This window comes from Paenibacillus stellifer (assembly GCF_000758685.1).
Lineage (GTDB): Bacteria > Bacillota > Bacilli > Paenibacillales > Paenibacillaceae > Paenibacillus_AQ > Paenibacillus_AQ stellifer.
Genome location: NZ_CP009286.1, coordinates 2162839 through 2219012, shown reverse-complemented (window position 1 = coordinate 2219012; position 56174 = coordinate 2162839). Strand labels below are relative to the sequence as shown.

General features: G+C 54.5%; 55 protein-coding genes, 3 tRNA genes and 1 riboswitch (2 of these 59 only partly in view). Of the genes, 17 read left to right on the top strand and 41 right to left on the bottom strand.

The genetic code is table 11. The features are described 5' to 3' along the window. The 8 genes from PSTEL_RS09975 to PSTEL_RS09940 all read right to left on the bottom strand — a co-directional run. On the bottom strand, positions 1-822 hold the 5' portion of the coding sequence (locus tag PSTEL_RS09975) for a carbohydrate ABC transporter permease (protein WP_038694982.1). It extends 141 nt beyond the left edge of the window; only the first 822 of its 963 coding nucleotides appear in the window; it begins with the start codon at positions 820-822; the stop codon falls past the left edge of the window. Between the two features lie 293 nt (positions 823-1115). Continuing rightward, positions 1116-2051: a 1-phosphofructokinase family hexose kinase gene (locus PSTEL_RS09970; RefSeq protein WP_038694980.1), complete on the bottom strand. Its 936-nt coding sequence runs from the start codon at positions 2049-2051 to the stop codon at positions 1116-1118. 75 nt (positions 2052-2126) lie between these two features. Further along, complete coding sequence (locus PSTEL_RS09965; protein WP_038694978.1) at positions 2127-2771, bottom strand: serine/threonine-protein kinase; 645 nt, start codon at positions 2769-2771, stop codon at positions 2127-2129. 147 nt (positions 2772-2918) lie between these two features. Beyond that, positions 2919-3755, bottom strand: coding sequence for a MurR/RpiR family transcriptional regulator (locus PSTEL_RS09960; RefSeq protein WP_052098334.1), 837 nt, complete (start codon positions 3753-3755; stop codon positions 2919-2921). A 30-nt stretch (positions 3756-3785) separates the two neighbouring features. Then, positions 3786-4544, bottom strand: a complete 759-nt coding sequence (locus tag PSTEL_RS09955) for a PHP-associated domain-containing protein (RefSeq protein ID WP_038694973.1) — start codon at positions 4542-4544, stop codon at positions 3786-3788. Then, complete coding sequence (locus PSTEL_RS09950; RefSeq protein WP_038694971.1) at positions 4516-5679, bottom strand: ABC transporter ATP-binding protein; 1164 nt, start codon at positions 5677-5679, stop codon at positions 4516-4518. The genes PSTEL_RS09955 and PSTEL_RS09950 overlap by 29 nt, the downstream gene beginning before the upstream one ends. A gap of 1 nt (position 5680) precedes the next feature. Continuing rightward, a complete protein-coding gene (locus PSTEL_RS09945) occupies positions 5681-7501 on the bottom strand; it encodes an ABC transporter permease (protein WP_038694969.1) in 1821 nt (606 codons plus the stop codon). A 17-nt stretch (positions 7502-7518) separates the two neighbouring features. After that, entirely contained in the window at positions 7519-8724 is a 1206-nt protein-coding gene (locus PSTEL_RS09940) for an ABC transporter substrate-binding protein (protein WP_038694967.1), read from the bottom strand. A 281-nt stretch (positions 8725-9005) separates the two neighbouring features. Here PSTEL_RS09940 and PSTEL_RS09935 point away from each other — a divergent pair, with 281 nt between their 5' ends. Further along, positions 9006-10241: an FprA family A-type flavoprotein gene (locus PSTEL_RS09935; protein ID WP_038694966.1), complete on the top strand. Its 1236-nt coding sequence runs from the start codon at positions 9006-9008 to the stop codon at positions 10239-10241. Between the two features lie 204 nt (positions 10242-10445). On the opposite strand, the gene PSTEL_RS09930 is transcribed toward PSTEL_RS09935, so the two are convergent. After that, complete coding sequence (locus PSTEL_RS09930) at positions 10446-11909, bottom strand: RCC1 domain-containing protein (protein WP_038694963.1); 1464 nt, start codon at positions 11907-11909, stop codon at positions 10446-10448. A gap of 133 nt (positions 11910-12042) precedes the next feature. Here PSTEL_RS09930 and PSTEL_RS09925 point away from each other — a divergent pair, with 133 nt between their 5' ends. After that, positions 12043-13206 carry a copper amine oxidase N-terminal domain-containing protein gene (locus PSTEL_RS09925; protein WP_038694961.1) on the top strand — a complete coding sequence of 388 codons (1164 nt, stop codon included), beginning with the start codon at positions 12043-12045 and terminating at the stop codon, positions 13204-13206. 192 nt (positions 13207-13398) lie between these two features. On the opposite strand, the gene PSTEL_RS09920 is transcribed toward PSTEL_RS09925, so the two are convergent. Together PSTEL_RS09920 and PSTEL_RS09915 are read right to left on the bottom strand one after the other, a co-directional pair. Beyond that, complete coding sequence (locus PSTEL_RS09920) at positions 13399-13788, bottom strand: GIY-YIG nuclease family protein (RefSeq protein WP_038694959.1); 390 nt, start codon at positions 13786-13788, stop codon at positions 13399-13401. A 20-nt stretch (positions 13789-13808) separates the two neighbouring features. Beyond that, complete coding sequence (locus PSTEL_RS09915) at positions 13809-14288, bottom strand: DUF6530 family protein (RefSeq protein WP_038694957.1); 480 nt, start codon at positions 14286-14288, stop codon at positions 13809-13811. 180 nt (positions 14289-14468) lie between these two features. On the opposite strand from PSTEL_RS09915, the gene PSTEL_RS09910 reads away from it, so the two are divergent. Then, entirely contained in the window at positions 14469-15242 is a 774-nt protein-coding gene (locus PSTEL_RS09910) for a YqjF family protein (protein ID WP_169744560.1), read from the top strand. Positions 15243-15250: 8 nt separating this feature from the next. On the opposite strand, the gene PSTEL_RS09905 is transcribed toward PSTEL_RS09910, so the two are convergent. Next, entirely contained in the window at positions 15251-16327 is a 1077-nt protein-coding gene (locus PSTEL_RS09905) for a YeiH family protein (protein WP_156995838.1), read from the bottom strand. Positions 16328-16525: 198 nt separating this feature from the next. On the opposite strand from PSTEL_RS09905, the gene PSTEL_RS09900 reads away from it, so the two are divergent. Both PSTEL_RS09900 and PSTEL_RS09895 read left to right on the top strand, forming a co-directional pair. Beyond that, a complete protein-coding gene (locus PSTEL_RS09900; RefSeq protein WP_038694955.1) occupies positions 16526-17425 on the top strand; it encodes a LysR family transcriptional regulator in 900 nt (299 codons plus the stop codon). Further along, positions 17422-18213: a GNAT family N-acetyltransferase gene (locus PSTEL_RS09895; RefSeq protein ID WP_038694953.1), complete on the top strand. Its 792-nt coding sequence runs from the start codon at positions 17422-17424 to the stop codon at positions 18211-18213. Before PSTEL_RS09900 ends, PSTEL_RS09895 begins: the two co-directional genes overlap by 4 nt. A 156-nt stretch (positions 18214-18369) precedes the next feature. Here PSTEL_RS09895 and PSTEL_RS09890 read toward each other — a convergent pair whose 3' ends face one another. From PSTEL_RS09890 to PSTEL_RS09880, 3 genes are all read right to left on the bottom strand, one after another. Continuing rightward, a complete protein-coding gene (locus PSTEL_RS09890; RefSeq protein WP_038694951.1) occupies positions 18370-19164 on the bottom strand; it encodes a TIGR00266 family protein in 795 nt (264 codons plus the stop codon). Between the two features lie 232 nt (positions 19165-19396). Further along, positions 19397-20836 (bottom strand): FAD/NAD(P)-binding protein, encoded by a 1440-nt coding sequence (locus tag PSTEL_RS09885; RefSeq protein ID WP_038694949.1) that lies wholly within the window; start codon positions 20834-20836, stop codon positions 19397-19399. Between the two features lie 152 nt (positions 20837-20988). Next, complete coding sequence (locus PSTEL_RS09880; RefSeq protein ID WP_245625120.1) at positions 20989-21573, bottom strand: GNAT family N-acetyltransferase; 585 nt, start codon at positions 21571-21573, stop codon at positions 20989-20991. A gap of 111 nt (positions 21574-21684) precedes the next feature. Here PSTEL_RS09880 and PSTEL_RS09875 point away from each other — a divergent pair, with 111 nt between their 5' ends. Further along, positions 21685-22758, top strand: coding sequence for a polysaccharide deacetylase family protein (locus PSTEL_RS09875; protein WP_052098332.1), 1074 nt, complete (start codon positions 21685-21687; stop codon positions 22756-22758). Positions 22759-22839: 81 nt separating this feature from the next. Here PSTEL_RS09875 and PSTEL_RS09870 read toward each other — a convergent pair whose 3' ends face one another. Beyond that, positions 22840-23766 (bottom strand): hypothetical protein, encoded by a 927-nt coding sequence (locus PSTEL_RS09870; RefSeq protein WP_038694947.1) that lies wholly within the window; start codon positions 23764-23766, stop codon positions 22840-22842. Positions 23767-23778: 12 nt separating this feature from the next. Further along, entirely contained in the window at positions 23779-24513 is a 735-nt protein-coding gene (locus PSTEL_RS09865; RefSeq protein WP_038694945.1) for an SDR family NAD(P)-dependent oxidoreductase, read from the bottom strand. Between the two features lie 168 nt (positions 24514-24681). Between PSTEL_RS09865 and PSTEL_RS09860 the strand changes: the two genes are divergently transcribed. Then, on the top strand, positions 24682-25842 hold the full coding sequence (locus PSTEL_RS09860) for a glycosyltransferase family 4 protein (protein ID WP_052098331.1): 1161 nt from the start codon (positions 24682-24684) through the stop codon (positions 25840-25842). 61 nt (positions 25843-25903) lie between these two features. On the opposite strand, the gene PSTEL_RS09855 is transcribed toward PSTEL_RS09860, so the two are convergent. Then, positions 25904-26257, bottom strand: coding sequence for a hypothetical protein (locus tag PSTEL_RS09855; protein WP_052098330.1), 354 nt, complete (start codon positions 26255-26257; stop codon positions 25904-25906). A gap of 171 nt (positions 26258-26428) precedes the next feature. Here PSTEL_RS09855 and PSTEL_RS09850 point away from each other — a divergent pair, with 171 nt between their 5' ends. Next, positions 26429-27697: a S8 family peptidase gene (locus PSTEL_RS09850; RefSeq protein WP_169744559.1), complete on the top strand. Its 1269-nt coding sequence runs from the start codon at positions 26429-26431 to the stop codon at positions 27695-27697. A gap of 255 nt (positions 27698-27952) precedes the next feature. After that, positions 27953-28054: riboswitch (purine riboswitch) on the top strand. A gap of 155 nt (positions 28055-28209) precedes the next feature. After that, complete coding sequence (locus PSTEL_RS09845) at positions 28210-29262, top strand: aromatic ring-hydroxylating oxygenase subunit alpha (protein WP_052098328.1); 1053 nt, start codon at positions 28210-28212, stop codon at positions 29260-29262. 106 nt (positions 29263-29368) lie between these two features. On the opposite strand, the gene PSTEL_RS09840 is transcribed toward PSTEL_RS09845, so the two are convergent. Together PSTEL_RS09840 and PSTEL_RS09835 are read right to left on the bottom strand one after the other, a co-directional pair. Next, on the bottom strand, positions 29369-30055 hold the full coding sequence (locus PSTEL_RS09840; RefSeq protein ID WP_038694943.1) for a YdeI/OmpD-associated family protein: 687 nt from the start codon (positions 30053-30055) through the stop codon (positions 29369-29371). 155 nt (positions 30056-30210) lie between these two features. After that, positions 30211-30666 carry a pyridoxamine 5'-phosphate oxidase family protein gene (locus tag PSTEL_RS09835; RefSeq protein ID WP_038694941.1) on the bottom strand — a complete coding sequence of 152 codons (456 nt, stop codon included), beginning with the start codon at positions 30664-30666 and terminating at the stop codon, positions 30211-30213. A gap of 617 nt (positions 30667-31283) precedes the next feature. Here PSTEL_RS09835 and hflX point away from each other — a divergent pair. Both hflX and PSTEL_RS09825 read left to right on the top strand, forming a co-directional pair. After that, entirely contained in the window at positions 31284-32564 is a 1281-nt protein-coding gene (gene hflX, locus PSTEL_RS09830; RefSeq protein ID WP_038694939.1) for a GTPase HflX, read from the top strand. Between the two features lie 246 nt (positions 32565-32810). After that, complete coding sequence (locus tag PSTEL_RS09825) at positions 32811-33359, top strand: P-loop nucleotide/nucleoside kinase family protein (RefSeq protein WP_038694937.1); 549 nt, start codon at positions 32811-32813, stop codon at positions 33357-33359. Positions 33360-33541: 182 nt separating this feature from the next. Here PSTEL_RS09825 and PSTEL_RS09820 read toward each other — a convergent pair whose 3' ends face one another. The 4 genes from PSTEL_RS09820 to PSTEL_RS09805 all read right to left on the bottom strand — a co-directional run bounded on the left by PSTEL_RS09820 (position 33542) and on the right by PSTEL_RS09805 (position 38218). Continuing rightward, on the bottom strand, positions 33542-34429 hold the full coding sequence (locus PSTEL_RS09820) for a glycosyltransferase family 2 protein (RefSeq protein ID WP_052098327.1): 888 nt from the start codon (positions 34427-34429) through the stop codon (positions 33542-33544). Positions 34430-34596: 167 nt separating this feature from the next. Further along, positions 34597-35331 (bottom strand): ethanolamine ammonia-lyase subunit EutC, encoded by a 735-nt coding sequence (gene eutC / locus PSTEL_RS09815; RefSeq protein WP_038694935.1) that lies wholly within the window; start codon positions 35329-35331, stop codon positions 34597-34599. A 30-nt stretch (positions 35332-35361) separates the two neighbouring features. Then, positions 35362-36726 carry an ethanolamine ammonia-lyase subunit EutB gene (locus PSTEL_RS09810; RefSeq protein WP_038700550.1) on the bottom strand — a complete coding sequence of 455 codons (1365 nt, stop codon included), beginning with the start codon at positions 36724-36726 and terminating at the stop codon, positions 35362-35364. Positions 36727-36742: 16 nt separating this feature from the next. Further along, entirely contained in the window at positions 36743-38218 is a 1476-nt protein-coding gene (locus PSTEL_RS09805) for an ethanolamine ammonia-lyase reactivating factor EutA (protein ID WP_038694933.1), read from the bottom strand. A 460-nt stretch (positions 38219-38678) separates the two neighbouring features. On the opposite strand from PSTEL_RS09805, the gene PSTEL_RS09800 reads away from it, so the two are divergent. Further along, positions 38679-39146: a GNAT family N-acetyltransferase gene (locus tag PSTEL_RS09800; protein ID WP_038694924.1), complete on the top strand. Its 468-nt coding sequence runs from the start codon at positions 38679-38681 to the stop codon at positions 39144-39146. Positions 39147-39242: 96 nt separating this feature from the next. Here the strand turns inward: PSTEL_RS09800 and PSTEL_RS09795 are convergent, their stop codons facing one another. The 4 genes from PSTEL_RS09795 to PSTEL_RS09780 form a co-directional block, all read right to left on the bottom strand. Then, positions 39243-40400 (bottom strand): glycosyltransferase family 4 protein, encoded by a 1158-nt coding sequence (locus PSTEL_RS09795; RefSeq protein ID WP_038694923.1) that lies wholly within the window; start codon positions 40398-40400, stop codon positions 39243-39245. A 90-nt stretch (positions 40401-40490) separates the two neighbouring features. Further along, positions 40491-41417: a GNAT family N-acetyltransferase gene (locus PSTEL_RS09790; protein WP_038694921.1), complete on the bottom strand. Its 927-nt coding sequence runs from the start codon at positions 41415-41417 to the stop codon at positions 40491-40493. Positions 41418-41630: 213 nt separating this feature from the next. Continuing rightward, on the bottom strand, positions 41631-41897 hold the full coding sequence (locus tag PSTEL_RS09785; protein ID WP_038694919.1) for a CD3324 family protein: 267 nt from the start codon (positions 41895-41897) through the stop codon (positions 41631-41633). 395 nt (positions 41898-42292) lie between these two features. Further along, a complete protein-coding gene (locus tag PSTEL_RS09780) occupies positions 42293-42922 on the bottom strand; it encodes a hypothetical protein (protein ID WP_038694917.1) in 630 nt (209 codons plus the stop codon). Between the two features lie 145 nt (positions 42923-43067). On the opposite strand from PSTEL_RS09780, the gene PSTEL_RS09775 reads away from it, so the two are divergent. Together PSTEL_RS09775 and PSTEL_RS09770 are read left to right on the top strand one after the other, a co-directional pair. Next, a complete protein-coding gene (locus tag PSTEL_RS09775; protein ID WP_342666563.1) occupies positions 43068-43523 on the top strand; it encodes a MarR family winged helix-turn-helix transcriptional regulator in 456 nt (151 codons plus the stop codon). A 61-nt stretch (positions 43524-43584) separates the two neighbouring features. Then, positions 43585-44409 (top strand): NmrA family NAD(P)-binding protein, encoded by an 825-nt coding sequence (locus PSTEL_RS09770; protein WP_038694915.1) that lies wholly within the window; start codon positions 43585-43587, stop codon positions 44407-44409. A gap of 83 nt (positions 44410-44492) precedes the next feature. Here the strand turns inward: PSTEL_RS09770 and PSTEL_RS09765 are convergent, their stop codons facing one another. The 6 genes from PSTEL_RS09765 to PSTEL_RS09745 all read right to left on the bottom strand — a co-directional run bounded on the left by PSTEL_RS09765 (position 44493) and on the right by PSTEL_RS09745 (position 49371). Beyond that, positions 44493-45620, bottom strand: a complete 1128-nt coding sequence (locus tag PSTEL_RS09765) for a kanamycin nucleotidyltransferase C-terminal domain-containing protein (RefSeq protein WP_038694913.1) — start codon at positions 45618-45620, stop codon at positions 44493-44495. 204 nt (positions 45621-45824) lie between these two features. Continuing rightward, entirely contained in the window at positions 45825-46481 is a 657-nt protein-coding gene (locus PSTEL_RS09760; protein WP_245625186.1) for an IS630 family transposase, read from the bottom strand. Between the two features lie 14 nt (positions 46482-46495). Further along, positions 46496-46954, bottom strand: coding sequence for a helix-turn-helix domain-containing protein (locus PSTEL_RS09755; RefSeq protein ID WP_038694909.1), 459 nt, complete (start codon positions 46952-46954; stop codon positions 46496-46498). Between the two features lie 149 nt (positions 46955-47103). After that, on the bottom strand, positions 47104-47580 hold the full coding sequence (locus tag PSTEL_RS09750; protein ID WP_052098326.1) for a hypothetical protein: 477 nt from the start codon (positions 47578-47580) through the stop codon (positions 47104-47106). Between the two features lie 590 nt (positions 47581-48170). Continuing rightward, positions 48171-48284 carry a putative holin-like toxin gene (locus PSTEL_RS27580; protein WP_156996027.1) on the bottom strand — a complete coding sequence of 38 codons (114 nt, stop codon included), beginning with the start codon at positions 48282-48284 and terminating at the stop codon, positions 48171-48173. Positions 48285-49298: 1014 nt separating this feature from the next. Continuing rightward, positions 49299-49371 (bottom strand) — tRNA-Lys (locus PSTEL_RS09745). A 195-nt stretch (positions 49372-49566) separates the two neighbouring features. Here PSTEL_RS09745 and PSTEL_RS09740 point away from each other — a divergent pair. Then, positions 49567-50472, top strand: a complete 906-nt coding sequence (locus PSTEL_RS09740) for a fructose bisphosphate aldolase (protein ID WP_038694907.1) — start codon at positions 49567-49569, stop codon at positions 50470-50472. 374 nt (positions 50473-50846) lie between these two features. Then, positions 50847-50930 (top strand): putative holin-like toxin, encoded by an 84-nt coding sequence (locus PSTEL_RS28705; RefSeq protein ID WP_281176784.1) that lies wholly within the window; start codon positions 50847-50849, stop codon positions 50928-50930. A 221-nt stretch (positions 50931-51151) separates the two neighbouring features. On the opposite strand, the gene PSTEL_RS09735 is transcribed toward PSTEL_RS28705, so the two are convergent. The 5 genes from PSTEL_RS09735 to PSTEL_RS09720 all read right to left on the bottom strand — a co-directional run bounded on the left by PSTEL_RS09735 (position 51152) and on the right by PSTEL_RS09720 (position 53130). Then, on the bottom strand, positions 51152-51697 hold the full coding sequence (locus tag PSTEL_RS09735; protein ID WP_052098325.1) for a hypothetical protein: 546 nt from the start codon (positions 51695-51697) through the stop codon (positions 51152-51154). Further along, positions 51669-51926, bottom strand: coding sequence for a helix-turn-helix transcriptional regulator (locus tag PSTEL_RS26890; protein WP_084064909.1), 258 nt, complete (start codon positions 51924-51926; stop codon positions 51669-51671). Before PSTEL_RS26890 ends, PSTEL_RS09735 begins: the two co-directional genes overlap by 29 nt. A 256-nt stretch (positions 51927-52182) precedes the next feature. Further along, positions 52183-52255, bottom strand: a tRNA-Lys gene (locus PSTEL_RS09730). Positions 52256-52261: 6 nt separating this feature from the next. Then, positions 52262-52337 (bottom strand) — tRNA-Ala (locus PSTEL_RS09725). Positions 52338-52467: 130 nt separating this feature from the next. Further along, complete coding sequence (locus PSTEL_RS09720) at positions 52468-53130, bottom strand: nitroreductase family protein (RefSeq protein WP_038694905.1); 663 nt, start codon at positions 53128-53130, stop codon at positions 52468-52470. Positions 53131-53504: 374 nt separating this feature from the next. Here PSTEL_RS09720 and PSTEL_RS09715 point away from each other — a divergent pair, with 374 nt between their 5' ends. After that, positions 53505-54203 (top strand): helix-turn-helix transcriptional regulator, encoded by a 699-nt coding sequence (locus tag PSTEL_RS09715; RefSeq protein WP_052098324.1) that lies wholly within the window; start codon positions 53505-53507, stop codon positions 54201-54203. Between the two features lie 234 nt (positions 54204-54437). On the opposite strand, the gene PSTEL_RS09710 is transcribed toward PSTEL_RS09715, so the two are convergent. Both PSTEL_RS09710 and PSTEL_RS09705 read right to left on the bottom strand, forming a co-directional pair. Further along, positions 54438-55934 (bottom strand): DHA2 family efflux MFS transporter permease subunit, encoded by a 1497-nt coding sequence (locus PSTEL_RS09710; protein WP_038694903.1) that lies wholly within the window; start codon positions 55932-55934, stop codon positions 54438-54440. Between the two features lie 21 nt (positions 55935-55955). After that, positions 55956-56174: the 3' portion of a TetR/AcrR family transcriptional regulator gene (locus PSTEL_RS09705; protein ID WP_052098323.1), read on the bottom strand. Its footprint extends 429 nt past the window's final position; the window shows 219 of its 648 coding nt (coding positions 430-648); the start codon falls outside the window, past its right edge — the gene reads right to left on this strand; it ends in the stop codon at positions 55956-55958.

Genomic DNA, 56174 nt, shown 5'->3' with positions numbered 1-56174 from the left:
GAACACATCGGTCGAGTTCATCGGCCCGCCCTGGGTCAGAATATGAATCTGGGCGAAGGACTGAAAGGCGCTGATGACCGAGACGATCAGCACAAAGAACAGGGTCGGGGACAGCAGCGGAACAGTAATTCTGCCGAAGGTCGAGATTGGACCCGCTCCGTCGATCTTCGCGCTCTCATACATCTCCTCCGGAATTCCTCCTAGCCCGCCGGAGAGAATGATGAAGTTGAAACCGAGATTCATCCAGATTGTCATGAGCGATACGGAGAGCAGCGCCCAGCCCGGGTCCGTCAGCCAGGAGATGGGCGGCAGTCCCGCCAGCTCCAGCCCGTAATTCAGCATCCCGAGCGTCGGGTGAAACAGGAACTTCCAGATAACGGCGGAAGACCCGACGGACAGCACCATGGGCAGCGAGAATGAGAACTGGAACAGTCTTCTTCCGCGCGGGAGATGATGGGCAAGGGCCGCAAGCAGGAGCGCGAGCAGAATGCTTGCCGGAACCGTGTACAGGGCGAACAGCGCCGTTACCCGGATACCGGAGAGGAAATCACCCGATGACATCAGGGCGCGAAAATTATCAAGTCCGATGAAGGAATGAATACGTCCGGCCGGATCGGTGCTGTGCATACTGAGATAGACCGAGCGAAGAAGCGGATAGAACAGGAACACGCCGAACAGAAGCAGAGAAGGCGATAAAAAAATGTAGGCCAGCAGATTCTCCCTGATCTTCAATCCCCGAAGCGTCTGAGACCGCCTTCCGGACTCCGCTGCGCTTTTCCCTGTTCGGGCCGGCAGATTCAAGTGATTATCGAATTCGCTCAAGGCGCTTGCCTCCTTTTTAGGAATGAAATCCATATCTATAACCCTCTGCCAGTGTAAAGCGTGTATGTAAAGAGACAACTCCCCGATCTTCAATCCGGGGTAAAACTTTCGGCCAAGCGTTAACGGAATGATAACGGAGGACTGAACGCCCTTTCGCCCTGCGGCACATAACAATAAACGAAAAAGAAACCCAAGGCCGTAAAAAGACCTGGGTTTCTCGACAATCTGGATATCCGCGCTCTCATGGGCCGGGGCAGGCAAGAGCGCTTCATTGTCTCAGCCTGACGTTCGTCTTATCCCTTCTGCCCTCCGGTCATGGCCTTGTACAGCCGCTCGGTATCCTCACGCTTGCACAGCTCACGCTCGGGGTTCATGACGGCGGCTGCTCCGGATGCGACGCCGAAGGTGACGGCATCCTTCAGGGAACCGCCCTGCGACAGACGGTATACGATGCCCGCCACCAGGCTGTCGCCTGCGCCGACGACACTCGCCACAGGGACTTCCGGAGCGGTGATATGCTCCGTTCCCTCCCTGGAGATCAGCAGGGCGCCCTTCGGCCCCAGCGACACGACAACCGTCTCGGACTTGCCTTCATCAATCAGCTTATTGGCCGCGGCCTTCGCATCTTCGTCGCTCGCAAGTGTCATCCCTGTCAGTTCCTCAAGCTCGCGGGCGTTCGGCTTCAGCAGGAAGACGCCCGCATCTGCTACCGGCTTCAGGGCTTCACCCGAGGTATCGACGATGACGCGGCAGTTCCAGTCCTTCACGGCGGTGATTACTTTGGCGTAGAAGTCCGCAGGACATCCAGGGGGCAGGCTGCCGCTCAGCACCAGATAATCCGGCTTCTGCGGAAGCCGCAGCAGCGATTCCAGACAGCTGCGGATATCGGCATCGCTGAACTGCGGACCCGGCATGTCGAACCGGAACTGCTGCCCGGTCGATTCCTCCAGGACGATCAGGTTCTCCCGCGTCCGGCCGGAAATCGGGATGGCTTCATGGCCCACGCCTTCTTCCTGCAGCATTTCATGCAGCAGCTCGCCATGAAGCCCGCCCGACGTGTACAGGGCGAGCGCCTCGCCGCCCAGCCGGTGAATGGCGCGGGATACATTGACGCCCCCGCCTCCCGGCTTGTACGAAGCTTCCCGGCACCGCAGCTTATGGTCGGGAACTACTTTTCCGATGCTGGTGCTGGAATCGACACTTGGGTTAACGGTTAATGTGATTATCATTCGGACATCTCCTCTATATGAACAGTCATGATCCGGATAACCGTATCATGCTCTAGTACCCGCTTATGCTATCCCTCATCGGCTGCGACCCTGGCTCTTGCGCCACAGACGGTATCCCCTGCGGACTGCCTGGAGCACGGCGTCGGGAACCGGAACCGCATGGCGCGAAGCCAGCGGCCGGTACAGCCGGTAATAGGCTTTTTTGAAATCCTCCCACATCATGCAGTCTTCCCGCTTCAGAAAATCCGAAATGTCCACGACCAGCCCGCGCCCGTCCAGCTGCATCACATTCTTGGCATGTACATCATGGGGATGAAGTCCCCTGGCCTTGGCATCGCGCAGTGCTTCGTCGATATCCCGGACCGCCTGCTCGGCGATCGGCACCCCCCGCTTGATGCAGTCGTAGAACGTAATGCCCCGAAGACGTCTGAGGACGAGGAAGCTCCCCCCGTCATGCAGCAGCTCGGAGAAGGCCGGATGGCTTCCAAGCCTGGTATAGACTTCCGCCTCTTCCCGGATTCCCGGCCTGCCGGGGGCGTAGATTTTGACCGCATAATCTTCGTATTCCGGATGATAGAGCACCGCGGCATAGTTGCCCGAGCCGAGCAGCCGCCATGACTCCGGCACCTCCCGGACCTTAATCGGCTCTTCCGGATCGACGCTCTCCAGGATCAGCTCTTCCAGCAGCTCCTCATGTATGCTGTTCAGCAGTTTATCCATGCTCTCTCCCCCATGTTCTGGAGCCATTCCACTCTGGCTGACTACTTCCGCTTCCCTGTCCTTCTTCCAGTTTATAGCATGGACATCAAAAAGGCACCCCATGGGCGCCTTTTTTCATGAAAGTCCGCATTTTGCCGTCTCTAGTCATTATATCTGCTTGGGTAGCCACTTCCGGTAATGCTGGCGCAGCCTGTTCAGCTCATCCCCGTTGGCGTAGGCCTGCTGCTCCCGGCGTTTGCCGACCGCCACAATCAGCGTTTCGATCATGGCAATCGGCGCCACCATCGAATGAAATTCCCACAGCTGGCCGCGTGCGGTGTACAGCACATGATCCGCCTTCTCCAGCATGCCGCTGACCGCCAGATCGGTTATCAGGAGAGTTCTGCAGCCGTGCTCTTTTGCAAAATCAAGCAATACGGCGATTTCCGGGGATTCGGATACGAATCCGAAAATGACAATGACATCCTTCTCCCCGATCTGCAGCAGGCTCTCAAACAGCTCATGCCCGCCGCGGCTGATCCGGCGAACGCCGACGCCGAACCGGGTAAGCCGGAAGTCCATCAGGGCGGCCAGGCATTCCGCAGAGCCCGGACCGTACAGATGAAGGGTGTCTGCGGAGCTAAGAACCTCCACCGCCTCTTCAAAATCCCTCTCCTCCAGATGATCCGCCGTCTGCCGCAAATAGTCCGCCGTTCCGAGGACGCTTGCTCTGGCTCCTTGCCCTTCGCCAAGCTTGTCGAAGGCGGAATGCAGCTTGCGGGCGGACGATGACAACTGCTCCTCCCTGACCTTTTGCTTGAAATCCTTCAAATTCCGTGAGCCGATCTCACCCCAGAACCGCGATACGGTAGAGGTGCTGACCTGGCACGCCTGTGCCAGATCATCCTCGACCATGAGCGGAATATCCTCGATATGCTTCGTTATATAATCGGCGATCCGCTGGTGACCGCGCGAGAACTTTCGTCCATCAAAAAGAGTGTTCATATTCAACATCTCCTGCTATGAGCGTTACGATTACACCACTTCCGTCTTCTTCTTCAACAGCTGCTTGACCAAATTTGCCGCGCGCACCTGAAGATTAAGGCTCGGGGACACAACACGTTTGTAAGCACCGGACCGGATAGCGTCTTTAAGTTCTGCAACCGTCTCGAAATCTCCTTCAAATTCGTTGTACACGCAGCCTACCTGGAACATTTGATGCGCGTCGCTTCCCGCCACAACGGGAATGTTCAGCTTGGCGCCAAGGCCCAGTACTTTCGAAGTGTTCTCCTCGATGCCGATTTCATGCAGATCTTTGCCGTTCAAATCGAAGGCGTCGAAACGGCTAAGCAGCTCCCGGTCAACCTGATAGAGCGGATTGGACTCGCGGAAGGGATGTCCCCCTATGACCATCATGCCCCGGGGCTCACATAGCTCAAACAAACGTTCCAGCCGGATGAAGGACCCTTCAGTGGTGTGCTCCTCCAACAGTTCACGGATTTCCAGAAGCTTATCCTTCGGGCCGCTAACCAGAATATGGCCGCCTTCAGCCACATCGACCTCGATTCCTGTGAAGATTTTGAACCCGTCCCGGTCATAGTAGTGGTTATTGCACGGAAACAGCTGGTCCAGCGTTCCGTATACCTCCCCGAAGCGGTGGGTGTTGAAATGCTCGGTCAGCGTTATGGCGTCAAGCCCGTGTGCCCGCGCCTCATCCAGCATGCTGTTGAAGTGCGTCAAGTCGAATTCCGTCTTTTTGGATAATTTAACGTGAATATGAAAGTCGATTTTCATGAAGTGTATCCTCCAATATGTGGGTTAGCGGAACAAGGTTCTCAAGCCGGCTACCTGTCCGTTTGTCATACAGATTAAGTCTCTCTCTGCGCAGCGCGGCATAGCACATATCACCGGGTTCTGCATCCGATTCGCCCATCACCCGGGCCATTAATACCGCTTCGCCTGCTCTAAGCTGCACCAGCGTCTCCGCTCCGGCAGGAAATACTGCCTCGACTACCGCCGGCACGCTATCCTGCGAGTTCTGTTCGCTCAGCCGGATTTCCTCCGGCTTAATCGTCAGGACCACTTCGCCTTCATGCAATAGTCCCCCGCCTTCCAGCGGAAACAGGCCGATCTGTGTCTTCAGTATACGCCGGCCATTCTCAATGACAATACGCCCGTTCAGGTGATTCAAATGCTGGCCGCCATTGCCGATGAACTCCGCCACCTGCAAGGTGCGCGGATGCTTGTACAGATCACGGGGCTTATCAACCTGGACGATTTGCCCGCCGAAGAAGACGGCTACCCGAGTCGACAGCGACATGGCCTCATACTGGTCATGGGTCACATAAATAATGGTCGTGTTCAGCTCCTGATGGATGCGCTTCAGCTCGGTCCGCATTTCAACGCGGAGCTTCGCATCCAGATTGGACAAGGGCTCATCGAGCAGCAGAATTTCGGGACGGGTGACAATGGCCCGGGCGATCGACACCCGCTGCTGCTGCCCGCCCGACAATTCGCCTGGATACCGGCCCGCAAGCTCCGGAATCCGCATTTTCTCCAGGGCTGCTCCGACGCTCTCCGCAATATTCGCCTTCGGCATTCTCCGCACCTGCAAGCCGAACGCCACATTGTCAAAGACGGTCATATGCGGCCACAGCGCATAGCTCTGAAACACCAGACTGAGCCCCCGCTTGGCGGGCTCGACATGAAGTCCGGAAGCGCCCTCCGCCACCGTCCTGCCGCCTATGGTGATCACGCCCCTCTCCGGCTGATGAAGCCCGGCGATGGTCCGCAGCAGCGTCGTCTTTCCGCAGCCCGATGGGCCGAGAAAGGTCATGAACTCCCCTTTTTCGACGATAAGATCGATGCCATGCAGCACATGCTTGTTTTGCAGGCTTACGTGAAGATTGTTAAGTTCAATCGCGTCCATGTTATCCACCCCCTATCCCTTTGCTCAAGTCGGCTTTTCCGAACCTGACAGCCAGGAAATATACGGTAATGACGATAATGGTAATGATCATGAGGATGACGTTCGTCAGCTGCTGGTAGCCCTTCTCGGCATAATAGAAGGTAAGCGTGGTCAACGTCTCCGTCTTCGGTGTTACCAGCATGATAATGAGCTCCATCTCCTTCATCCCGCCGATGAACACAAGGAGAAAGGTTGACACCAGGCTCTTGCGGCTGAGCGGCAGCAGAATCCGGCGGAGCCGTGTTAACCAGGCGCCGCCGATTCGCGCGGCTTCCTCCAGCTCCGCTCCGATCTGCATCATCGACGCGCTGCCGGCCCTTACGGTGAACGGAAGCTCCTTCACGATCGTAATCAGGATCAGCAGCGTAATCGTTCCGTACAGAGCCGGTAGAATGAGGCCCGGCTTGGCGAACATGCTGATATAGATTGCTGCGAGCGATATTCCCGGAATGAGATAAGGCAAGAACGAGATTTGATCCACGGCCCGGCCAATCCAGGACTCCTTGCCGCGCGAGGCGGCATAACCCAGCAGCAGGCCGATTACGGCGGCGGCAATGGAAGCAGCCCCCGCGATCTGCAGCGAGTTTTTCAAGGCAAGCAGGAAATTGTCGTTCAGCAGAACGCCTTTTTCCCCGGTGTTGATCGACGGATCAGAGGCCCCCCACCAGTAATGGAACGTGAAATTACCCGGAGTGTAGCTGCCTTCCTTGAGCATGAAGGTCTGAAGCAGCAGCACAAGCAGCGGTACGGCGGACCCCGCCGCCATCAGAACGATCAGCGCGCCAGTAACCGGAATTCTCCACCGGCCGAGCCGGATCGGCGTCCGGGGACCGTCCTTGCCGGTAACCGTTACATAGCTGCGCCGCCGGCCGATCATACGCTGATTGAGATAAATGAGCAGCATGGATATCAGCATCAGCGTCAGGCTGAGCACATTGGCCTCCGTCGTAAGCCGCGAACGCATGCTGGAATAGAGCATGGTCGATATCATATAGAAGTTGACGGGCGTTCCGAGCAGTGCCGGAACCCCGTAAGAGCTGATTGCTTTGGTGAAGATCAGAATGAACCCGGATAACACGGACGGCAGCACTAGCGGCAGCACAATCCGGCGCAGCACCGTCAGCCTCCTGGCTCCGGCCACGCTCGCCGCTTCCTCCAGCTGGCTGTTCATCGAGCTCAAGGCAGAGCCGACAATAAGGAAGAAATATACGCTGTCGTGAACGGATAGCGTAATGACGACCGGAACAAAGCCATAAGAGAGCCAGTCCGGAGGAGACACATGGAGCAGTGATTGCAGAATGCCCGGTGTCCCTCCGATCTTGCCATTCTTGAAGAAGGTCAGCCATGCCTGTGACAGCATCCATGACGGAAGCAGATAGGGAATCAGCGCGAGAAACGATATCGCCCGCTTGAGAGGGAGATCGCTTCGCGTGACCAGCCAGGCCAAGCCGCAGCCAAGCACCAATGACAGCGCGGAGACAGCAACTCCGACTGCCAGCGAGTTGAGCACAGGCTTGTAGAACAGCGAGAAGCTCATATCGCTTGCCAATACACGATTCCAGTGATACAGGGTAAAATGGCCCGGCATCGCCTCCGCTGTCAGCCGGACATCCTGCTGCTTCCAGATCAGCGTTGAATACAATATTTTCAGAACCGGCCACACGATCAAGTAGGATAACATCAGAAGAGCCGGAATTCCGATCACATACACCGGATTAAGCAGCCGGTTCAAAACACGGTTCCGCACTCTGGTCCGAACGGAGGCCTCCCCGATTCCCAGCATGTTCTCCACTCCCCGCATTATTTCTGTTTGATCCAGAAGTCACGCACTTTGGGAGCGGTATTATACAGCTTCTCGCCGTCGAACAGCCACAGATTGAGCTGCTCGAAGGAGACAGCGTTCTTCGTCTTGACATCGGATCGCGGAACCCATGAGCCTACTTTATTGAAAGGGTTCAATCCTTCCCCTGTTCCGTCCGTCTCGCCCATCATCCAGCGGATGAACAGCTTGGCGGCAGCTTCATGAGGCGCTTTGTTCGCGATGAAGAGATAGCCCGAATCCGGGACGGATGTCTTGGGCTTGATATCATAGATCGGCTGGATATTCCACCCGTTCTCCTCGTTCTTGGAGACATCGCCCGAGACGGCGATTCCGACCGCATCGCTCTTGGCTTTGCCGATGGCGTCCAGAACATCATCGCTGCCTTTAAGAACGATCAATCCGTTCGCGAACAGCTGCTTGATGAACTCATAGCCCGCATTGTCGGTGCCATGCAGCTCGATGTCCTTACCGAACTTCTCTTTGTAGGCGGCCGCCATGTCGTCGCTGTTGATCACCATGGTTGTGAACAAATCCATAAAGGCTGGAGAGCTCAGCGGATCGGCGGTATATACCTTCCCCTTGAACTCCGGAGCCGTCAAATCCCACCAGTTCGTCACCGGAGCTTCCTTGTAATATCCGGCGTTATAGAACAGTGTGCGAAACTCTACATAATTGGCGTAGGCCTCCGCCTGAGTGCGGTATGGCTCATCCACTTTGGGGGCGATATCCGCCGGCAAATATTTAATATAACGGCCGGTCTTGACCATTTCCTCTTCGACTGCGCCGCTCACTTCTTTCGTAATAATTACATCCGGGTTAAACTGCCCGGCATCCTGCTCCTTTGATACTTTGTCCATCATCTCATCCGATTTGACCTTACTTACCTCCACCTTGATTTCGGGATACTTCTTCATGAAGGTCTCGGCGGCATCGTTGGCCCGTCCGGATGTGGAGTAGACTACCACTTTGCCTTCCTCTTTGGCCTTGGCGTACAAGGCATCTGCCGATTCGTCATCTGCGGCGGCCGTCGCAGTAACGGCACTTGAAGATGGCGAAGCCGATTCACTTGCTGCATTTGCGCTTGTGCCGCTGTTCCCGCCGCATGCTGTCATCAGCATCATCGAACAAGCGAGCAAGAGGGCCACGGATACGGACTTGGTTTTCTTGTGAAGCCGGGTTTGCATTGGACACTTTCCTCCTAGCGATTGACCCTTTCGGGCCATATCTATTGGATTGCTCTACCTGTCCAAGTATAGAGACAGATTGTTAATAAGGTGTCAGTACAATGCTAACGTACGGTAAAAATATTTCATATAAATTTTTATGATAATTAAATACCATTATTAAGTCTCTTATTTCATCTCTTGATTCTTTCATTTAATGAAGCATGATATTTGTCAATTTTTTTATGTTCCATTCTTGATATAGTATTAGAAAAATTTTCGGAATTTGGAGGGACTACGAAATGTACTGTGTGCAAGCGATCGCCTCGGGGATTTATTGGGTGGGCGGAACGGACAAAAGGCTGGAGAGATTCGAGAACATGTTCCCGCTGCCGAACGGAGTCGCCTATAACTCCTACCTCATTATGGATGACAAAACCGCGCTGATGGACACGGTGGACGCCGCGATCAGCGCGCAGTTTCTGGAGAACATCGAGTTCGTGCTGGAAGGCCGGCCGCTGGATTATCTGGTGGTGAACCATATGGAGCCCGACCACTGCGCCAATATTGAAGAGCTGCTTCGCCGTTATCCGGAGATGAAGCTCGTTGGCAACAAGAAGACCTTCCAGTTCATGGAGCAGTTCTACACCTTCAGTGAGCCCGATCGTTATATTATTGTAAAAGAGGGCGACGAGCTTCCGCTCGGCTCCCGGACGCTGCGCTTCTTCATGACTCCTTTCGTACACTGGCCGGAGGTCATGTTCAGCTACGAGGTGTCGGAGAGCATTCTCTTCTCGGCGGACGCATTCGGCTGTTTCGGCTCGCTGTCGGGCAATATATTCAGCGATCAGACGGACTTTGAGGGCGTCTATCTGGAAGAATCCCGCCGGTACTATTCCAACATCGTCGGCAAATACGGTCCTCAGGTGCAGACAGCGCTCAAGAAGCTTGGCAAGGTCGACATCAAGATGATCTGTCCGCTTCACGGACCGGTATGGCGCGACAACCTGGATTATATTGTCGGCAAATACCGGCAGTGGAGTTCTTATCAGCCCGAGAAGCAGGGCGTCGTGCTCGTCTACGCCTCCATGTACGGCAATACGGAGAACGCCATGAATCTGATCGCAGGCAAGCTTGCCTCCCGCGGTGTGAAGGACATCCGCATGTACGACGTCTCCAAGACCCATCCTTCCTACATCATTGCGGACGCCTGGAAGTTCAGTCACCTGGTCTTCGGTTCGCCTACCTATAATCTGGGGCTATACCACGGCATGCAAGCCCTCCTTCATGAAATGGCCTCGCTGAATCTGCAGAACCGCAAAGTTTCGCTCGTCGGCAACTACACATGGGCCAATGCCGCCATCGACGAGATGACCGATATCCTTCAATCCATGAAAAAAATCGAGTTTGTCGGCGAACCGTTCGTCATCCATTCCGCTATCAAGCCGGAGCAGATGACAGATCTCGACCAGCTTGTGGAAGACATTTACGCCTCACTGACAGCAGAGACAGCGGAGGCGGCGGGATCTGCTGTATAACAAACGCCGCCCTGAAGCCTAATCGAAACTAAACCTCATACGAAAGGCCGTTCTCGGCCGGAACGCGTTTACCGCATGTCCGGCCGGAGAGCGGCCTTTTTTTACATTTGAGAATAATATGACAGCTTCCGCGTCTATCGCATAACCTTGGAATCCGCATCGAGGCCATCGCTCTGCTTGGTCCGCTTATTAGAATTAATGGATCTATTCCGCCCCCAGAGTGACTTCTCCGGTCGTCCGGTCCCAACTGTAAGGAATTCCTAACAGTCCGGTAATCTCTTCCAGCGGAAACTGCGTTGCATCGGCCAGATACTCAATATTCAACTGGCTGCTGATCGGCTTGCCGTTCATAAAGACCACCTGCGGCCTTGTCATGTTGACGGCCAGCGTCTGTCCGCCGTAGGCCAGGTTCCAGATATGGAACTCGTTGCCGTAATGGGCAGGGTCCGGATCGGAGTAGCCTGAGGTCACCTTGACTCCGAGCGGCTTAAAGACGCTTGTATAAGGCACATAGAGCTTATCCTTTAGGATAACTGCCGAGGCGTAGAAGCTCACGTCCTTCCCGTTCACCTTCCAGCTCAGCGGCTGCTGGACCTGCACCGGCACAATGGCCTTGTCACTCACCGGTCCGCCGCTGCCGGATGCCATTCCGGCATACGTTCCCTGTCCCCAGGACAGGAGTGTTCCATCCTTGCGAAGCGCATAGCCCGTCATTCCTGTAGATCCCCATACTGCCGTTATGCCGTCCAGACCCTGAATCTGAAACGGCTTGGCAAGCGAACCTGCGTTATAGTCCCACTCCCAGACGGTTCCATTCTTCTTCAGTATGAACAGGCGGTTAAAACCGGACGCCAGATCATAGACACCGCTGAGGCCGGGAACCGCCTTCGTCTTTCGCTCATTGGAATTCCAGCTCAGCACCTTCCCGTCCGCCTGAAGCAGGAAGGCATCATTGTAGTTCGAGGTCATGCGGGTTACAGACGATGCGACCGGCTGCAAGGTGGACGGATCGCCTTCCTGGACATACCGGCCGTACACATCATTATAGGTCCGGACGGAGCTTACCTTGCCAGCCTTGTCCAGAAACAGCGCGTAATTGCCCACAGCAGCGGCCGTTTTGGCGTTCTTGACAACTTGAAGCTTCGCATATTTGACCACCATTTCCCCTTGGGTCCCCGAGAAGGTCTTATACCATAATGTCGCGGTTCCGTCTGTGTGAACGGCGATGCTTCCGGCATTCGGAGCAATATAGGCGACATCTTGAAGACCGTCCAGCTTGACCGGAAGTCCCCGCTTCTGATACGGCAGCGCCGCATCCCCGGCTATGTAAGGCGAATAGGTTTCGCCCCATGCCCAGACCTCGCCCTGCCGGGTCAGCGCAAAGGACTGATTGTTCCAGGCGGATACCTGAGTGACGGCAGACGGCCCCGAGACTTTTCGAGGGATATACTGATCGATGCTCGTCCCGTCTCCCACCTGCCCGTTCTTGTTGTAGCCCCAGCCCGTCACGCTTCCGTCGCTCCAGGCGGCGAGGCCATGCCCTTGTCCGCCTCCGGCGCTGACCGGACGAACTGCGGACTCTGCCCGCACATCGCCTCCCGTAAAACATAAAGCGGTAGATATGACCGCCATGACAATCCCCAACCTGCCCCATACCTTCAGCTTCATTCCGCTCTCTCTCCTTATGATTGGTGTGAATTTGAGACTGTGCCGAAACTTTCGGCGGCTCTTCCCCGTCTATAGTCTATATCACCAGTAAATATTTGTATGTTTATTATTCGAAAGGAGCTTTTCCACTCCGATGAAAAAATGGCTGCTCATTCCCATAACAGCTGCTACCCTGCTGCTCTCCGCTGAGGCGTTAACGCCAACGGCCGCCTATGCCACGGAATCCGCCTACGTCCGTTTGACCTTCACGAACGGCGGCACCCTGTCCGTCGGCTCCACAGGCAACGCGATCATTAAGAATGGCGTTGCTTATTTACCCGCGTCTACTGCCGAAGCTGCCGGCATTACCGTAACAGTTGACGCACCCAGCAAACGTGTCTCCTTCAAGGGCTGGGAGAAGAGCTTCGCCGTCCGGGTAGGCAGCCGCAGCGGCATACTGGACGGCAAGCTGGTTGATATCGGCGGCGTTCCATTCGTATCTAACAAGCAGGTTTACATTCCGGCTAAGTTCCTGGTCAAGGCACTGGACGGTGGCAATGTCGTCTGGGATGCGAAGAAGAAGACACTGCTAGCGAACGGGCTTCATATGTTCAGAAGCTATTCGGAGAAGTTCGAAGGCGCCGAATATGCCGTTTCCCTCGACTCCGGCGAGCTGTATGTAACGACAGGCCAGGGGGCGAAGCACAAGATCGCCGATCTCGGCCAATTGCTGGATGTCGTTGATTTTGATTTCCAGCGTACACCCGGCGGTCTCCTGCGGCTGCAGGTCCGAAATGTGTACGGTGAACCGCATTTTAATACAGCCTATGATACATTCATCCTCAAAGATGGTGCTGTACTGCGCAAGGCTCATATTGCCGTGAAGTCGAGTTTCGGCAGTCCGGCCGTCTGGTCAGACGGGAGGCTGATTATGAGCGATGGACGGACACTGCGGCTCATTGAAGACAGGACAGGCCGCGTGTTGGAATCGTACGATCTGTCAAAGCTGATGGGAGATAATGCCTCTGCGGACCCTGCGCTTATCTACCAGGTTGAGGCGTTCGATTCGGACATAGCCTTGATTCGCCCTTACAACACCGGGCTTCTGACTTTGCTCAACCGCAACACCGGTGAACAAACGCTTCTGTACAAGGAGTTCTTCGACGAAGAATTGCAGCAGCAAACCGAAGAAGTGGACCCCATGACCTGGGGAGACTTCCTCACTTATACCGGCCGGACCGGAAATAAGCTTACTTTCACCTACAATACCGGCCATGAGATTATTACGTTCACACATACTTTGCAGACGAGCGGTTAGCAGTCGGTATTAAATCTTACGATATACCGAGATCCGGCGTAGGCTTTCTGACCGGATTTTTTTGCCAACACCATCTCGGTTTCAATCCCCTCCACCGTGTCGAAGCCTGTTCGCAATCATACAAAAAGGACCCGGCCAAGGTTAACCTGACCGGGTCCTGTCTCAATTCGTCATTTCTCCACTGCCGCATCCTTACTTGCGCTTCGGTTTATTGTATCCCTTGTCACCGAATGGCTGCAGCTTATCGATCCACAGCTCCAGAAGAGCATCAACCTCTTCCTGGTAGCTCTTCAGTTCAGCCCGGTCGGCAACGCTCTCCTCACGGGGCTTGATCTGGTCGAGCTCTTCAAAGACAAAGGCATCCCCGCTATACTCCTTCCAGTCCTCCCTCAATTCCATAATGGAATTCAGTTTGGTCTGCTGCATGAAGGCAAGCCGGTTACGCGCTCCGGGCAAATCCATGCTGCCGAGCACCAGAATTTTACCGTTCTTCACATTCCGGATCTGATACACGCCCATCGGGCGAAAAGACTGCGCATAAGCCGAAGCAAGCTCTTTTTTCCTCTGTTTATCCGGCTGCATTTGACATCCTCCTTCTATTATTAATAACCCATCTCTTTCAAAATAGTGGACAGCGTCTTCAGCCGTTCCCCGATCAATTCGCTGTTATCGCTGAGCGCCTGATTGAACAGCTTGATATCCTCTCCGATGCGGTCGTTGTCCGTGCATACCGATACCGTCATGGCGTCGCCCTGAAGCCCGATCCGGTCGATGACCGGATTCTCGGGATCATACAGTTCAGGATACCGATAAGCCTCGCGAAAATGCTCCATGCTGCGCGCGACCAGAATGGCGAGATCCAGCACCCGGTGAAGCGGAAGCTCCTCCGACTGGCGGGACCATTTCTCGCCGGTATAGCGCCATACTTTGGCCGAAATATCGACTTTTCCACGGTCATTCCACTGGGCAAGACCCAGTGAAAGCCCCTTGGCATCGGTCTGATTTGAATTACGGCCGTCTACCTGTTCATAGTTCTCGGATACGATGACCGGTTTATGTTTGAGCGTTGTCGGAATTTTCATAATTAATTTCACCCGTCCTTTGGTTCTGATGAACTTCGTTCACTTATTGCTTACCGATTTCGAAATTACTAATTTACTAATTTACTAATTCAGCAACAACGCTATCATAGGTCAAACACAGCACCGATGTCAACCGGCATTCCTGAAAAAGAAAACCGCTTCATCCATTTCCCCAAACGGATGGAGCGGTTTCAGAATAATATCCGGCTTGCTGGGCATATTCTGAGGCACAGTCAGCATCGCCCCTTTCCGCTTCCCGGCGGATTCTGGGTCATGAAGCAGGTGTGGAACGATCTGCTCTTTCTTCATTGGCCCGCCGATGAAGCGGAGCTGCTTCCCTATGTGCCGAAAGGGGTGGAGCTGGAGTACTATGAAGGACGGCCCTGGGTCAGCATGTCCCCGTTCATCCTAAGCCCTCTGATGCTGCGCGGAACACCGCCGCTGCCCTTCGCAGGCCGTTTCCTGGAGCTTAATCTGCGAACCTATGTCTCACGGAATGGAGTCCCGGGCATCTGCTTCCTGACGCTGGAAGCGTCCAGCCGGCTGGCGGTCGCGGGTGCGAGGATGTTCGCCCATCTTCCTTACCAATACGCCTTGATGAAGGCCGTTCGGCAGGAAGACGGATTTCATTACAATAGTGAAAGACGACGTTTCGGCCGGGAAGCCGCTTTTTCCGCACTGTATGATCCGGCTGACGACGCCGTATTTCATGCAGAACCAGGCTCACTTGTTCATTGGCTGACCGAAAGATACTGCCTGTATGCAGCCGACCGGAAAGGGAACCTCTACAGAGGGCATATCCATCATCTCCCCTGGCCGCTTCAGAGTGCAAGGGTCCGGCTTGAGACGAATACTCTTGCACAATCCTATGGACTCTACCTTTCCGCCGAACCGGCAGTCACTACATACACCACGCGGCTGGATGTGCTGTTATGGGCAGTACAGCGGGTTTAACGATAAGGTTATCCAATACGAAACCAACCAATCAGGGCATACACGAAACCCGACAGCAGCACCGAACCGGTCGCGCCCGCAGCAAGTGGCTTAACCCCTTTCCTGATCAGCGATGCGGCGTTCACACCAAGGCCAAGACCGGCCATAGCCGTTGCCATCAGCTGATAAGCACCGGTTACGACAGCATCGGCTGCCGGAGTTGGTATCAGCTTCAGCGTATTCAGTCCGCTCATAATCAGAAAACCCAGGATGAACCAGGGTACCGGGATCTCCCTCCATCTGGCTCGCTCTGGCTGAGGATTATTACCCGATAATACTTCATTGCTTGTTAGCTGCAATTTCCGCGCTCTCTTCCGGGCATCCCAGAAGCCGATAACCAGCGCGACGGGAACAAGCATGGCTACCCGCGTCAGCTTCACGACAACAGCCAGATCTAGCGCTTCCCTTCCCGCCGGACCCGCTGCGGCGATGACATGGGCGATTTCATGAAGACTCGCTCCGGCGAACACTCCATAGCCTGCCGGGCTTAGTCCAAGCCAGGGGAGGGAAATTGTATATGCAAGCGTCCAGACCGTTCCAAGCAGAGCGACTGTCGCCACGGCGGCTGCCGTCTCCTCATCGCTCGCCTTGATCTGCGGCGAAATGGCTGCAACGGCGGCCGCCCCGCATATGGCCGTTCCGCAAGCCGTCAACAGACCGGTTCCGGGATCAAGCTTCAACAGACGGGCCAGCCCCAGCATAACGGCAAATGTGAAGGCAATCTGTAGGCCGACCAGCAAAAACACTTTAAGCCCCGCGTGCGCGATATCGCTCAAATTCAGCCGCATGCCGAGAAGAATGATTCCGTAACGAAGCAGCTTTTTCCCGGCAAAGGCAGCTCCTTCTTCCGCTCCGGCCGGCACTCCGAAAATCCCTCTCCAGCCCATTCCGAGCAAAATGGCAATAACCAGCTGGCCCAGGATACCGAAATGCGGCAGCTCCGACAGCAATTTGGCGCACACCGCCAAGAGCAGGCAGAGCCCAAGTCCTTTTATGAAATTATGCACGCCCTGCGCATTTGTTAACCGGATATTGACCGTTCGCATGATGAAATCCACTCCTCACGTAATTCCATTAACGCAAGCTCAAGTCCTTGCTGACGCCCCTAATTATAGGTTCGGAAAAGAACAGAGTGAAATACCGATTTGCTATTTCAATCATTAGTTTTTGTGATGATCGTCCTTGTGTACTTCTTCATTAAGCATTAATATCAGGATAAAACTCCACAAAAATGAGGATTCGCTATGATAACCGATGCGATTCGTGTATTTGTTACAGTCGCCGAGGAGCGCCATTTCTCCAGAGCGGCCGAGCGGCTCAATCTCTCTCAGCCCGGGGTCAGCCTCCATGTCCGCAATCTGGAGAACGAGTTCGGCGCACGGCTTTTTAACCGCAATTCGAAACAGGTCAGCCTGACGGAAGCCGGGGAGATTTTGTATTCGCGGGCCAAGGTGATGCTGGGATTGTATGATGAAGCGGCCCAGGCTATTGCGCTGCTGCAGAATGAAGTCACCGGCACGCTGCGGATCGGGGCTAGCTTTACAGTCGGGGAATATGTGCTGCCCGGGCGTCTTGCCGCTTTTGTCCGCCGGTATCCCCTTGTTGAGGTTGAGGTCAGGATCGGGAACACCGAAGAGACGGTTCATGAGGTCCGAACAGGCGCCCTTGATCTGGGTTTGATCGAAGGCGAAACCCATGCGCCGGATTTGAGCGTGTACCCATTTATGAAAGATGAAATGGTCCTGGTCGCCGCTCAAGGTCATCCGCTCGCGAAGGAGCGTTCCATTAGCCGGGAGCAGCTTCAGAAGCAGGTATGGGTAATCCGGGAGAGCGGATCGGGAACCCGTGCCTTCAGCGACAGCTTTATTTCGAAGCACGCACTGGACGTCAAGAAATCGTATATTTTCAACAGCAGCCAGGGCATCAAGGAGGGTGTCGCCTCGGGACTCGGCATCTCAATTCTGTCAAAATGGATTGTGCGGAGGGAACTGGAATCTGGTGAAATTGTGGAACTGAAGGCGAACCAAGGGCGGATGGAACGGGAATTCTCCGTGATCATGCCCAAAACCGGTCCGGCTAACATGGCCGTGCAGGTATTCAAGCAGTCGCTTGATGAACATTCAGCAAAGGAAGTGTCCGAATGATCTCTTTAAACTCGAAGCAATATGGCAGAGCCGAAGAAATTTTGCAGCAGACGCCGATCAACACGCTGTTCGCCAAGGCCGTCCTTCGCGGGCAGGTTCCGGGCGAGGTATTTGCCGATGATGCGGACGAGCCCCGCGCCGTCTATATCGTTCATCCCTACGGGATGTCGCTGCTGGCGGGCGAGAGCGGCAGGCAAGATTTTGCGGAAGAACTGACAGATTACATAAGCAATCGGCGCGGGGTCAGAACGAAGACCGAATGGCTGCAGGTATACCCTCACTCCTGGTGCGCGCTCCTGGGCAATGAGATAGTGAAAGAAAACGGAAAGGTTACCGAATATGCCCGGATCAATTTTGGGTTCGACCAGGAACGGCATCAGCTTAAGGCCTCCGGCATGACCGATTCGAAACCGGAGATCGTGCAGACGGCTCCGGAGCTTTTTGCCAAGCTGGAAGGCGTGGCGCCGAAGCATTTCTGGAGAAGCGCAGAACAATTTAAAGCAAGCGGCATCGGATTTACGGTAGTGGACGGAGGCGAAGCGGCCTCGACTGCCTTTGCGGCGTTTATTGAAGACGGCCAGCTCGAGATCGGAATTGAGAGCATGGAAGGCCATCGGGGAAAAGGGTATGCCTATCACGCAAGCGCGGCGCTGATTGAATACTGCCTGGAGCATGGACTGGAGCCGGTCTGGGCTTGCCGGAAGGGGAACGAAGGCTCCTACAATCTGGCGCAAAAGCTCGGTTTCGTCCCCACTCTAGACCTGCCCTACTACCGGCTGGATGTATAAGCCATTCGCGAGCATAGCAAAAGACCGGATTCCTCGGAATCCGGTCTTCTTCTGCTTCCGCCGCACCAGCCTGCCCGCTGGTCAGGGACAGGACTGTACGCGTACAGCTTATATCACAGTGCAGCTCTTCCGCGACAGCCCGCGGTGAACAGCATCTTATCTGCCGTCCAGCAGATTGCCGAGGCCGCCAAGAATGCTGCCCTCTTCCTTCCGGCCCGTTCCTCGGGCCGCCGACAGGATACGGTCAGCCATCCGGTTGAATGGCAGCGACTGCACCCAGACTTTACCGGGACCGCGCAAGGTAGCGAAGAACAGCCCTTCACCGCCGAACAGCGCCGATTTAATGCCTTTTACCATTTCGATATCGTAATCAATGGAGGAGGTCATGGCGACAAGACAGCCGGTATCCAGCCGAAGTACCTCGCCGGGCTGCAGCGTCTTCTCCATCACATAGCCGCCGGAATGAACGAACGCCAGACCGTCACCTTCCAGCTTCTGCATGATGAAGCCCTCGCCGCCAAAGAATCCCGCTCCCAGCTTGCGCTGGAACTCGATGCCAACGGACACGCCCTTCGCTGCGCAGAGAAATGCGTCCTTCTGACAGATGATCTTGCCATTGTACTGAAGCAGATCAAGCGGAATGATTTTGCCGGGATACGGGGCTGCGAACGTAACAGAGCGTCTGCCGTAATTCCCGCCATGCGTGAACACCGTCATGAACAGGCTCTCACCGGTGAGCACGCGTCTGCCGGCTCCCATCAGCTTGCCCATCAATCCGCCTCCACCGCCGGAGCTGCTGCCATCCCCAAAAATCGTCTCCATGCGGATTTCCGGGTCCATCATCATGAAGCTGCCCGCTTCCGCAACAACGCTTTCACCAGGGTCCAGCTGAACCTCCACACATTGCATTTCCTCGCCCATAATCACATAATCAATTTCATGTGCCGCCATATTCCCTGTTCCTCCTCCGTTTTCTAAGGGGCTGTTATCAAGCCGTCTGAGCGTTAATACGTCCTTTCATCCGGATGGGTTTCACGAGTTCGTCATCTTTTTTTCTCTCCGCAACGAAGCTTATTTTGAGTGGCTAAACTCCCCGGGAACAACGAAAAAACGCCGGGAAATCCGGGTATCGGAAATCCAGGCGTCGTACTAATCGCTCATGAGGCCCCTCATGGATCAAGTTTTAGGACTTCGCTGCTGCCTCGGCGGCAGCCTTCGGCCATTCACCGACAAACTCCTCTTCGCTGTAATTCAGGAAGTTCTTCAGGATTTGTTCCTTATCGTCAAGGAACAGCTGATCCGCAACCCCGGCGACCAGCTTGGGGATCGCATTTCTCGTGCCCGATATCGCCGATGCGGATAGTCCGTTGCTGGCCAGCGCCGAATAATTGAAGACGAACACCCCGTGAAGCCGCTTCTCGCCTTCCTCGTCCCTTCCTTTGACGGCAAAGCCGGTGGTAAGATAGGGATGCATATCGAGAAGCAGATTCTCCTCCCCGGCCGGAGGCGTGTAGTAATCGCTCCAGCGGGCGATATAAGGCCCGATCAGCCGCAGCTCGGGGCGCAGCGCCGGATCGCTGAGCAGCCCGGTGCTGACGATCACATAGTCGAACGTGAATCGTCCCTTCGGTGTCGTGACCAAGACACCCGCGCCGTCCTCCTCGACGCTCAGCCAAGGAGAACCGAGATGCAGTGCGAAGCCGGGCCAGGAAGCGGCCCGTTCGAACGTATCGTTCGTCGGAGGCTGGTTCGTTTTGAAGAAATGGGAGATAACCGTATACTTCTCGGCATCACTAAGTGTATGAAACCGCTCGATCATGCCCGATACCTCCATCTGGCGGATCGGGTTCACGCTCGGCAGCTTCTCCCTGCGCACGAAGACATGGGCCTCCGCAGCGCCTTCGGACAATGCGTGGTTGGCGTTATCGAAGGCGGAAGCGCCGCCGCCAAGAATCCCGATGCGTTTGCCCTTCAGGGCCGCAAAGTCGATTGTCTCCGACGTATGGGCGTACAATCTCCGGGGCAGAGCATCCGCAATCATCGGCGGCACATGCCACTCGCCGCCGCCCTGGATGCCGGTCGCAAGCACAACCTTTCGGGCCAGCAGATAAGTGCCGGGCGCACCCGGGCCTTCAATGTGAAGACGGTGAATGCCTTCCGCCGCCGGCTCCACCAGCGCAAGCTTCACCTCGTTGATCACGGGCAAGTTCAGCACTTTCCGGTACCAGCGCAAATAGCTCATCCATTCACCGCGCGGTATTTTGCCCAGCGTCTCCCAGCTTTCGGAACCGAATCTCGCCTCCCACCAGGCGCGGAAGGTCAGCGAAGGGATTCCCAAATCAATAGAAGTCAGATGTTTAGGCGTCCGAAGCGTCACCATCCGGGCGTATGTCTCCCAGGGACCCTCCTGGCCCTCCGGGTTCTCATCTATAATCAGGATATTCGAAATCCGTTCACGCAGCAGACCGAATGCCGCGCCGAGGCCGCTTTGGCCTCCGCCGACGATGACCACATCGTACACATGACTTTCCGCGGACTCACGGGGCAGCGTCCAATCAGCGCCACCGAAGGCCAGGTAAGACAGATCTCGTGTGACTTGTTCATTCAGGGCTTCCAGACTCATGGCTCTTCCTGCCTTTCCGTAGCATGTTCTTTAGTCCCTATTATATCTGTTGAAGACTCACCTTGAAATGTCCATGGAAAGTTTATTGTCATGTTGTCTAAAAAACAGCACAATATTTGTGCGCCGCACCAAATGTTCAGAGCTGCACGAAATCAGCTATGGGAGATTAACTCCCATTCGTCGCGGAGCATCCCGTAGCTGTAAGTATCATGCCACAGCGGATTCCCCGCTTCATCGCATTTGAAGTAGACGGTCTGAAGGGCATGCCCTTCCCGGCGGAACTTCAGCCGTTCCAGCAGACGCCAGGATCGGCTGTTCAGAGGATTGCAGTGGGCGATCATGCGTCTGGCCTTAAACTCATTGAATCCGAGCTTCATCAGCTCACGGCTTGCCTCGGTCGCATAGCCGAAGCCCTGGTAGCCGGAATGAAACACATATCCGAGCTCCCACGTCTCGAATTGCTTAGGCTCTTGCTGTTGAAAATACAAATTGCCGATCAATGTCCCGGTATCCTTCAGGCATACAGCCCAGAACGCCGGGTTCTCCGAGCGGCTAGCGGCCTCCCGTTTCGATTCTTCTTCCGTAAACACGCCGTAAGGCTCATACCGGATCACATCCTCAAGCGACAAATAGGCATGCAGATCCTGCCAGTCTTCCGGCTTGAACCTTCTTATCGTCAAACGTTCCGTATTCAGAATTGTCAAAATGCTCTCCTTCTTCCGCATGATTTGATCCATTGCATTAATAACATATCGTCCCATACAATTACTTTGCATATGAAAGAGATTTCAGACGATATAGTAATATTGGCGTTCTTTTAACCGAAAATCCCAGAGGTGACGTGTAGTATGAAGCTCCATAAATGGCTGTTTGTTCTCGCGGGAGGACTGGTTGCGGGTATGGCGGTGATCGTGCTCGGACAGAAAAATGACTTCCCGGTCCAATCCCCTTCTCCCTTACACCCCGCAGCTTCCGCTTCGGCAATCGCAGCCCCCCGGCACGTATCCCGCGAGACAGAGCCGTTATCCGAGTCGGAGCTGCCGCCCGTGGAGCAGTTCAAGAATATTCCCAGAGCGACTCTGTACCGCAACAAGGTTGCCGTACTGATGTACCATGATATCAACCCTACCCAGAAAGGAGGAGATATCATAACACCGGACCGTTTTGCAGAGCAGCTGGATTTCCTTCGTTCAAAAGGGATGAACTTCATCTCCCTTCAGCAGTTCCGTCTCTTCATGCAGGGAGGAGAGGTTCCGGAAAATGCCGTAATGGTTACGTTCGACGACGGCTACGAAAATTTTTACACAACCGCCTATCCCATTATGCGGGAACGTAATATTCCGGGCGTCAGCTTCGTAATTACCGGGGATTTCAGCAAAGGAGCCGTGGTGAACACGCCGCATATGACCAGACAGGAGATCGCGGACATGATCCGGTCGGACCCGGCTATGGAGGTGCAGCCACACACCGACCGGCTCCACTACAAAACTGGCGTGCGCACGGATGCTCTGACCGCCCCCCTGGTCCGAAACGGGATCGCGGAAAGCCCGCAGCAATATGCGGAACGCATCACTGCCGACTTGAACCGCTGCATCGGAACTCTGAAGCCGATGAATGCCCATCCGGTCGATACGTTCGCTTATCCTTACGGCCTTTATACACCCGAGGTTCAAAGGATCGTCAGACAGTCGGGCATTCGCTATGCGTTCACAACTTCCTTGGGCCTGGCTGAGCGCAGCGACGATCCGCTGGCGATCCCCCGCATTAACGGCGGCTCCCCGCTCGTCAGCCCTCAGCGTCTGTTCGCCTCCATCCACTGGGAGAACAGGAGCAGGCAGCGTGGACATAACCTGTATATTCCCGAGACGGTCCAGCATAACGGAAGGGAAGATATCCAGACCGGCCATGCCGTAAGGCAATGACGGCAGGCATTGACGTTAGACATTGACAGGCATTGACGTCAGACATCGGCGACGGACAAAAATCTCCCCTGACCTCTGCCGTCAGGCGTCAAAGGCGCGGAATACGAGCATGTTCTCGATGGCAATCCGGCCCTTCCACCAGTTCTCACTGATCGCGAAGGCCTCGGGAAACCCCGCCCACCTCCAGTTCGGATTCCAGACCCCGCCAGGCTCTCTCGTCTCCGCCAGATACATTAACTCTTTCCGTATAAGCTCCCGGTTGGCTTCATAAAGCGGGCTCTGGCGGGACTTGATGAATACGGAGGGTCTGCATGTATACTCTCCCCACCTTGCCGGGTCCCGTTCAATGACCTGGTTCATTCGGGCAAGCACCGCTTCTTTCAGAAGCGAGGTTGAGATCCCCTCGCCAGCTTCGCCACGGCCGGAACTCTCCAGACACTCCAGCATGACATTCACGCATTCCAGCGGATGCCGCTCGATCTCCGGATGTCGGAGAAACTCCGAGGCGAGCTCTGCAGCAATGGCCGTTCCTTTGGCGTAAAGCGCACTGCCCGGTTCGCCGTATTTCAGGATAAAGCCCGCGAGAATGGCGGTGGGATTATATTGCTCCCGTTCTTCGGACAGGGAGCTTGTATGCCACCAGGGCGCATGGGGATAATCATTGTTCGAAGGGATGGCGAGCTTCCATTTTCCCCTTTCAAAAGAGTCGCCACTGTCCAGATAACGAAGAACTCCCCGGACAATGGGATGATCGGACGAGGCCCGAAGCTCCAGCAGCAGCAGGGCTGCGGTCGATGTCTGCAGCGGCGATGACTCCGGATTCCAGGAATCCGCCTCAAGCGCGTGGCCGAAGCCGCCATCCTCATTCTGAAAGGCGGAAAGCGCCTTCAGAACATCCTCCGTGCTGCCGTCTTCGAAGTGAAACCGCCACCATGCAAGCTCCAGCGGTCTTGCATTCCGGTACATCCAACGGACAATCTCTTGCTGTTCCTCTTGTGTTAGTACCATGATTTAATCCCCCTATCTCAAATAACAGCCGTTATTGATATCAAAGGTCGCTCCCGTGTAATGCCGTGATTTATCCGACAGCAGGAACAGCACCGTCTCCGCAACGTCTTCGGGAAGTACGGGAGACGGAACGAGCTGATGGCTGAAATACTCCTTCTTCCGCCAATCGGGAATCGCATCCATCATAGCGGTCTCCACCATCGTCGGAGCGACCGCATTCACGCGTATGTAAGGCGAGAAATTCATGGCGCAGCTCTTGGTAAGGCCAAGGATCGCCGCTTTGGATAGACCATAGATCGCATCCGAGCTGCCTTCCATCCCCGAGACGGAGGACAGATTGACGATGGCGCCGGTTCTTCTCTCGTCCAGCAGCCGCCCGCCAAACAGCTGCGAGCAGTAGACGGCTCCTTTGATATTCACGTTCAGCACCCTGTCGATCTCATCCTCCCTGTAATCCAGCAGGTTCTTGGCGAGATAAATGCCGGCATTGTTGACCAGCCCGTCCACATCCGGGTGCTTCGTGTACAAGGAGTCAAACCATTCACGCACCTCTTCATAGCGGCCGATATCCAGCCGGTCAGTGTGCACTTTGCCTTCGGCGCCTTCCGTACGCTCCAATTCCTTCAGCAATTCACCGTTCAGATCGCAGGCCAGCACAGTTATTCCTTCCCGCAGGCAGGCCTCTGCCACAGCTCTTCCGATGCCGGAGGCTGCGCCGGTTATGATCACTTTCGAGATATTAGCCATTTTTACCTCCTTTTGGATTCCACATCAAATATAGAGGCTGGCGAGGGAAAAAGGCAACGACAAAACATACCGTTATTTATTTAACGGCAAGTTAACCTTCCTTCGCTTCCAGCTTTGCACTCCTGCCCTATAGTGAAGATAGCGGCTACCTCTACGGGAAGGGATTTGATGATCTTGAGAATTGCCTTATTCACGGATTCATTCTGCCCGCAAATCAACGGAGTCTCCAACACTTTGAAGGAATTAAGCCATTATCTGACCCGAAATGGCCATCCCCATCTGTTCTTCGCCCCCGATTACGAGATGCCCGGGAAGGAAGATACCGGATATCCCGCCATCCGGTTCAGGGGCGCCGCGCCCCGCATTTATCCGGACTGCCGGTTGGCCTTCCCCTCGCTTCCCCGGATTATGGAGCGGCTGGAGGCGTTCAAGCCCGATGTTGTGCACATCGTTACCGAGCTCGGAATCGGCCTGGCGGGGCTTCGCGCCGCAAGAGCGTTGAATCTGCCGGTTGTCATGTCCTACCATACGAGCTTTGACAAGTACTTGAAGTATTACCGTCTTCAATATTTAAGCAGACCGCTGTGGGCCTATATGCGCTGGTTCCACAGCTTCGCCCTGCTTAATCTCGCTCCGTCCCGCAGCACGCTGAGTGATCTTGGCCGGGCCGGCATGCAGGATTTGGCGCTGTGGCCCCGGGGGATCGACCTGAAGCGTTTCAATCCAGAAAGAGCCTCCCTGGATGTCAGGGAGGCTCTGGGCGGAACCGGCAAAACCATGTTTCTCTATGTCGGACGGATTGCGGTAGAGAAAGGACTGGATAACCTTGCGGACAGCATCGACAAGGTCAATGCCGTACACGGCCAGGACATCTTGTGGGTCTTTACCGGAGAGGGACCGTATCTGCCCGAGCTGATTGAGAGAAGAATTCCGAACGCCGTGTTCACCGGCAGCCGTGAAGGTGAAGAGCTCGCTGCCATTTATGCAAGTGCGGACGCCTTCATCTTCCCTTCCGGCACCGAAACCTTCGGCAACGTCGTACTGGAAGCGATGGCAAGCGGACTGCCCGTGATCTGCACCAATTCCGGCGGAGTGACCGACTTCACCGAGGATGGCCGCAACGCGCTGGTCACTCCGTTCGGTGATTCCAATGCCATGGCCGAAGCTGCCATCCGGCTGCTTGATCCCCGGCTGCGGGCCGAACTGGGAAGCGGAGCGCTCGAGACGGCGCGGGCGCGAAGCTGGGATTCCGTGTTCCACAATCTGCTGTCTCAGTATCAATGGGCGGCGAACCCGGCATGGTATACGGAGCCCCGGATTACCGGATAATCCGGCAGCAGGCTGAAGCTGACAGGCTTGTCCCTATCACGGAGCCTAAACCCTGGTGTCTTTAGAATCTGGCGACATAGACCTCGCGGTTCGCCGGAACGGTCCGGGTCGTCAGCACAGTGCCGTTGTCATCACGGATACGCAGAATATACGATACCGTAGTCAATGTTGAGATCGAGGTAAAACGAGCTACGCCGAAGTCGTCAAAATCCGCTGTTATCGTCGTGTTGTTCCGGGACAGCTCGGCAGTCCAGCCGGAGGTGTCGCGAGGCACGCTGTTCAGATTCGTTGCAATGACGACAAAACGGTCCAGCGTCTGTCTGATCCGGCGTCTTCTTCTCGGAGCGACGGCTTTCGCCCGGCTTGCGGAGGGCTTCTTCACGGCAACGGTTTTCTTGACAGTAGCTTTGATCATGAATCACTTCACCACTTTCTGAGAGGATGCTACAGTAGATGCCGAAGAGCCTCGGATGGAAACTCTTAATCTGCCTACTTTGTTCAAAAAGCGGCGAATTTGCCAGAATCATAGGTTGGTACTCCGTGCCCGGTAGCCGCATACCCTGCCTTGAAGAGGTGAGGTATGATCATGTCCTACAAAAGCTGGCCGAAGGAGCACTCCGCCAAGCTCAACCGGCCCTTAAGAAGCAAGCTGCGGCATACTCGGACTAAAGATGCCCGGAAGCCGCTTATTCCGGTCATTATTCAGCTTCAGCGGCCCTTGACCCCTGACTTGCTGCGGTCGCTGAAGCTCCATGCGGCTCCGTATAAGCTGCATATTCATCACAAGCTGAATCTGCTTCAATCGGTATCCTGCCGTGTTCCGGCCGGCTGCCTGAAGAAGCTGTGCGCATGCGGCGCGGTCTCAAGGATCTATCTCGACCGCATCAAGCGGGCATCGCTGAATATCGCGGCGCCTTCCATTGGTGCTGCCGCCGTCCGGCGAAGCGCGGGACTTGACGGCCGGGGAGTCCGCATCGCCGTGCTCGATACAGGCGTCTATCCCCATCCCGACTTGATCCGGCCGGTGAACCGGATCGCAGCCTTCAAGGATTTCGTGAATCACAGAATCCGGCCCTATGACGACAACGGGCACGGCACGCATATCGCCGGCGACGCGGCGGGCAACGGCTGGTCCAGCAGGGGAAAATACAGGGGACCCGCCCCCAGAGCCGGCATTGTCGCAGTCAAAGTGCTGGACGAGGACGGCTTCGGCTACGACTCCACAATCATCAAAGGAATTGAGTGGTGCATCGCGCGGCGGAAGCGGCTGAAACTCCGCATACTCTCGCTTTCGCTGGGCGGTCCGGCCTTGACGCCCTGCCATGACGACCCGCTATGCCAGGCGGTCGAACGGGCGGTGCGCGCCGGACTGGTCGTCGTCATTGCCGCCGGGAACGCCGGTCCGGGCCGGGGAACCATCGAGTCCCCCGGGACCAGCCCGGCCGCCATTACCGTCGGCGCCGTCGACGACCGGCGCACCGTATGGCAGGGCGACGACCGGGTGACCTTGTTCTCCAGCCGGGGGCCGGCCGCTGGCCGGATTTGCAAGCCCGACCTGGCAGCCCCGGGCGAATCTGTGATCTCGCTAAGAGCACCTGGTTCGGCTCTCGACCGTGAGCTGCCCTACCTTCGGGTCGGCACTCGTTACTTCACGCTCTCCGGAACGAGTATCTCTACACCGATCGTCTCCGGCGCTGCGGCTCTGATGCTGCAGAGAAACCCCTCTCTTACCCCCGGCAAGGTGAAGATGCTGCTGAAGAGAAACGCTTTTCGCCTGAAGGAGTCCCGGAGAGCTGTCGGCAGCGGTGAAGTCAATGTACGGTTTCTGAAAGCCCGGGTACGCCGCTGCCGGTAAAGCCTTGTGCAGTTCACGAAGAAAAATTCGGACGGCGTGACACATAAGCTCCCATCTCTGCGGAATCAGGTCCGCTCCCATTCCGATTGCCATAAATGAATGCCCTATTCTGCCACCGTCGGACGATCAGCCTCTGGCAGAACGCTCGTCAAGCTATTCCGGGAGCAGGACGTGATATTTTTAATATCCAAATCAATATTGACAGAAACAGCTCCCCTGATTATGATTAGTTTAATTCTGATGTATGTTAATAAATCTAACACGAAAAGTCTTTCTTGTATAAGCGCGTTGATCGGAACGGGCGTTTCTACAGGCAACCGTAAATTGCCCCAGGCTACAAGAGGCTGTACAGACCCGATGCTTCCCGCGGCTGCCCTTTAGGCGTCTTGCGATAGGAAATAATTTCGGACTGTCGTCTCTTTGGAGCCTGGGGCTTTTGCATGTATCCCGCCGGATCTCCAGCGCAGCTGCCCGAATGCCAATCCCAAAACTCATACACGAGGTGAACGAGCATGAACACAAAAGCCAAATCTCCCGCCGATGCCGCCGAAATGTCGCTTCCGCGCGACTGCACTTTTACCGAGAACGATTGGCGGGTGCTCTCCCAGTACTGGTATCCCGTGGCAATCGCCAGCGAAATCGGCGACAAGCCGGTCGCGGTCAAGCTGCTGGACGTCAAGCTCGTCCTGTACCGCAGCGAAGGCAAAGTAGCTGTCGCCAGAGACCTGTGCTTTCACCGCGGTGCTCCCCTTAGCCTCGGCTGGGTCGAGAACGGCGAAATCGTCTGTCCGTACCACGGTTTCCGCTATAACTGTGAAGGCGCCTGTACGGCAGTGCCCGCCCATCCGGGCAGTAAAATATCGCCGAAGCTGAAGCTGATCATGTATCCTTCCGTCGAACGTTATGGCTTGATCTGGACCTGTGTCGGCGGCGGCGAGGAGAATATTCCGGATTTCCCGGGATGGGAGGACCCCGATTTCATCAACATCCTGCCCCCCAGCTTCGATATCGCCGGATCGGCCGGACGCCAAATGGAAGGCTTCCTGGACGTGTCCCATTTCGCCTATGTTCATACCGAGAGCTTCGGCGACCGCAACAACACCGAGGTTCCGCAGTACCAGGTCCGCCGCGAAGGCAGCGAGCTGTTCGCCGACTACTGGAGCACGGTCAGCAACTACGGCAAGGGACAGAATGTGCCAGTGCCCGAGGGCTTCATGTGGCTCCGCGCCTTCCGCGTCTTCCCGCCGTTCGCCGCTTCGCTCACCGTTCATTTCCCGGAGGACGGCAAGCTGATGATCCTCAATTGCGCCTCCCCGGTATCAGCGCGGTATACGCGGCTGTTCGTTCCGATCTCCCGCAACTTCGACAAGGATGCGCCGATTGAGGACACCATCAAATTCAATCTTCAGGTGTTCCAGGAGGATGCCGAAATGGTGGAGGCCCAGACGCCGGAGGATCTGCCGCTGGATCTCATGGCGGAAGCCCATATTCCGGCCGACCGGACCTCGATCGCCTACCGGCAGGCCTTGACGGAACTCGGTCTGGGACGGAATTATACGTCATAAACCAGGATTGCCCTCACACCAGTTAACCCTCACACACCTCATACACATTGAAAAGCCCGTAACATGCCGTTACGGGCCTCTTTTTTTGCCGATTAACGAGTAACGATTAAACCTGGGCTTCCGGCCGCTGCCGATACAGCTCCACGGTTTTGTACCCCTTGCCCAGAATCTCCTTCATCTCAGCCAGCCGCTTCTCCTGAGTCTCCGGTCTCTTCGCGCTGTATACATAGCGTGCCCAGTCCTTCCGGTAGCCCGGTGTGAGTCCGCTGTACAGCTTCAGGGCCTCGGGATCGCTCTCCAAATACCGTTCGATGTCGGGGATGCGGGCGATATAATCATCCACCCTCTGACTGCTCTTGGACGCCTCTTTCTTCCCCGCTGCCTTCGCCTGCGATTTTAATCCGACTATCGTGAACACCTCATCCAGACTCACCATTCTGGAAAATTTGAGCGTGCTGCCCGGCACATAGCCATCCTCGTCGGCGGACAGGGCCGGCAGAAGGCTGTCGCGTTCGATGTAATCTTTGTAGCGCGGATTTTTTTTCTTCGGATAGGCGAAATACAAATACCCTCCGTCACGAAGCGCCTGCCTTGCAATAACGGAATTAAGCTCGTCCTTCAACTGATCCAGTTGGAAGACAAAAATAAAAATCAGGTCATACCGTTCCCGTTCGAATGCCGTATCGAACTCCAGTTCATCGAAATATCCGGCTCCCTCCGGCATGTTCAGAATGAGCTTCTCCGGGTATTTATGCAGGTTCAGTTTAGCGATTACCGTGTTCTTCGCCTCCATGTGTCTGTCTACCTCCGTCGTTAATCTCGCACACTTGATTCAGAAATATTATAACGGATAGCTGCGCAAAAAAGGATGCCCAGAGGCATCCCACATGTGCATCCCATTCATTTTCATCTAGCTGGCCGCCAAAGGACGGTTCGTCCCACTTCAGCCTATACTGCAATCACCTCAACCGCTTCGGCGCCTCTACCCTTGGCAAAATCGAGCACCTTGATCTCGGAGGCCGTTACTCCGATGATTGCGGTGTTCGCAAGCTCTCCTTTGTCAGCGCGTTCCTTGAACCGCGGATTCCGGTTTCCGAGCGCTGCTATCGCATGTGCCAGCTCCTCCGCATTGTCAACCTGCCGGGCTTCGCCACGGACCGACACATTCACAAAGCCGGCAAGCTCCTGGTTCTCATGTTGAAAAAGGAGCGTCACAGCCGGATTGCTCCGGATCTGCTTCACCTTCTCCGTTCCCTCATCCGTTGAAAAATACACCTTGTAGCCGTCCACTGCGAACCCGCCGAGGGTTCGCACCTCCGGCGCGCCATCCTGGTTCACAGTCGCCAGCACCACAAACCGGGTGCCATTCAAATAATCAACGATTCCGCCTCTGATTTCGCTCATCTTCGTTCACTCTCCTCTGATTTTTATCGGCCGGATTCCTGCTGTCTTCCGCCAGTTTATCGGCCAGTTTCCCAGTTGTCAGTGAATTATATCTCATATTTCCTACCCGTTTAATATGCATTAATAGAGCCCACGGATTAAATGCGAAGTTGGATGAAAAGATTTGCCAAGCAATCCCTCCCGTGTTAGAATCGACTTAACTTTAGGAATGGAGGGTTACACGTGATAGATTTTATCCGGATTCGAAATGTGCGCGCCTAATTTAACTGCGCCATTACTCTGCCTGCGGGTGGAGGACTCCAGGATAGGTCTGTTCATGTACAGGGTAACCCTGATTCATACGGATATACCGGCTCCCCGTTCGGGTTTCCGCGGCGTTAAGCCGCTCCCTTACGGAGGTTCGATGACTGACCCCCTCTATGGGCCATGTTGAACCTTAGGGCTGACCGTTCGAGTTGATGAGAGAAACGCGCCGCGTCCACTCCATCCGCTTAGCAGGTTTACCGTATGCGACCCTTTCCTTCCGTGTCCTCCACCACTAGTGCAACCGCACAGGCAGATGCCTGTGCTTTTTTTGTTGTGATCTAACCTGTAACGACACGAGGAGGAATAAATATATGGAATCCATGACCACCACTGCCATTATTGTCGGCGTCCAGCTTCAACAGGACGAAGACTTCGCTTATTCGATGGAGGAGCTGAGCAATCTCGCCGCGGCATGCGGCATTGAGACTGTGGGAGAAGTTACCCAGAAGGCCGCCAAGACCAACGCCGCCCATTACATCGGCTCCGGCAAGCTGAAGGAACTGGCGGCGCTGGCCGACCAGTTGGACGTATCGGCTGTGATCTTTGACGGGGAGCTTAGCCCTTCCCAAATCCGCAACCTGGAGCGCAAGCTTGGGCGCGAGGTTCTGGACCGGACGATGTTGATTCTGCATATCTTTGCCGAGCGGGCCAAGACCAAGGAAGCACAGCTTCAGGTCGAGATTGCCCGTCTGCAGTACATGCTGACCCGGCTTGCGGGACAGCGCGATTCGCTGGGCCGCCAGGGAGGCGGCTCCGGGCTCAAGAACCGGGGCACCGGCGAGACGAAGCTCGAGCTGGACCGCCGAGCCTCACTGGACCGGATCGCCTCGCTGCAAGAGGAGCTCGAACGGCTCGTGGCGCGGCGCCAAATCCAGCGCAAGCAGCGCGGGAAGAATGAAATCCCCGTCGTCTGCCTCGTCGGGTATACGAACGCCGGCAAGTCCAGCCTGCTCAACGCCATTATGGATTACAGCGGTGCCGGACCGGATAAGCATGTACTGGCGCGCAACATGCTGTTCGCCACCCTGGAGACATCGGTCAGAAGAATAACACTGCCGGACAAGAAGACCTTCCTGCTGACCGATACGGTCGGCTTCGTCAGCCGGCTGCCCCATCATCTGGTCAAGGCGTTCCGTTCGACCCTTGAAGAGATCGCGGAAGCGGATCTGCTGATTCATGTCGCGGATTATGCCAATCCGAAATACGAGCAGCAGATGGAAGTGACCCGGGAGACGCTGAGTGAGCTCGGGGTTGATGACATCCCGATGATTTACGCCTATAACAAGGCCGATCTCACAGATTCCGCGTATCCGTTCGCCACGGATAACGGCGTGATCATGTCAGCCGCCGAAGGAAGCGGCCTGGATGAGCTGATGTCGCTGATTCGCAGCCGCATTTTTACCGATTATGTAAGCTGCGAGGTTCTGATCCCTTTTGACCGGGGAAATGTAGTCTCCTACTTCAATGAACACGCCCTTGTACAGGCGGTCAGCTACGAGGAGAACGGCACCAGACTTGAACTGGAATGCCGCAAGGCGGATTTCGAACGCTTTCGGGACGTGTATCTGCCCCTCCAATCGCACATCGAATAACCCGGAGAAGCGAAAACCGCTGGCTCTGAAGCAGATTTGCATGGCAGAGACAGCCCATTCCGTCATCCGCTAACCCTGCAAAGACAAAAGAGTGATTCTCCCATTGCTTGGGGAATCACTCCTTTGCAGTCTGCCAGACGCCTGCTTCAGCAGCTTGTTGACGGCTCCGTCATTTGGCATCCAGCCAAGGCGCGGCCTTCATCAAGGGCTGGACCCTATTATGCAGCCTATAAGGAGAACCGGATTATGCAAGAGAAACTGCCATTATTTATTATCACAGGAGCCAGTGGCGTAGGAAAGACAACCGTAATGCATGAGCTAAGAGAACAAATGCCTGAATTTGTTCTGTTCAGCACGGATGACGATAATTTCGGCACAACAGGTTCTAAGCTCGAATATCAGGACAGATACAACCTGCTGCTTCATTTTGCTAAATCTGTGGCATTGTCAGGGAGAGGCACGATTATATGCGGAACGTTCATGCCTTGGGATGCGCAAAAATGCGATACCTACACTCATTTTAGTGAACTATGCTTTATCAACTTGCACTGTGATGATGCAACCCGCAATTTCCGCCTTCGCAGCCGCGGAGACAACGCCATATGGACGGACGATATGCTGCTGCAGCATAAGCAATTTGCCCAGTGGCTTCTCGATCATGCGGACACCGAATACAATCCGCCGATGCCTACAATTGACACAACTTGTACACCCCCGTCCCAAGTGGCACAGCAAGTCAAAAGCTACATCCTGTCAAAGTGGAATAAACAGGCGGGAATATCAAGTGTGACCTGACCGCGCAAGTCAACCAGAATTCGCATAACAACAATCAGGGGATATCCCGGGCAGCCACGTTATGGCTCTGCTATGCCCCCCTTTCAGCAGCAGGTTGAATGATATCACCTGTCTATTGAATGGGGGGCATATCACACTCGGGACATCCCCTTATTCTATTGCTCACGTTTTGATAGCCAGGGTCAGCTGAACGCTTCCGACATCTTGAAGCAGCGGGACAGCACCATGCTTAGCGTTTCCGGGTCGTATTGATGTCTCTCCGCATTCGCCTGAATTATCTTCTGCGCCCAGGCGAACGCTTTGGAATAGGCCGTATAATCATGGACCTTGATTCTATAATGGCAGAAATCCAGATGGATCTGATACTCCTCATAGGAGGGCTCAAGGCCAAGCCGCCGCAGCTGCTTCCTCCGGATTAATTCAGCCGTCTGTGCCTGCAGGCCCTGATACTGGTTGGACACCTGTCCCGGATGCTGCCGGTAATACAGCAGCACTTCCGGCAGATTCGCCAAGCCGGTAACATCGGCTAGACGGTTCCAGATCTCATAATCCTCGGCATGAGGATAGAATAAATACTGGATTCCGTTCGCCTCCAGCACCGATCTCCGCAGGATGACGGTAGGATGAATCAGTGTGCAGTGAAACAGCTGCCAGCAGCGGATCTCCTCATGATGCAGAGGCTTATCCGTCACTTGATCCAGACCCAGCAGTACTGCTTGAGAACCGGCTGCGCCGATATGCGGGTTGGCGTCCATGAACGCCACCTGACGTTCCAGACGCTGCGGCATGCATATATCGTCTCCGTCCATACGGGCGATATATTCCCCCCTGGACAAGGTTAGCCCTTCGTTCAGGGTATTGACCAAACCTCTGTTGACCGGGTGGGTGACCACCCGTATTCGGGAGTCACCGAACGCCCGGATCTTGTCCAGCGTCCCGTCTGTGGAACCGTCGTCAATCGCGATGATCTCGAAATCCTGATATGTCTGCTGCAGCAGGCTGTGAATGGCTTCCTCAATGTAATTCGATGTATTGTAAGCGGGCAGCAGAACCGATACCTTAACCAACATCCCCACCGCCTTCTCTGTTCCAGCTGCTAATAGACTATGATGGCGGCTTGGATGCCGAACTGGACAACCGCCTCTCCCTAACCGGACAGAAGGCGTTATATTCAAAAAGAGGCGGGTGCGCAGCCCCGGCTGCGGCTGATCGCCGGAATTCAGGCACATCACATCGCTCAAACTTCGAGCTTGACGCCGCTGACCTTCTGCTCAATCATTTTGCGCAGCAATGTCCCGATATGCGCTCCGGCTTCAACGGGAGGCGTTCCGCTGATATGAATGTTCGAGATGACCATCCGGTCGGAATCCTTCCGTCCCGGACGCGGCCTGTAACACATATACGCGCTCATTGAGGAGGCGGTTACCAGCCCCGGCCGCTCTCCAATCAGCAGAACAAGCGCCTCAGGCTCCAGCAGCCGTCCGATATCGTCCATGACGCCAACCCTTCCGCCTTTTACAAAAAAAGAAGTCCCCTCCTTCAGCCCGTTGGCGGAGAGCGAATCGCGCAGCGCGGGCAGCACATCCCGCAGATTATCGTCTATAGCTCTGGCGCTGAGTCCGTCGGATACGACAATTTGCACCTGAGGACTATGCATACAGCGGTCGGAGACGGTTCGTGCGCCCTCAGGGGTCAGGACACGGCCGCTGTCCGGGGCTTTCAAATAATGCTCCTTGTCCCTGTACTGCGTCTCCACCGTGAACAGCCCGAATTCACCAAGCGTCTCCTCCTTGACTTCCCCGTATACCGCGTCGACCGCTTCAGCATGGTCAAGACGCAGTTTCAGCATGTCCCGGGTCAACGGCCGCGTTCCGGTACGGCCCACATCCAGCCTCGCCGGCGTAAGCTTCATCCAATCCCGGAACCGGTCCTCGCCCGGTTCTGCTCCCTTCGCGTCCGGATTTACTTCCAATTCCGCTCCCCTCCCTGTCGCTTGACCATTCTAGAACATGAACCTTCTGGCATTGCCCGCCGCCGGGGTCAGCTTTCCGCCTTCCATAATGCCCGCCGCCTCCAGCCATTTTTCAAAATCAGGAGCAGGCCGGCGTCCGAGCGTCTCGCGCAGAGCCGCGATATCGTGGTAGCCCAGTGACTGGTAATTCAGCATGCAGTCATCCGCCATCGGCACGCCGATGACAAAGTTGACGCCCGCCGAAGCCAGCAGCACGCCAAGCACCTCCATATCATTCTGGTCGGCCTTCATATGATTCGTATAGCAGATGTCCACGCCCATCGGCAGCCCATGCAGCTTGCCCATGAAGTGATCCTCCAGTCCGGCCCGGATAACCTGCTTGCTGTCGTACAAATATTCCGGACCGATGAACCCGACGACTGTGTTCACGATGAACGGCTTAAATCTCCGGGCAAGCCCGTAGCATCTCGCTTCCAGCGTCACCTGGTCGATGCCGAAATGGGCGCCTGAAGACAGCTCCGAGCCTTGGCCGGTCTCGAAATACCAGCGGTTCGGACCGGGCGCCGTCCCCCGCTCTCTGATCAGGGCATCCGCTTCCTGCAGCAGCTGAAGGCCGATGCCGAAGCCCTTGTTCCCCTCCTCCGTACCGGCAAGGCTCTGAAACAGCATATCGGCGGGAGCGCCCTCGTTCACCGCCCGCATCTGGGTCGTAACATGGGCCAGCACGCAGTTCTGGGTAGGGATGCTGAAGCGGCCGATGACTTCCTGCGTTGCATACAGCAGTGCCTTCATCGTCTCCGTCGTGTCGCTGACGGGGTTGATGCCGATAACCGCGTCCCCGATCCCGTATGCCAGCGCCTCGAATAGTGAGGCCTTGATTCCGGTCACATGATCGGACGGGTGGTTGGGCTGTGCCCGTGAAGCCAGCGTACCCCGGTGCCCGATTGAGGTCCGGCATGTCGTGATCACTTCGATTTTGGATGCCGCCTGAATCAGGTCCAGATTGGACATCAGCTTGCAGACGGCGGAGATCATCTCGCTTGTCAGTCCCTGGCCCAGCCGCAGCAGCTCGCTGCCGGAAGTTTCGGTACGCAGCATATGCTCGCGAAGCTCGGCGACCGACCATCCGCTGATCCCGGCATATACGCCCTCGTCGACATCCTCCTCGATCACCCGGGATACTTCGTCAGTCTCCGGCGGGAGCAGCGGATTCGCCCGGATGTCCGACAGCAGACAATCCGCGAGCAGCGATTTGGCGGCAATCCTCTCTGTCATATCACCTGCGCCGATACCGGCCAGCGAATCACCGGAGCGCTCTTCGTTCGCCTTGGCCATCACATCCTTCAAATCCCTGAACCGGTATTCCGTTCCCCTTAAAGAGATCGAAAGCTTCATTTCCTTCACCTCCACCTTATCCACCAAACACCAGGCTCTTGATCACGACCGGCACCACATCTTCCTTGATCGGCTCCCCCACATCGAGATAGTCCCCGTCACTGGGCGACAGCTGATCCAGGCAGACCAGTCTGCTCCGCCGGGGTTCCGGCAGCCTGCCCAGCAGCATGTAGGCCAGCGATTTCGCCATGTCGCTCTCGCATACCAGGAGCATAATCTTCTCCCGCAGGCCGTCAGCTTCAAAAGACGGCAGAAGGGCATCAACAATGCGCTGCAGCCTCCGGTAGGAGCAGATGCCGCCGGACCGAAGGCACAGTGCGAAGGGCGGGTCGCCGCCGGCTTGGCCGTACACGGACAGCGCCCGCTGCACCGCCTCCGCCACGGCCTCCCGCAGCAGGCGGGCGTCCTCCCCGGCGTCAGCTGCTTCCTCCGGAAGCTCGCAGACAGCAGCCGGGATGTTACGCAGCGGCAGCAGGCCCGGGCTGTAATACATCGTCGCGCCGCTGACCTCCGTGGTCCGGGTGCCCGCCCCGATCACCGTCGCCCGCGCGGGATGCTCCGCAGCCCGCACCGGCACGGGAAAGGACCTTGCCCTTGCGGCCAGCTCGGCCGCAAGCAGCGGTCCAATGTCCCCGTGCCGCGCCGTCTCCGCCATGCTGCGCGGCGGAGTCTCCCCGATCAGGGCGCCGACGCCGCCCGAGATCCAGATCTCCCCCGGCGCCGGCAGCGGCACGGCCGGCGCCCCCACGAGCAGCGGCTGCGCTTCCCGGAGCGCCGCGGGCTCGCCGGACACGCAGCGCAGCAGCGTGTCGGCCATAGCTGCGCACAGCATGCGCAGCTCCTGCAGCGAAGCCGTGGAACCGGCTTCGGGCACAGTGGCGGCGGCCTGGCCGTCAAGCCACGCCCGCAGGGGAGCGGCCGTGTAGGTGAGCCGGCCGCTCTCCTCCAGGCGGACCAGGCGTCCGCCGATATGGAACGTCGCGGTCGCGATCATCCGGCCCCGGCGGAAGTACGCGGTATTGGCGGTCCCTCCGCCAACATCCACATTCGCGATCACCTCGTCCCGGTCCAGCGAATACCGCTGTGCGCCCGAGCCTTTGCCTGCCAGTAGCGACTCCAGGTCGGCTCCCGCCGCGGCTGCCACGAACTGCCCGGCATGCCGGGCCAATCCATGGGCCAGCTCCTCGGCGTTCCGCTTGGTGGCGGTCTCTCCGGTTATAATGACAGCCCCGGTTTGCACCTGAGCGGGAAGCAAACCCGCTCTAACGTATTCCCTATCCAGAAGAGAGACAACGGACGGAACATCAATCCGGTCGTCTCCCAGCAGGGGCGTCGGATAAATAGGGCTGGCATATTCCACCACCCGTTCGGTGATTTCGTATTTCGGCAGAGCGAAGCCGCCTGAGGTCCGCGTCAGCTTCAGTCTCGACAGCAGCCACTTGGTCGTGCTGGTTCCGAGATCGATGCCGACACTCGTGATCCATCCTTCCATTTCCTTCCCTCCTTATATGCCTTTATGCCTGACAATAGACAAAAAGACGCTCTGAACGACAGTCACCCTTCTACCGCGCGTACATGCGCGAAACGGCTGCTCTGCCTGATCAATGCGTCTTAGCTGTGGAGGTGATATTCACTTGTAAATCGTTCTGCAGAATCTCCTTCACTTCCAGCCGAATGATCGGCTCGCCGTTGGCTGGCATTACACATATGCTCATGGCCCCTCCGGGGTTCAGCTTCATAGTGCTCATTATGGCTGCTTCTTTAGAAGGAATTTTAATTTTTCTCATTATAAAACCGGCCTCTCAAATATGTCAATATACTTGACATGGCAAGCAGACTTGCATTTTAATACTAGTAACGCCTCAAGACTCCCGTTTTCCGTCTCTGCCGAAGATTGATTTGGAGCTTCAGTGCGGATTAATTCTACATGAGAAGCTGGAGTGATACCATCAATGGAGCCGCAATTTGAGATTAAAGTGGATGATTTAACCGGCAAGGAAATTATCGGTCTGATCGGGGAGCATTTGAAGGGAATGTACGAGAGCTCTCCCCCCGAAAGCGTGCATGCTCTGAATCTGGATGAATTGAGAAAGCCGGAAATCACCTTCTGGAGCATTTGGGAAGGTCCCGAGCTTGTCGGCTGCGGAGCGATTAAGGAACTGGATGACGGACACGGCGAGATCAAATCCATGCGCACGGCTGTCCGGCATCTTCGGAAAGGCGCCGCCCGGCATCTGCTTGTACATATTATCGGAGAAGCGGAGAAGCGCGGCTACCAGCGGCTGAGCCTGGAGACGGGATCAATGGATTCATTCCTTCCGGCCAGACAGCTGTACGAGAGCCTGGGCTTCCAATACTGCGAGCCTTTTGCCGACTACATTCCGGACCCGAACAGCGCCTTTATGACCAAGGAGTTATAAACCGCTGCTGCATTTCAAGCCTAAAGAGGCCAACGGCTTAGCCGATGGCCTCTTTGTCATGAAGAGCCAAAGCTCGCAATTTCTCCACATTGCTTGTTAGGGGCGCGTTGGAGAACGCCGTTTCAATCCCTGGCGTTTCGTCTGCCGCAGGGTCAGCTCAATCGCCCGTTTCATCATCGCACCCGAACGATCCCAGCTCAGCTTCGAGGCATCTTGGCGCGCCTGAATGCCTTTTCTCCTGCACAGGCCGGGGTTCTCGAATGCGGTCCGCATCTGCAGCCGCAGACTGCGAAGATCAGCCTCCGCCCAGCGCTGGCCCGAGTTCGCGAAGGATGACCGGAAGCGCCGGGAAATAGCATGCCGGCTGCCCATGCTGACTCCCGGCTGCTGCAGCTTGTAGTTAACGAGAAAGGAATTGCCGCTGTTCAAGAAATCCATATGACCACCCCAGCCCGTAGCGATCACCGGCGTTCCGCTGGCCATCGCCTCCAGGAACGGCAGCCCAACCCCTTCTCCCCGGGTCGGCAGAACGAACACATTTCCTAACGTATATAGTCCTTTCAATTGCTCCGGCGACAACCGCCTGCCGATGACCAGCACAGGGGCGGTCCGCTTGGTTATGCCAAGCTGTTGCTTATAGCGGCGGATTTGGGACCGGATCCATGCCTCATTTTCCGATGGCGAGTATCCGTTCGTCTTGATGATCAGGAGAACCTGATCACGCTCCGAGAATTCCTCCCAATAGGCGCGGAGCAGCCCTTCGGGATTTTTGCGGTGCTGAAAACCGAATACGGAGACGAATACAAAGCGTCCGCCCGCACCTGGAACCTGCATCTTCGGATGATCCGGCCGGTACTCTCCGGTATTCACACCATGCGGCACGATATAGATGGGAACCTTAACCCCGCTGCTGCGGAGAGCCTCCCTGTTCTGCCGGGAAGGAACAAAAATGGCGTCGAAGCGGTTCATATTAAGCTTCCAGCGGTCCGGAGTTCTTGTCGTCTCCCAGACCGTATTCAGAATGACCCGGGCATAGCGCTTCTTCTCCTTCTCAACCTGCACGCGATGAGGCTGTGTGTGGCAGATCAGCACCGTATGGGAACCCGCCTGCTTCTTCGGAGCCGCCCCTGTCCGCCCCCCTGCGCTAACCGCGACCCCATGCCGCCGAAGAGCCCGCACATAGCCCCGGCTGGCTGTTCCGAGCCCGCTTTTGGCCTGGATGGGACCTCTCCATTCACACCGATAGCTGTTCACCTAGGCTCCCTCCCTGCTCCGTTCTGATCGGCGCACTGCCGAAATAACGCCGTATGCCTTACCATATGCGGAGCGGAGGAAAATGGTCGATCAAATAGGCCACCTCTTGAGCCAAACATCTTTGATATACACCGGTTTAAAACCAATCGCGCGATAAAACGGACGATCTGTTCCAACGTAGATCTTCTCTGCTCCCATGTCTATGGCCCGGTTGATCCCTGCGTAGATAACGGCTCTGGCAAGTCCCATTCTGGTGTATTTCGGAAGCGTGCCTACAGGCTCCAGAACGGCCAACCGGTTCAGACTGTCATACCAGAGTGTCGTGAATGAGGCGATTACTCCATCCTGATCGAGCAGGGCCATATCCAGGTCTGGTCTGTAATCCGGCGCCTGTCTCATGGCCTTGTAACAGCGTTCCGGCATCATCTCGCCAGGCTGCTCCTCCGTACAGTAGCCAAAGGCTCTTCCATGCGCCATCCCCTGCGCCCTTTCCTTCAGCTCATGCCCATCAGCCAGCCGGAATCCGTCTGGAATATTTACTGGAAGCTGGCTGACGACCGGCATGCAGGAAGTGGCATCCTTCCAGTCCCGCAGCTCATATCCTCTTGATTTCATCAGCCGTTCCATCTGTTCGTTCTGGTCCAGGACAAAGGATAGGGAGGTTATTCCTTCGGCAGTTATCGCAATTTTCTCCTCCGCGAAGTCGATCAGTTCGTTCATAAATTCATCATCAAATCGGCTGGCGAGCTGGAAAAAAGCGACCCCGGATTCATGGCTCTGAATTTCCCCCTCCGAATTGACCACAGCGACGATTTCATGATGATCATTTTCCCAGATCCCGACCGTTTCCGGCCATATCTCAAAGCTTTCGTGCATGATATGGGCAAAATACCGGCAAAAATTCCAGCGGTCAATGAGCCAATTTTGCGTCTTGGGGTTTTCCTTCAAGGTCTGTGCCAGGAAGTCGCGAATGCGCAGGAAGTCCTTGTCGTCCCATTTCTTTAGGGAATACGTCATAGCGTTCCCTCCTTTCGAGCTTAATTGTACCGATCCATAGAAGAGGAACACAGCGCCATTTTCGTAATAAAAAAAGGACGACCCTGCTGTTGCGTTGCGTCGCGCTTTCGTTCTGGGGAGTCACAATAAAAAGACCTCATCCTCCACATTGCTGTGGATTTTGAGGTCTTGATCAGGCTGCTCCCGTATCGTGCGAACACTTTGGAGACAGCTTCACTTCTTCATATAAATAATTTTCCGAATGCGTTCGATCGAAAGTCCATACTGCTGTGATAACATCTCGATCTGCATCCCGGCTCTGTGATCCCGGCGAATCTCCGCATTGCGCTCGGCATAATACTGCGCCGCACCGGAGCCTTCGCCCCATTTCTTCCGCTCGTTCGGGCGGTTCGGGATGTACAGGAGTCCGCCGTGAACATACCGCTGGATTTCCCGCAGCAGCTCCTCCGGCAGCAAATCTTCCGCTTTCGCATATTCCATATCAGGCCGCTCCTTAAAATAAGATGGGTTATTTTAAGGGCAAAGCCTGCGTCAGAAGGCCATGTTTAAGGGAAGGCGAACCATTTCATTTTCGCTCCATGCCAAGCTTCGCCTTGTTCATTCCGCAGGCTTTGCATGGAGCATGCCAAGTACAAAATCAATGATGTAGTACATCGTATCCCTCCTTTGCACAGACCGGACCCAACGAGATGGCGGGACAGTTTTGAACAGCCATCTATATGCACACGCTTCCATTATATAGGGAAATCCGGCAGAAGGAAGTGATCTAGGCTACGATCCCACCGAGTTTTTAAACTGGATCAGCGGCATAAAAATATCGTCAACAATCTCCTGCATTTGAGCAAAGCGGCCCGGCGGCCGCTTTGCTTTCTTTTTTATTCCAAACCATTCTCTTTGCGGATATTGTACAGTCCCTGAATCAGAAGCTCGGACGGGTCGCGGTTCAGCGCCAGATGGGTCAGCAGCACATGAAGCGGAACGGCGCATACATTGCTGCCATCCTTGATGGAGGGGAAGCCGGCTTCAAATACCGCACCGAATTTCTCATTCCAGGCCAGGCCGGCGTGCATCTGTTCCGGCGCAAATTCCTCATTGATCGCTTCGATAAGCTGAGGCACCAGGATATTGTCGATCACCTTCTTGGCCTCGTCCTCGCTGGCTGGAGGTCCCATAAGCTCTTTGCCGCCTTTGGTTCTCATCATATCGACGAAGAAAGACGCCAACCAGATGGAAGGGTTGTTGTTCGATTGGAATCTGGCCACAAGCTCATGCAGGAAGAACCCGCAGGAATACCGGCTGCCCTCTTCATCTTTGACATGAAATACGAACACAGGCCCGTATCCTTCGATGGTCAGCAATTGCGCCTCCACATCTTTATAATGCATTTTCAGAGCTACGATTCCGTTATGGTGGACCGCCTTCAGGAGCTCCGCCATTTGCTCTTCGTTTGGCTGCTCCTGTTGATCAGCCGTTGTCTGATCTTCTACCGTTTCGTTGTTCTTCATCTTTTCACCCCTCTCTATCATACCACCCCGGAGCGCCGGGCACACTTGTTAATATTCATAGAAAATAAAACGTTTTCTCTGGAGTTGACAAACCACCGGTTTGAAATGTACAGTGATTTTAGTTAAGTCATTAACTATATGGAGAGTGATCGTCATCAAAGACATGCAAGGCGAGCTGGCCGATCAGCCGCTGCACACCGAGGTCTTCTTCATGCTGGTGGAGACTACGGCCAAATTAGTCGAGGTATCCGAGAAATACTGGCAGGCCCAGGGAACGAACGGAGCGCGCATCCGCATTCTCGTTGAGTTGATGAAAGAGGGCGGAACCCTTCTTCCCTCCGCGCTTGCGCGTAAAATCGGCGTGACCAAGGCCAACATCAGCCTATTGCTGATTCCTCTGGAACAGGATGGCTATATACGGCGCCAAGCCCATCCCGAAGATGGCAGAAAGACCGTTGTCATACTGACAGATGAAGGGCATTCCCTGCTCCTCCGCCATCTGCCTGCCAACCGGGAGGCGATCGCACACAGCATGCAGGCATTGAATGATCAGGAGCTTCATCAGCTTCTGTCCCTGCTTGCCATATTGAAAAAGGCCTGACAAGCCTTTGTTCATTTGGTTAAGTCCTTAACTTTTTATCAGAGAAAGGATGTTAATGATTATGAAGATTGTTATAACGGGTGCCAGCGGCCAACTGGGAGGAATGATTATTGAACGGCTCCTTCAGACGATACCCGCCTCCCGGCTCGTTGCCTGCGTCCGCAAGCTGGAATCCGGCAGCAAATGGGAGAAGCAAGGGGTTGAGGTGCGCCACTGCGATTACGATCAGCCCGAATCTCTGGTGAAGGCGTTTGCCGGAGCGTCCAGGCTGCTGCTGATTTCCAGCCCTCATCATGACGATACCATCCGGATCCGCCAGCATGTCCATGCTGTTGAGGCAGCCAAACAGGCGAAAGTCGGACATCTGCTGTACACGGGGTTTGCTTTTGCGGAAAAGGGCGCTCTCTCCATGACTCACCTCCATCTCGCGACCGAGCATGCCATTATGACAACCGGCATTCCTTATACCTTTTTGCGAAGCGGACTGTATTCGGATTTCATTGGAAGCCTGGGCGTTAAGGAAGCGATTGAGACCGGCGAGCTGGCCGTACTTCCGGGAGACTGGTCGTTCAACTCCGTGACCCGCCGTGACCTGGCCGATGCGGCAGCAGCCGTGCTCGCAGGCGAAGATCATCAGAACCGGACCTACGAGCTTGCCTCAGCCTCCACCTGGAGCTTCGAAGATCTGGCCGAAGTGCTCTCTGAGCTGTCGGGCAGACCGGTCTCGCTAACGCGAAATCCGGAAATCCTGAACTGGGTCTATGGCTTCCTGAGCAAGATCGACACTACCTCAACGTCCGGCGATCTGGAGAGGCTGCTCTGCCGGCCGGCGGCGTCGCTGAAGGAGAGCGTCAGAGAGCTTTTTCCATCAGGTGCGAACATATAAAACAGCCGGCAGTCCCGGACCGGAAAATAAAGCCCTGGACTGCCGCTGTTTTCCTATCGCAAATATACCCCCGCTTAGCGCACTCAACCGATTTCATGCGCTTTCTTAAGAAACGCTTCGAATTGCTCAAGGTCCGTAAATCGGTTGATTTCCACTCCTTTAGCTCGCAGATGGCTTTCTAATTGAGAACTCAGTCGCTGTACGCCTTCTTTAAGCGGTAATAAATCATGGGAATTGAGAAGGGCAGCAAGGTCCGGGAACCCCGCTTGTATGTATGCATCCTGATAAGTGGAGTAGGTCATTAATGGGCTAGGCCACTGTCCGGTTTCGGCAAAATATATAAAAACGGCGATTTCACCCTGCACATGGATCGCATAGAACAAAGCCGTATCCAGGTCTTTCTTTTCACAAGCCGTAATGATTTTGTCCAAAAGCCCTTTTACCTCTTCGAAAAAACCTTTCAGTCGATCCGGGTAAGACGGAGCACTTGTGTATTTTTCTTTTTCCCCCAATATCAATTCAAGAGTATCTGCTGTCAGCTGCTCACAAGCCTGCAAAATGTCATTCGTCTCGACGCTTCGCATAATCGTGTTCATATAGAACTCCAACCGAGCAGGCTTTAACGGGTATTGTAAAATCTCCTCCTTATTTTTTCCAAATCCTTTAGTGAAGTACGATTGATTCAGCAGCGCGAGACTCTGCAGCACTTTTGTATAAACCTTTTGTGCTTCTGACCGGTAATAAATAATCGAGTCCGACTCGCCAGCGCGGATCATTCTGTACAAACTCATATAAACATCGTGAAGCTCCGCCTCTGATTTCTCTAGCAGTTTTTGTCCGTTCTCCGGCTCCTGTAAAGTAGAGATTGTGTCACGCAGCTTCATGAAGCGTTCTCGATCTTCGTCTGAACGGATATACAGAATCTTGCAGTCGGCGATGATCGTGGTAAACGATTCTTCAAACGAGGCCATTCTTTCCGCGCGCTCCCAACTGATAGGCCAAAAGTCAAAGCTTATATCGTCGATAATAAACTGGATGCTGGCATGGTAACCGTTGGAACTCGCGGGAATAAAAAAGAAGTCCAAATCAGAACGCTCTGAAGCCGACCCTTGAGCATACGACCCGTAATAAGCAATAATTGCGATGTCTTCCCTGTAATTAATCTTTATATGATTGACTAGCGTACTGGCAACATCAAATACGTTGAGCATCACTCAAACCCTCCCTTTTCACATGACCTTACCCAGTAATCATATCAAGATCGCTTTTTACTTTGTTGGGACACTTTAGTTATAATTGTTCTCGCCCCTAATCTCGAATTCTTCATCATCTTCAACGATCGCCGTGAATAAAAGCAAAAAACGCCCGAACCTCGGACGTTTGTAATTGTATTCCATACTAGTACCTTGACCGAATCAAATCTCGGGGTACAGATGTTTTAATTTTCCTCTGGCTTGCTCGGTAGTGAAATGCCATTGAACAGACTTCTGGGCTTGATTACGATCTAGATTCCAAGCGGTTGTTTCTCGCTGCAATTGTTCCATTGAGCCGATTCGGCGATGAAGGCATTGACTCGTCAGAGCGCTCAATTCGATTTCAGCAATGTTCAACCAGCTCCCATGCTTGGGTGTGTAGTGGATTTCAAGGCGCTTGGCTAAAGACAGTGCAATCTCTGGCGGGAATGTTTCATACAGCGACGATATTGTATGTGTATTCAGATTATCCATGACCAACCGAATGCGCTTTGCCTTGGGGTAATGCACTTCAAGAAGCTCGCGGACTTGCTCAGCCCAATCGGATTTGGTCCGTCGTTCACTCACACGGACATGGCGCCATCCGGCCAACGGTTCGGTAAATAAAAACAAGCAGCATGTGCCTTTTCGCTCATACTCGTAATCCTCTCGACGTACCTTCCCGGACTTCATCGGCACGGGTGGACGGGTATCCGCGAGTAACTGAATAGGCTGTTCATCCATGCAGATCAGTGGGATTTCGGAGTCAAAAGGAAGCGCATAGGTCTCCAAAATGTCTTCCATCCGCGCGACAAATTCACTGCTGGATTTGGCCGGAATGCACCATTGTTTCTTTAAATGAGGCTTAAGTTTCGTTTTTTTAACGTCATTCGAATCGTCTCTCGACCTACAGCTTCCAAGATGTTCAGTTCGATCACGCGACGAGTCAGTAGGCGGACCGTCCAGCGCGCATAACCTTCAGGTGGCTCGGAACAGGCCAGTGCAATGATTCGCGCCTCGACCTCACCCGTGATTGGTGAGGGACGTGCTGGCTCGGCACGCTCGCGGTAATGCAGTGTTTCTTGAATCCCGTAACTACAATATTCCTTGATTGTCTTTTGCACGGTCGCTTCGCTAACGCCTACACGTTGAGCGATTTCCGATTGTTTGGGAATTGCTCCCTGGCATTCGTCTGCCAGAAGAAGTACCAAACAACGATTTCGTATACCCTTGGATGTAGCTTCACCGTGAAGAAGTTGTTCAATGTGTTCACGTTCCGGCGCTTGAAGTCTAACCTCGTATTTTTTGTTCATTTTTAGAACCTCCCAAATTCTTCTTATTGGGAGATCGTAAATGCTAAATCTGATTTGGTCAAGGTACTAGATAGAATCACCTGATTCCTTGACCTTTTCCAACGAACCTTCGCTTCCACTCACGTGTACCAGTTGGTGTCCGGGACAGCTCAGAAGTCCACCTGCTTATCCAGCTTGATTTCCTTGGAGGTATGTTCCATATGCATGGCATGCGGCACCAGCGAAAACTCAATATTTTCCAGACTGTCAGGCAGCCGCGGAATAACCATGAACTCAACCTTCGACCGTCCGCCGCCTCCCCTCCCGCCTTGCGGGTTGACGGTATACTGCCCTTCGCCAATTACGGCAAGCGTAAGCTGCGGCCTTAACATTACGTCCTGCCGGGATTCCGGCAAATACCGGATTTCCAATGCCACTCTACTGTGATCTTCATACTGCATGGCATGAGTCAATATATACTCGCAATCGCCGGAGACTGTCTTCTTCATGATGGACAGCACTCCGGTCAACTCGGAAGAATCCTCCCAGAATACCGGACGTACCTGATCATTAAAGCTATGAATCAACATCGAAAGCTCAGGCAGTTCCATTCCATACTTCGCTGATAATTGCTCGAGCTTCTCCATATCTGGAGCCATCCGGCGGCCGTTAGCCTTTCATCCGAGATGGATACAGTTCCCACTCTGTATAAAGGAAGTATGTTCGTTCCTTTGAGTATGATCACAACTTCATTCCACATCGATACGGGCTGGGTCAGACCTCTTAAAGTTTCTGTTACTACACACACGAATTCATCTGGCATTAATGTAGCAAATGTCCGATTGACTGCAATAAATGAAGGGAAATCGGCTGTTTTGTACCACCAGCTGTACCTGCACTTTTATATACAAGATTCTAATTTCAATCAGATTGACATCCCTAAGCAATCCGGAACGACGGAGGCGGGAGGGACATTTACAGTAGAAACAGCCCCCCATGCAATTCTATCGGATTCCCTTCAATATATTCTTGTTGGAGTGTATAACAATCATTGAAGAAGCAACCGTTTCATGGTTCAAAACTAATAATACGTGTTATAATAAATGCAGAAACAGTGCACAATGCAAAGAGAGCCGTGCGTCAACACGACTCTCCGAGCAATAGCCGCTTGAAAGGCGGTCAGCTTTAATCAGGTACTACCCACATGAAATAGGTCGGATCCCCGGTCAAGGGCGGCCTATTTCTTTGTGTTACGGCTAACCGCTACGACGATGGCCACGACCAGCGTCAATAGCGCTATCATCAGCGCACCGAAACCGATCATGAGCGTCAAAGCGTCCTTAACCTCCACAGGCATCACCTCCCTTCCGGAAGATGCGCCGACCGCCCTTGCAATCCTTCTATTGCTTTAGCTATTATACCACGGTGGTGAGAGGCCTGGAAAGATATGACAACGAATTACAAAGAGCGGTAACAGAACAAGCGAGCAAGCGATAATCCTTATTTTACGCGACTTCTTGGTACTATAACAGAAACCAACATAACCAAATGACTTGGAGGTCGGGTGGCTTTTCCTTGTTCACAATTTGCTCAAGCAAGCAGAAGTAGACAACAAAACCCAAGGAGCTAAGTGAGAACATACCACTTAGTTCCTTGGGTTATTTCTAACGTGTTCCTTTTCGATTACCGCAGATGTCCCTAACCTAAACTTCCCCAATTGACGACTGAGAAAGCGGACTATAACCTTGCTTCCGTAATCGGCATTTTGACCTTCGTATTAAGCGCAACGTTCTCGTTGATTATGTACACCCGATCCAAAGCCTTCAAGTCAGAGGGGGAACCTCTTTTCGGGCGAAAGGCGGACGTTTTGTATCGTATATTCTTCCCAAAAGCTATACCTTTGATAATTATCGAAATCTGTTCACCAATGATAATTATCCGTTCTTCACCTGGTTTCTGAACACCTTATTTGTATCCGTCATGCTTTATCCCGGTTAAGATTTAAGTTTCGCAAGAATATTTTAAAAACGGCTTTGGTCCTTAATATGTTTCCCGGATTACTTTGCCACTGTCCAAACCGATTATTGTCTATACCGTGTTAATGTCCTTTATTGCTCCCTGGATGGATTTTATCTTTGCCGCCATTGGCTTGTATTCGATTTTCGCGGCTGGCTGTGTCCTGATCGCCATACCAATTTCGTTACTGTTCAGGAAATTGCAGCAGTATTATGTGGAAGGAATCACGAGCGGTTCTGCAAAAGGGTAATTGAATCGTACGAAGTGAATCATACTCAGCGGGCTGAAGCTCAAAAACAAAAAAACAAGAACGGCGACGATGCCGTTCTTGTTCATGTTGTTGCAGTTATGGACTCTCAGGGGCTCGAACCCTGGACCTGTCGATTAAGAGTCGAATGCTCTACCAGCTGAGCTAAGAGTCCGTTTTTCAGAACTTTTATAATATATCATAAGGAGAAGAAGTTCGTCAACCCTCAGTATGAATTTCTTTTTGGAGACCTTTATTGATCTCCCGGATACGGCCAAATCCTGCTTAAAAAACGGACAAATGTGTAAAGATATATAGCAGGTTTTTCAAGAAGCCGGGTTGACCGGCCGTACGCGAGAGGAGAGTCTGTATGGATAAGGAACAACTGGAACGGGTGCGGAATGGCAAAGGATTTATTGCTGCGCTGGACCAGAGCGGCGGGAGCACGCCGAAGGCGCTGCTGCAATATGGCATTCAGGAAGACCGGTACCATAATGACGAGGAGATGTTCGAACTTGTTCATGAGATGAGAACCCGGATTATTAAAAGCCCGGCGTTCGATTCGAAGTACATTCTCGGCGCCATCCTGTTCGAGAATACAATGGATCGGACCATCGACGGCATGCTGACTGCAGACTACCTCTGGAAGGTGAAGAACATCGTGCCTTTCCTTAAGGTCGATAAAGGACTTGCCGAGCCAGGCAACGGCGTTCAGCTCATGAAGCCCATGCCCGACTTGGACGGCCTGCTCCGTAGAGCGGTTGACCGGCATATCTTTGGAACGAAAATGCGGTCAGTTATCAAAGAACCGAATCCCGAAGGAATCCGCGAAGTCGTTCAGCAGCAGTTCGAGCTCGGCAAGAAGATCTTTGCTGCGGGGCTTGTTCCCATTATCGAGCCGGAGGTCGATATCCATAGTGCGAACAGGGCCGAGTCGGAGCGCCTTCTCAAAAAGGAGATTGCTGCCCAGCTCGCCTCCCTTCCTTCGAATGTCATCGTCATGCTGAAGCTCTCCATCCCATCGGAGGATGACTTCTACCACGATCTCATCGATGATCCCCATGTGGCGCGCGTCGTGGCGCTGTCCGGCGGCTATTCGCAGAGTGAAGCCAACGACAGACTGGCCCGGAATCGCGGACTTATCGCCAGCTTCTCCCGCGCTCTGTCTCAGGATTTGACCGACCAGCAGAGCAATGAAGAATTCGATGCAAAGTTATCCGCGTCAATACAGGCCATTTATAAAGCCTCGATCGAGAAGATCGCGGCGACGATTTAGGTTGAAGCGGCAGGTCACTGTTACTACGCTCACAAGCAATTCGCTCCAGCCTGCCATGAAGCTGCAGAAATAGACCGATTCCTTGGAAATCGGTCTATTTCTATATGTTCTCTTTCAGCCTTGTCTCCATCATAAGTACCAAGGAGATATGACAGCGACCGCTCACCCAGCCTTGTCTTCTAATACCTCAGCTTCGCTAGAGATACCCTGGAAAAATTTCCAGGGCGGATCACGTTTTTCACTTATTTGTACTATAAATCCTATAATTAAAGAGAACTTTTGTTCCCATAGACTTACCATATTATGCTATACTGGTATAGCAATCGAAGGCTTGCAAGGGCGGTCGGCTAATCTCCCCGAGGGGGGTGAGGCCAATGGAGGTGTATCAAGCGTTGTCTTTGATCTTCATGTTCGGCATGTTCATTATTGCATTGCTGAATTACCTCAAAAAGAAATAGACCGCCCTCGCCAAAGGATGCGGTCTATTTCTGCCCGTAATACCTAAAGCCGCCGCCCTTAAAAGCGGCTATTGCTCAGGGAGTCGTGTTGAAGCACCGCTCTCTTCGCATTGTACGTCTTTTCTACCCAAACTATACCATGTTTGAATCCAAATAAAAAGTCAAATCACCTTATTAGCAGCGAAAAAACAGTATCTACTGCGTTATCTAATGAAGCGACCCTAATCAAAAAACGAAACAATCCTGTCCGCAAACGGCTTCCACAAGTTCGGGTACTCTTGATTGATCAACTCTCTAACCTGCTCCGCCTTGATGCTGCTGAAATCATTATCTTGAATAGCTAGGGTATATGCCCCCTTTGCTGTATCGCCAATGGCAATATGCCCGCTTGCGTAACCGCCGATTGCAATATGCGAGGCAACGGCGAAGCCGCCAAAAGAGAACAGTCCGGCCGCAAAGCCGCCAATCGCCACAATTCCCAATGCCAGCCCGCCTATGCTCAAGCTGCCAACTGCGACGCCCCCAACGGCCAGCAGCAATCCCAGAGCCAGCCCTGCAAAGCTGATAAGTCCCAAGGTAAGCGCGCCCAGGCATAAGCCTCCCAATGCGATAATTCCAATGGATAAAACACCAACCGCTATATTGCCGATCGCAATAATCCCTTTGGCAACATAAGGTCCCCGTCCGAAATGGATATGAACGAGCGGAATGCCATAGCAGGTTCTCTTGCTCTTGTACTCATAATGAAACAGAGACTTCAAATCCATAGCAGATGGGCCCGGTGTATGCTCGATCGTGTGTTTGACCCCTTGCTCGATCCCATCTCCACCGGAGCTGCCCGGCGCACCCTTGACCAGATGTGTCCATCTCAGGATAGGACTGGCCCGATTCCCACTTCGAGACGGCTTGCCGCGATACTCCCACGACTTCAGCCAGGTTCTCCTGAGACATGCCCCTTTGTTTCCTGTAGCTTTGCAATTTCTCCGCAAACTCCATCGTCATCACCTCACGCTAATCATAGGATAACGTGCTGCTCATGAACACCAATCCGGACTTGCAAACTGTCAACCATAGGTTGCATAAGCCTTTTTTGGGCCAAATACCCGCCAATAGCGGCAATTCGCCCGGCCTCTAGTCCGATCTGTAATCGCAAAAAGAGCCAGATCGCCCCGCACCCGCTACTAGTGAGAACAGGAAAAAAGGACAACCGCTTCAAAACAAAAAAACGGCATCTCTGCCGTTTCTTCTGTGATGGACTCTCAGGGGCTCGAACCCTGGACCTGTCGATTAAGAGTCGAATGCTCTACCAACTGAGCTAAGAGTCCATAATATGGTGGAGCCTAGGGGGATCGAACCCCTGACCTCATCGCTGCCAGCGATGCGCTCTCCCAGCTGAGCTAAGGCCCCGTAGTTTTTTTAATAGAGTTTAACAAGTCACTCACAAGAAAATATTATACAGAGTTCCGAGATAGAATGCAACACTTTTTTCTCATAATGTTCACCCTATCCCGGAACCTATCCATTATACTATCATTTCTTATGACTTAAGGATTTCGTTAAAGAACACTATCTCTTCGATCTGCAGCCTCACAGTTGGATGACCAGGATTTGCAGCCTTGCCGAATGCAATCAATATAACGGGAATGTACCGGTCAGGAATGTGAAAAGCCTCCACGAATCCCGCCTTGTCATACCCTCCCATCGGAACCGTATCGTAGCCTTTGGCGCGGGCGGCTAGCATGAACTGCATCGATGCCATCCCGCAGTCATTAATGACAATTTGACGGATGTCTTGTGAGGACATGTTGGAATACATCGCGGTATAGCGCTCGGTGAAGGATTTAGCCGTATCCTCAGACATATACCCCGCTTCAACCGCTTGACCGTAAATCTTCCCGGCCATGCTGACGCTTTCCAGGTCCCCAAGAACAGCGATGACTGCCGATGCTTCAACCACCTGCTGTTGATTGAACGCAATCGGAAGCAGCTTTTGTTTGAGCTCCGGCGAGTCTATAACGAGAAAGCGCCAAGGCTGCAGGTTGGCAGCCGAAGGTGCCAGCGCGGCTTGCTGCAATATTTCGGTCAGCACTTCCCGCGAAACCTTGGAGTGAGGGTCATAATTGCGTACGGACCGGCGCCCTTTAACAACATCATCAAACAGCTGTCCCTCCAGTTTCTGGGACGATTGTGAATCGGACATGATTTCTCCTCCTTGGAATTTGCTATTTTTATTAGCAATAATACCACTTTGGCAATCACATCCGTCTATACTAATTTATATGATACGCATCATTTCGGTTGAATATTACACGAACAGGAACGCCGCAAATATAGATGCAGCGTTCCTTTTTCACATGTACCGGATATGGAGGGTCGGATCAGGAAGTTATTTGCCCGAAGCCGATTGATACCATTCGTTGACTTCCTTCGTAATCTGGTCGCCGCCGGATTTCTTCCAGTTCTCGACCATCTTGTCGAAGTCGTCGATCGGCGATTGGCCGTAGATGATCCTCCCTCTACCAATCGTCGGTAGCCGGTTTTCGCCAGTTCATCGGCCGCGACGCCGAGCTGTTCATGTCGCTGGCGAAGGAGCCGGAACGCGGCGAGATGGGAAGTCTCGGCGAGCTGTACCGGGCGCCGACGCTGGGATCATTACTGGAAATGGGCCAGTGGGAAGCCGCCGAGGACAAGGCGGATGCGATTTTCCGCGAGCTGAAGGAACATTGGCGGGACTCGCAAGAGCATATTCTGGAGACCTATTTGAATATCGCTTCATCCATCGTATCGCTCATTCACCGGACCAAGAAGTGGCTGGCCGACACCCTGCCCGAAGACTTCTACGCACTGGCACAGGGCCGCCCCGCCGGCAGCGACGTGGAGGAGCTCCGATCCTGGACGGAGCGGGTCATCGCCGCATACCGCCGGTCCGTCAGTATGGTGGAGAAAGATTCGCGCTCGTCCATCATCCGCAAGGTTCAGGAGTATATCGCCCTCAATCCGGGCACGGTGTCGCTTCAGAGCATCTCAGCCCATGTCTTTCTGAATCCCTCCTATCTCTCCAAGGTGTACAAACTGGAGACCGGCGAGGGCATCAGCGAGTACATCCTGCAGGTGCGGATGGAGATCGCGAAGGAGCTGCTGGCGGAGTCTCCGAACAAAATCTACGAAATCTCCGTCCAGCTCAGCTACCAGAAGCCCAGCTATTTCATCCAGCTCTTCAAGAAGCATTACGGCATGACCCCTCAGGAATACCGCAACATGCTGGACTCTTGAAGCCTGTCCGTGCTGGCAGTGCTTGCAAGCTTGAGGTGTAGGTTAGATGCCTTCCCGCGAGACCGGATTACCGGTTCGGGAAGGCATCTGCTGTTGCTTACGATTGTTGGCTTACGATTGTTGGCTTCCGATTGTTGTTATGCTCCAATACCGCACTCACAGGCACAAAAAAGCTGCCGAGAATTCTCGGCAGCCAGTTGCATGGCATTTTTCGTACACATGCTCTTCGTGCAATTAATGTCCGATCATCGAAGCAGCTTCGGGAGCAGGAGCGGCTTTCTTCCCGGAGTTCCCGCCGTCAGAGGCGGGCTTGCGCAGGAACAGGCTGAACAGAACGCCGGCCACGGCGATGCAGGCCGTGAAGAAGAACACATCGTCGAAGCCCTGCGATGCAGCAGCCAGAGGGTTGCCGCCCTTGCCAGCCTCCGCCATATGCGCGGTAATCCGCGAAGTCAGATAGCCAGTCATCCCCGCAACGGCGAACGAGACTACCACTTGCTGCGCCGCCGTCGTCAGCGGTGTAACGCGACCGACCAGATGGCGTGGAGCCGAGTTCAACACATGGGTGTTAACCGGCATCATCGTCAGGCCCATTCCGAGCCCCATCATGCCCAGACACAGCATAATATGCGGCAGACTGGTATCGACCGTAATTCCCGACAGCAGGAACAGTCCTCCAGAAATGATGATCAACCCGACAAAAGCCAGCGGCCGGGCACCGATCTTGTCAAACAATCTGCCGCCAAGCGGCATCCCGATTCCCGAAGCCAGCGCCTGCGGCAGAAGGATAAGTCCGGTCTCAAGCGGCGTATAGCTGCGCACCTGCTGCAAATACAGCGGCACGAACAGCATGGAGCCGAACAGGGCAGCCTGTGTAATCCAGGCCAGCAGAATGCCTCTGGTGAAATGCGAGGAGCCGAAGACGCGCAGCTCCAGCAGCGGATTTTTCTGCATCAGTTCCACCACGATAAAGAGCAGCAGCGCTACCCCGCCGACGACAAGGCCCGTGATGGCGGCTGTCGTTGACCAGCCATCCGTGCCCCCTTCGTTGACGCCGTAAGCCAGCATCGCAAACGCGATCGGAGCGAGGATCATGCCCAGCAAATCCAGATGCGGCGTCTCATGCCGCTCGGTAATCGGCAAATATTTGAAGCCCAGCACGACGGCCAGAATGCCGATCGGCAGATTGATCAGGAAGATCCAGTGCCAGCTTGCATACTCGATCAGCCAGCCCGACAGCACCGGCCCCAGCGCTGGCGCCAGCAGCATCGGAATTCCGAGCATGCCCATAATCGAGCCTCTGCGCTCGGGCGGTGCCAGCCGGAATACCATCGCCATACCGATCGGGGCGACCATCCCCCCGCCAAGACCCTGAATGATCCGGAAGACAATCAGCTGCGTCGAGCTCTGAGAGACGGAACATAGTACAGAGCCGATGACGAACATAATGATCGTGCCCAGGAACACCCGCCGGGCGCCGAAGCGGTCGCTCATCCAGCCAGCCAGAGGTATAACAGCAGACAGAGCAAGCGTATATCCTGTAATCGTCCATTGAACGGTTTTGAGGCTCGTATCGAAGTAATCCACCAGAGCGGGGATAGCCACATTGACAACAGTGCTGTCCAGAATAACCATAATCATGCCGACGATAATCGCCAGCAGCGGCGGAATAATGGCTTTCAGCGAAAAGCTTTCTTCGGCGGCCGCGGCGCCTTGTACAGTAGGTTTCATTTTTTCATCTCCACTACTTAATTATTGATGCTGCGAGGCACCCCGGTCATACCGGTAAAAATAATGGTCAAACAGATTCTCAATCTGTTCGTCGACCGACGGGAGATTCTGGAACGGTGACTCCACTTCCGCCTCCTCGTCTCTTCCGCAGGGGTACATGACAATCGGAATCAGCACAGCTCCCTGGAGCTGTACCATCATCAGCTGCAGCCGCTTCTCGTCGGTCACGCCACTGATGCC

What these genes read in the sequence shown, in the direction of transcription:
- PSTEL_RS09850 (WP_169744559.1), top strand. Translation starts at nt 26,429, where the DNA reads ATGTCCTACAAAAGCTGGCCGAAGGAGCACTCCGCCAAGCTCAACCGG.
- PSTEL_RS09715 (WP_052098324.1), top strand. Translation starts at nt 53,505, where the DNA reads ATGTCGCTGGCGAAGGAGCCGGAACGCGGCGAGATGGGAAGTCTCGGC.
- PSTEL_RS09835 (WP_038694941.1), bottom strand. Translation starts at nt 30,666, where the DNA reads ATGAGCGAAATCAGAGGCGGAATCGTTGATTATTTGAATGGCACCCGG.
- PSTEL_RS09855 (WP_052098330.1), bottom strand. Translation starts at nt 26,257, where the DNA reads ATGATCAAAGCTACTGTCAAGAAAACCGTTGCCGTGAAGAAGCCCTCC.
- PSTEL_RS09905 (WP_156995838.1), bottom strand. Translation starts at nt 16,327, where the DNA reads ATGCGAACGGTCAATATCCGGTTAACAAATGCGCAGGGCGTGCATAAT.
- PSTEL_RS09965 (WP_038694978.1), bottom strand. Translation starts at nt 2,771, where the DNA reads ATGGATAAACTGCTGAACAGCATACATGAGGAGCTGCTGGAAGAGCTG.
- PSTEL_RS09740 (WP_038694907.1), top strand. Translation starts at nt 49,567, where the DNA reads ATGGATAAGGAACAACTGGAACGGGTGCGGAATGGCAAAGGATTTATT.
- PSTEL_RS09870 (WP_038694947.1), bottom strand. Translation starts at nt 23,766, where the DNA reads ATGGTACTAACACAAGAGGAACAGCAAGAGATTGTCCGTTGGATGTAC.
- PSTEL_RS26890 (WP_084064909.1), bottom strand. Translation starts at nt 51,926, where the DNA reads ATGGAGTTTGCGGAGAAATTGCAAAGCTACAGGAAACAAAGGGGCATG.
- PSTEL_RS09890 (WP_038694951.1), bottom strand. Translation starts at nt 19,164, where the DNA reads ATGGCGGCACATGAAATTGATTATGTGATTATGGGCGAGGAAATGCAA.
- PSTEL_RS28705 (WP_281176784.1), top strand. Translation starts at nt 50,847, where the DNA reads ATGGAGGTGTATCAAGCGTTGTCTTTGATCTTCATGTTCGGCATGTTC.
- PSTEL_RS09915 (WP_038694957.1), bottom strand. Translation starts at nt 14,288, where the DNA reads ATGAAAATTCCGACAACGCTCAAACATAAACCGGTCATCGTATCCGAG.
- PSTEL_RS09910 (WP_169744560.1), top strand. Translation starts at nt 14,469, where the DNA reads ATGGAGCGGTTTCAGAATAATATCCGGCTTGCTGGGCATATTCTGAGG.
- PSTEL_RS09925 (WP_038694961.1), top strand. Translation starts at nt 12,043, where the DNA reads ATGAAAAAATGGCTGCTCATTCCCATAACAGCTGCTACCCTGCTGCTC.
- PSTEL_RS09885 (WP_038694949.1), bottom strand. Translation starts at nt 20,836, where the DNA reads ATGAGTCTGGAAGCCCTGAATGAACAAGTCACACGAGATCTGTCTTAC.
- PSTEL_RS09940 (WP_038694967.1), bottom strand. Translation starts at nt 8,724, where the DNA reads ATGCAAACCCGGCTTCACAAGAAAACCAAGTCCGTATCCGTGGCCCTC.
- PSTEL_RS09955 (WP_038694973.1), bottom strand. Translation starts at nt 4,544, where the DNA reads ATGAAAATCGACTTTCATATTCACGTTAAATTATCCAAAAAGACGGAA.
- PSTEL_RS09920 (WP_038694959.1), bottom strand. Translation starts at nt 13,788, where the DNA reads ATGCAGCCGGATAAACAGAGGAAAAAAGAGCTTGCTTCGGCTTATGCG.
- PSTEL_RS09720 (WP_038694905.1), bottom strand. Translation starts at nt 53,130, where the DNA reads ATGTCCGATTCACAATCGTCCCAGAAACTGGAGGGACAGCTGTTTGAT.
- PSTEL_RS09970 (WP_038694980.1), bottom strand. Translation starts at nt 2,051, where the DNA reads ATGATAATCACATTAACCGTTAACCCAAGTGTCGATTCCAGCACCAGC.
- PSTEL_RS09880 (WP_245625120.1), bottom strand. Translation starts at nt 21,573, where the DNA reads ATGGATCAAATCATGCGGAAGAAGGAGAGCATTTTGACAATTCTGAAT.
- hflX (WP_038694939.1), top strand. Translation starts at nt 31,284, where the DNA reads ATGGAATCCATGACCACCACTGCCATTATTGTCGGCGTCCAGCTTCAA.
- PSTEL_RS09840 (WP_038694943.1), bottom strand. Translation starts at nt 30,055, where the DNA reads ATGGAGGCGAAGAACACGGTAATCGCTAAACTGAACCTGCATAAATAC.
- PSTEL_RS09735 (WP_052098325.1), bottom strand. Translation starts at nt 51,697, where the DNA reads ATGGATTTGAAGTCTCTGTTTCATTATGAGTACAAGAGCAAGAGAACC.
- PSTEL_RS09860 (WP_052098331.1), top strand. Translation starts at nt 24,682, where the DNA reads ATGATCTTGAGAATTGCCTTATTCACGGATTCATTCTGCCCGCAAATC.
- PSTEL_RS09785 (WP_038694919.1), bottom strand. Translation starts at nt 41,897, where the DNA reads ATGGAATATGCGAAAGCGGAAGATTTGCTGCCGGAGGAGCTGCTGCGG.
- PSTEL_RS09805 (WP_038694933.1), bottom strand. Translation starts at nt 38,218, where the DNA reads ATGGAAGGATGGATCACGAGTGTCGGCATCGATCTCGGAACCAGCACG.
- PSTEL_RS09820 (WP_052098327.1), bottom strand. Translation starts at nt 34,429, where the DNA reads ATGTTGGTTAAGGTATCGGTTCTGCTGCCCGCTTACAATACATCGAAT.
- PSTEL_RS09750 (WP_052098326.1), bottom strand. Translation starts at nt 47,580, where the DNA reads ATGGAGAAGCTCGAGCAATTATCAGCGAAGTATGGAATGGAACTGCCT.
- PSTEL_RS09950 (WP_038694971.1), bottom strand. Translation starts at nt 5,679, where the DNA reads ATGGACGCGATTGAACTTAACAATCTTCACGTAAGCCTGCAAAACAAG.
- PSTEL_RS09780 (WP_038694917.1), bottom strand. Translation starts at nt 42,922, where the DNA reads ATGAAGAACAACGAAACGGTAGAAGATCAGACAACGGCTGATCAACAG.
- PSTEL_RS09710 (WP_038694903.1), bottom strand. Translation starts at nt 55,934, where the DNA reads ATGAAACCTACTGTACAAGGCGCCGCGGCCGCCGAAGAAAGCTTTTCG.
- PSTEL_RS09930 (WP_038694963.1), bottom strand. Translation starts at nt 11,909, where the DNA reads ATGAAGCTGAAGGTATGGGGCAGGTTGGGGATTGTCATGGCGGTCATA.
- PSTEL_RS09865 (WP_038694945.1), bottom strand. Translation starts at nt 24,513, where the DNA reads ATGGCTAATATCTCGAAAGTGATCATAACCGGCGCAGCCTCCGGCATC.
- PSTEL_RS09755 (WP_038694909.1), bottom strand. Translation starts at nt 46,954, where the DNA reads ATGAACAAAAAATACGAGGTTAGACTTCAAGCGCCGGAACGTGAACAC.
- PSTEL_RS09895 (WP_038694953.1), top strand. Translation starts at nt 17,422, where the DNA reads ATGATCTCTTTAAACTCGAAGCAATATGGCAGAGCCGAAGAAATTTTG.
- PSTEL_RS09900 (WP_038694955.1), top strand. Translation starts at nt 16,526, where the DNA reads ATGATAACCGATGCGATTCGTGTATTTGTTACAGTCGCCGAGGAGCGC.
- PSTEL_RS09825 (WP_038694937.1), top strand. Translation starts at nt 32,811, where the DNA reads ATGCAAGAGAAACTGCCATTATTTATTATCACAGGAGCCAGTGGCGTA.
- PSTEL_RS09765 (WP_038694913.1), bottom strand. Translation starts at nt 45,620, where the DNA reads ATGCTCAACGTATTTGATGTTGCCAGTACGCTAGTCAATCATATAAAG.
- PSTEL_RS09810 (WP_038700550.1), bottom strand. Translation starts at nt 36,726, where the DNA reads ATGAAGCTTTCGATCTCTTTAAGGGGAACGGAATACCGGTTCAGGGAT.
- PSTEL_RS09960 (WP_052098334.1), bottom strand. Translation starts at nt 3,755, where the DNA reads ATGAACACTCTTTTTGATGGACGAAAGTTCTCGCGCGGTCACCAGCGG.
- PSTEL_RS09800 (WP_038694924.1), top strand. Translation starts at nt 38,679, where the DNA reads ATGGAGCCGCAATTTGAGATTAAAGTGGATGATTTAACCGGCAAGGAA.
- PSTEL_RS09790 (WP_038694921.1), bottom strand. Translation starts at nt 41,417, where the DNA reads ATGACGTATTCCCTAAAGAAATGGGACGACAAGGACTTCCTGCGCATT.
- PSTEL_RS09845 (WP_052098328.1), top strand. Translation starts at nt 28,210, where the DNA reads ATGAACACAAAAGCCAAATCTCCCGCCGATGCCGCCGAAATGTCGCTT.
- PSTEL_RS09875 (WP_052098332.1), top strand. Translation starts at nt 21,685, where the DNA reads ATGAAGCTCCATAAATGGCTGTTTGTTCTCGCGGGAGGACTGGTTGCG.
- PSTEL_RS09945 (WP_038694969.1), bottom strand. Translation starts at nt 7,501, where the DNA reads ATGCTGGGAATCGGGGAGGCCTCCGTTCGGACCAGAGTGCGGAACCGT.
- PSTEL_RS09770 (WP_038694915.1), top strand. Translation starts at nt 43,585, where the DNA reads ATGAAGATTGTTATAACGGGTGCCAGCGGCCAACTGGGAGGAATGATT.
- PSTEL_RS09935 (WP_038694966.1), top strand. Translation starts at nt 9,006, where the DNA reads ATGTACTGTGTGCAAGCGATCGCCTCGGGGATTTATTGGGTGGGCGGA.